Origin of the sequence: Escherichia sp. 93.0816, from assembly GCF_013368855.2 — a bacterium.
GTDB classification, from domain to species: domain Bacteria; phylum Pseudomonadota; class Gammaproteobacteria; order Enterobacterales; family Enterobacteriaceae; genus Escherichia; species Escherichia ruysiae.
Genome location: NZ_JABWNC020000012.1, coordinates 1 through 57,671 on the forward strand (window position 1 = coordinate 1; position 57,671 = coordinate 57,671).

44 protein-coding genes and 2 pseudogenes (1 of these 46 running past the window's edge) are annotated in these 57,671 nt (G+C 49.2%); 11 read left to right on the forward strand and 35 right to left on the reverse strand.

What is annotated here, in order from left to right:
• Positions 1-216: 216 nt before the first annotated feature.
• The 7 genes from tssH to tssB form a co-directional block, all read right to left on the reverse strand.
• The gene (gene tssH / locus HEM79_RS13690) at positions 217-2,832 is read right to left on the reverse strand and encodes a type VI secretion system ATPase TssH (protein ID WP_176241645.1); all 2,616 of its coding nucleotides are present in this window, start codon (positions 2,830-2,832) and stop codon (positions 217-219) included.
• Between the two features lie 177 nt (positions 2,833-3,009).
• Complete coding sequence (hcp, locus tag HEM79_RS13695; RefSeq protein ID WP_001007319.1) at positions 3,010-3,501, reverse strand: type VI secretion system effector Hcp; 492 nt, start codon at positions 3,499-3,501, stop codon at positions 3,010-3,012.
• Between the two features lie 4 nt (positions 3,502-3,505).
• On the reverse strand, positions 3,506-5,242 hold the full coding sequence (locus HEM79_RS13700; RefSeq protein ID WP_176241644.1) for an OmpA family protein: 1,737 nt from the start codon (positions 5,240-5,242) through the stop codon (positions 3,506-3,508).
• A gap of 3 nt (positions 5,243-5,245) precedes the next feature.
• Positions 5,246-5,899 carry a type VI secretion system protein TssL, short form gene (gene tssL / locus HEM79_RS13705; protein ID WP_176241643.1) on the reverse strand — a complete coding sequence of 218 codons (654 nt, stop codon included), beginning with the start codon at positions 5,897-5,899 and terminating at the stop codon, positions 5,246-5,248.
• The gene (gene tssK / locus HEM79_RS13710; protein ID WP_176241642.1) at positions 5,896-7,233 is read right to left on the reverse strand and encodes a type VI secretion system baseplate subunit TssK; all 1,338 of its coding nucleotides are present in this window, start codon (positions 7,231-7,233) and stop codon (positions 5,896-5,898) included. The genes tssL and tssK overlap by 4 nt, the downstream gene beginning before the upstream one ends.
• 18 nt (positions 7,234-7,251) lie before the next feature.
• Positions 7,252-8,796, reverse strand: a complete 1,545-nt coding sequence (gene tssC / locus HEM79_RS13715; RefSeq protein WP_000930189.1) for a type VI secretion system contractile sheath large subunit — start codon at positions 8,794-8,796, stop codon at positions 7,252-7,254.
• Between the two features lie 33 nt (positions 8,797-8,829).
• Positions 8,830-9,327, reverse strand: a complete 498-nt coding sequence (gene tssB, locus HEM79_RS13720; RefSeq protein WP_001283990.1) for a type VI secretion system contractile sheath small subunit — start codon at positions 9,325-9,327, stop codon at positions 8,830-8,832.
• Between the two features lie 593 nt (positions 9,328-9,920).
• On the opposite strand from tssB, the gene HEM79_RS13725 reads away from it, so the two are divergent.
• From HEM79_RS13725 to HEM79_RS13765, 9 genes are all read left to right on the forward strand, one after another.
• Entirely contained in the window at positions 9,921-10,394 is a 474-nt protein-coding gene (locus HEM79_RS13725) for a hypothetical protein (protein WP_016159831.1), read from the forward strand.
• Complete coding sequence (locus HEM79_RS13730; RefSeq protein WP_000789901.1) at positions 10,391-10,726, forward strand: lysozyme inhibitor LprI family protein; 336 nt, start codon at positions 10,391-10,393, stop codon at positions 10,724-10,726. The genes HEM79_RS13725 and HEM79_RS13730 overlap by 4 nt, the downstream gene beginning before the upstream one ends.
• A 15-nt stretch (positions 10,727-10,741) precedes the next feature.
• Positions 10,742-10,942 (forward strand): hypothetical protein, encoded by a 201-nt coding sequence (locus HEM79_RS13735; RefSeq protein ID WP_176241641.1) that lies wholly within the window; start codon positions 10,742-10,744, stop codon positions 10,940-10,942.
• A gap of 591 nt (positions 10,943-11,533) precedes the next feature.
• On the forward strand, positions 11,534-12,517 hold the full coding sequence (locus HEM79_RS13740) for a KpsF/GutQ family sugar-phosphate isomerase (RefSeq protein WP_176241640.1): 984 nt from the start codon (positions 11,534-11,536) through the stop codon (positions 12,515-12,517).
• A 71-nt stretch (positions 12,518-12,588) separates the two neighbouring features.
• On the forward strand, positions 12,589-13,737 hold the full coding sequence (locus HEM79_RS13745; RefSeq protein ID WP_000905918.1) for a capsule polysaccharide export inner-membrane protein kpsE: 1,149 nt from the start codon (positions 12,589-12,591) through the stop codon (positions 13,735-13,737).
• A gap of 23 nt (positions 13,738-13,760) precedes the next feature.
• Positions 13,761-15,437, forward strand: a complete 1,677-nt coding sequence (locus HEM79_RS13750; RefSeq protein WP_010348153.1) for a polysaccharide biosynthesis/export family protein — start codon at positions 13,761-13,763, stop codon at positions 15,435-15,437.
• Between the two features lie 9 nt (positions 15,438-15,446).
• Entirely contained in the window at positions 15,447-16,187 is a 741-nt protein-coding gene (kdsB, locus tag HEM79_RS13755; protein ID WP_176241639.1) for a 3-deoxy-manno-octulosonate cytidylyltransferase, read from the forward strand.
• On the forward strand, positions 16,184-18,211 hold the full coding sequence (locus tag HEM79_RS13760) for a capsular polysaccharide biosynthesis protein (RefSeq protein WP_176241638.1): 2,028 nt from the start codon (positions 16,184-16,186) through the stop codon (positions 18,209-18,211). The genes kdsB and HEM79_RS13760 overlap by 4 nt, the downstream gene beginning before the upstream one ends.
• Before the next feature lie 34 nt (positions 18,212-18,245).
• Positions 18,246-19,415 carry a capsule biosynthesis protein gene (locus HEM79_RS13765; protein WP_176241637.1) on the forward strand — a complete coding sequence of 390 codons (1,170 nt, stop codon included), beginning with the start codon at positions 18,246-18,248 and terminating at the stop codon, positions 19,413-19,415.
• Between the two features lie 338 nt (positions 19,416-19,753).
• On the opposite strand, the gene kfiD is transcribed toward HEM79_RS13765, so the two are convergent.
• On the reverse strand, positions 19,754-20,932 hold the full coding sequence (gene kfiD / locus HEM79_RS13770) for a K5 polysaccharide biosynthesis UDP-glucose dehydrogenase KfiD (RefSeq protein WP_176241636.1): 1,179 nt from the start codon (positions 20,930-20,932) through the stop codon (positions 19,754-19,756).
• A gap of 40 nt (positions 20,933-20,972) precedes the next feature.
• Positions 20,973-22,535: a K5 polysaccharide biosynthesis glycosyltransferase KfiC gene (gene kfiC / locus HEM79_RS13775; protein WP_176241635.1), complete on the reverse strand. Its 1,563-nt coding sequence runs from the start codon at positions 22,533-22,535 to the stop codon at positions 20,973-20,975.
• A 160-nt stretch (positions 22,536-22,695) separates the two neighbouring features.
• On the opposite strand from kfiC, the pseudogene HEM79_RS13780 reads away from it, so the two are divergent.
• A pseudogene (locus tag HEM79_RS13780) lies at positions 22,696-23,730 on the forward strand (IS481 family transposase).
• 96 nt (positions 23,731-23,826) lie between these two features.
• Here HEM79_RS13780 and HEM79_RS13785 read toward each other — a convergent pair.
• The 25 genes and pseudogenes from HEM79_RS13785 to glcD all read right to left on the reverse strand — a co-directional run bounded on the left by HEM79_RS13785 (position 23,827) and on the right by glcD (position 55,575).
• Positions 23,827-25,431 (reverse strand): kfiB protein, encoded by a 1,605-nt coding sequence (locus HEM79_RS13785; RefSeq protein WP_176241647.1) that lies wholly within the window; start codon positions 25,429-25,431, stop codon positions 23,827-23,829.
• A gap of 435 nt (positions 25,432-25,866) precedes the next feature.
• Positions 25,867-26,583 carry a K5 polysaccharide biosynthesis alpha-UDP-GlcNAc glycosyltransferase KfiA gene (gene kfiA / locus HEM79_RS13790; protein ID WP_176241634.1) on the reverse strand — a complete coding sequence of 239 codons (717 nt, stop codon included), beginning with the start codon at positions 26,581-26,583 and terminating at the stop codon, positions 25,867-25,869.
• 450 nt (positions 26,584-27,033) lie between these two features.
• Positions 27,034-27,190: pseudogene (locus HEM79_RS13795) on the reverse strand (transposase); the annotation flags it as partial.
• Between the two features lie 375 nt (positions 27,191-27,565).
• Positions 27,566-28,240, reverse strand: a complete 675-nt coding sequence (locus HEM79_RS13800; protein ID WP_176241633.1) for an ABC transporter ATP-binding protein — start codon at positions 28,238-28,240, stop codon at positions 27,566-27,568.
• Complete coding sequence (locus HEM79_RS13805) at positions 28,237-29,013, reverse strand: ABC transporter permease (RefSeq protein ID WP_176241632.1); 777 nt, start codon at positions 29,011-29,013, stop codon at positions 28,237-28,239. The genes HEM79_RS13800 and HEM79_RS13805 overlap by 4 nt, the downstream gene beginning before the upstream one ends.
• Before the next feature lie 1,145 nt (positions 29,014-30,158).
• Complete coding sequence (gene yghD / locus HEM79_RS13810) at positions 30,159-30,695, reverse strand: GspM family type II secretion system protein YghD (protein ID WP_176241631.1); 537 nt, start codon at positions 30,693-30,695, stop codon at positions 30,159-30,161.
• Between the two features lies 1 nt (position 30,696).
• Positions 30,697-31,875, reverse strand: coding sequence for a type II secretion system protein GspL (gene gspL / locus HEM79_RS13815; RefSeq protein WP_176241630.1), 1,179 nt, complete (start codon positions 31,873-31,875; stop codon positions 30,697-30,699).
• On the reverse strand, positions 31,872-32,849 hold the full coding sequence (gene gspK, locus HEM79_RS13820) for a type II secretion system minor pseudopilin GspK (protein ID WP_021551394.1): 978 nt from the start codon (positions 32,847-32,849) through the stop codon (positions 31,872-31,874). Before gspK ends, gspL begins: the two co-directional genes overlap by 4 nt.
• The gene (gene gspJ / locus HEM79_RS13825; RefSeq protein WP_176241629.1) at positions 32,846-33,451 is read right to left on the reverse strand and encodes a type II secretion system minor pseudopilin GspJ; all 606 of its coding nucleotides are present in this window, start codon (positions 33,449-33,451) and stop codon (positions 32,846-32,848) included. Before gspJ ends, gspK begins: the two co-directional genes overlap by 4 nt.
• On the reverse strand, positions 33,448-33,819 hold the full coding sequence (gene gspI / locus HEM79_RS13830; protein ID WP_000820131.1) for a type II secretion system minor pseudopilin GspI: 372 nt from the start codon (positions 33,817-33,819) through the stop codon (positions 33,448-33,450). Before gspI ends, gspJ begins: the two co-directional genes overlap by 4 nt.
• Positions 33,816-34,379, reverse strand: coding sequence for a type II secretion system minor pseudopilin GspH (gspH, locus tag HEM79_RS13835; RefSeq protein WP_001115158.1), 564 nt, complete (start codon positions 34,377-34,379; stop codon positions 33,816-33,818). Before gspH ends, gspI begins: the two co-directional genes overlap by 4 nt.
• Positions 34,380-34,382: 3 nt before the next feature.
• A complete protein-coding gene (gspG, locus tag HEM79_RS13840; RefSeq protein WP_001087292.1) occupies positions 34,383-34,838 on the reverse strand; it encodes a type II secretion system major pseudopilin GspG in 456 nt (151 codons plus the stop codon).
• Positions 34,839-34,854: 16 nt separating this feature from the next.
• The gene (gene gspF, locus HEM79_RS13845) at positions 34,855-36,078 is read right to left on the reverse strand and encodes a type II secretion system inner membrane protein GspF (protein ID WP_176241628.1); all 1,224 of its coding nucleotides are present in this window, start codon (positions 36,076-36,078) and stop codon (positions 34,855-34,857) included.
• The gene (gene gspE, locus HEM79_RS13850; protein WP_176241627.1) at positions 36,078-37,571 is read right to left on the reverse strand and encodes a type II secretion system ATPase GspE; all 1,494 of its coding nucleotides are present in this window, start codon (positions 37,569-37,571) and stop codon (positions 36,078-36,080) included. The genes gspF and gspE overlap by 1 nt, the downstream gene beginning before the upstream one ends.
• Positions 37,571-39,631 carry a type II secretion system secretin GspD gene (gene gspD, locus HEM79_RS13855; RefSeq protein ID WP_000498830.1) on the reverse strand — a complete coding sequence of 687 codons (2,061 nt, stop codon included), beginning with the start codon at positions 39,629-39,631 and terminating at the stop codon, positions 37,571-37,573. The genes gspE and gspD overlap by 1 nt, the downstream gene beginning before the upstream one ends.
• A gap of 29 nt (positions 39,632-39,660) precedes the next feature.
• Positions 39,661-40,620: a type II secretion system protein GspC gene (gene gspC, locus HEM79_RS13860; protein ID WP_176241626.1), complete on the reverse strand. Its 960-nt coding sequence runs from the start codon at positions 40,618-40,620 to the stop codon at positions 39,661-39,663.
• 15 nt (positions 40,621-40,635) lie between these two features.
• Complete coding sequence (gspS2, locus tag HEM79_RS13865) at positions 40,636-41,046, reverse strand: type II secretion system pilot lipoprotein GspS-beta (protein WP_001504708.1); 411 nt, start codon at positions 41,044-41,046, stop codon at positions 40,636-40,638.
• Positions 41,047-41,111: 65 nt separating this feature from the next.
• Positions 41,112-41,921: a prepilin peptidase PppA gene (gene pppA / locus HEM79_RS13870; protein WP_176241625.1), complete on the reverse strand. Its 810-nt coding sequence runs from the start codon at positions 41,919-41,921 to the stop codon at positions 41,112-41,114.
• 165 nt (positions 41,922-42,086) lie between these two features.
• The gene (gene sslE / locus HEM79_RS13875; RefSeq protein WP_176241624.1) at positions 42,087-46,655 is read right to left on the reverse strand and encodes a lipoprotein metalloprotease SslE; all 4,569 of its coding nucleotides are present in this window, start codon (positions 46,653-46,655) and stop codon (positions 42,087-42,089) included.
• Positions 46,656-47,149: 494 nt separating this feature from the next.
• Positions 47,150-48,832 (reverse strand): glycolate permease GlcA, encoded by a 1,683-nt coding sequence (glcA, locus tag HEM79_RS13880; protein ID WP_000259282.1) that lies wholly within the window; start codon positions 48,830-48,832, stop codon positions 47,150-47,152.
• Between the two features lie 355 nt (positions 48,833-49,187).
• Positions 49,188-51,359, reverse strand: coding sequence for a malate synthase G (glcB, locus tag HEM79_RS13885; protein WP_176241623.1), 2,172 nt, complete (start codon positions 51,357-51,359; stop codon positions 49,188-49,190).
• A 21-nt stretch (positions 51,360-51,380) separates the two neighbouring features.
• Positions 51,381-51,785 (reverse strand): GlcG family protein, encoded by a 405-nt coding sequence (locus HEM79_RS13890; RefSeq protein ID WP_010355598.1) that lies wholly within the window; start codon positions 51,783-51,785, stop codon positions 51,381-51,383.
• Positions 51,786-51,789: 4 nt separating this feature from the next.
• A complete protein-coding gene (gene glcF, locus HEM79_RS13895; RefSeq protein WP_176241622.1) occupies positions 51,790-53,013 on the reverse strand; it encodes a glycolate oxidase subunit GlcF in 1,224 nt (407 codons plus the stop codon).
• A gap of 10 nt (positions 53,014-53,023) precedes the next feature.
• Positions 53,024-54,076 (reverse strand): glycolate oxidase subunit GlcE, encoded by a 1,053-nt coding sequence (gene glcE, locus HEM79_RS13900; protein WP_176241621.1) that lies wholly within the window; start codon positions 54,074-54,076, stop codon positions 53,024-53,026.
• Positions 54,076-55,575, reverse strand: a complete 1,500-nt coding sequence (gene glcD / locus HEM79_RS13905; RefSeq protein ID WP_176241620.1) for a glycolate oxidase subunit GlcD — start codon at positions 55,573-55,575, stop codon at positions 54,076-54,078. The genes glcE and glcD overlap by 1 nt, the downstream gene beginning before the upstream one ends.
• Positions 55,576-55,825: 250 nt before the next feature.
• Here glcD and glcC point away from each other — a divergent pair, with 250 nt between their 5' ends.
• A complete protein-coding gene (gene glcC, locus HEM79_RS13910; protein WP_176241619.1) occupies positions 55,826-56,596 on the forward strand; it encodes a transcriptional regulator GlcC in 771 nt (256 codons plus the stop codon).
• A gap of 70 nt (positions 56,597-56,666) precedes the next feature.
• Here glcC and yghO read toward each other — a convergent pair whose 3' ends face one another.
• A protein-coding gene (gene yghO, locus HEM79_RS13915) for a protein YghO (RefSeq protein ID WP_021551409.1) crosses the window boundary here: on the reverse strand, positions 56,667-57,671 show its 3' portion. 120 nt of this gene lie beyond the right edge of the window; the window shows 1,005 of its 1,125 coding nt (coding positions 121-1,125); the start codon falls outside the window, past its right edge; the stop codon is at positions 56,667-56,669.

Consider the following 57,671-nt stretch of genomic DNA (forward strand, 5'->3'; position numbering starts at 1 on the left):
ACCCGTTGTCCATGACGCTGTTACCGGCGGGCAGGTTGCGGGATTAAATAAGGGACTCAGTCGGTAAGAAAAAGAGTGATTATGGCTCCAGCCCAACGGCACTAATAATGACCTTTAATAGCAACAGTCTCATTTCAAAATACCCAAATTTTTGCAGTACAAAATTATCAGCAATAATCTGTGCCTGCTGTTCCATCGGATAATCACTTAGCTCCTTTAGCCCGGTTTAAACTCCAGTCCAATCCCTTCATCATCATTCCAGCCCAGCGTCAGCGAAACCGGCTTTTGTTTCGCCGCCATATGAACCAGCAGTTGCTGACTCAGTACCGGCAAAATTTGCTGGTTGAGCAGGTTGTCGATATTGCGCGCACCGGTGTCCGGTAGCAGGCAGGCACTGGTCAAAGCGTCATACAGACTCTCGTCAACATATGTGGTCAGGCCATAGTGACGATGCAAACGCGTGCTGACCTGCAAGAGTTTCATTGCCACGATGGCACGCATCGCCGCTTCCGTTAGCGGGCGATAAATCACTGTCTGGAAGCGGGCAAGCAGCGCAGGCTGGAAGTGTTCGCGCAGGATCGGGCGCAGCAGTTCGTGCAGGTCGCCTTCACTGGCATCAGGCTGTTCATCAAGCAACTGCATCACATAGTCGCTGCCAAGGTTTGAGGTCATCAGAATGACCGTATTGCGAAAATCGATTTCACGGCCTTCGCCATCGCGCATAAAGCCCCGATCAAAAACCTGATAGAACAGATTCATCACATCACGATGCGCTTTTTCGACTTCATCGAGCAGCACCACGCTGTACGGGCGCTTGCGCACCGCTTCGGTGAGGATGCCCCCCTGCCCGTAGCCGACGTAGCCCGGAGGAGAGCCTTTCAGTTGGGAGACGGTGTGCGGCTCCTGATACTCGGACAGGTTGATAGTAATCAGTGATTTTTCACCGCCGTACATGACGTCAGCCAGCGCCAGCGCCGTTTCGGTTTTCCCTACACCACTTGGGCCAACCAGCAGGAACACACCCTGTGGGCCATTCTCAGATGTGAGGCCTGTTTTCGCGGCACGCAGTCGCCGGGAGATGGCTTCAAGCGCCGCATTCTGCCCGACTACGCGTTTGCCGATTTCGTTTTCCAGCGTCAGCAGTTCGGTCTGCTCGTCTTTCATCAGCGACGACAGCGGGACGCCCGTCCAGTCAGCAATCACGGTAGCAACGGTACGCACATCCACATCGACTGAAAGTAACGGGTTGCTGTGCTGCATACCGTTCAACTCCTGTTGCAGGGAGTACGTTTTACTCTGACGGGAAATGTCCTGGCGGCTTTCCAGCAGTTGTTCGGTAAGTTTCAGCTCCTGATCGTACCGGGTTTCCAGTTCGTTGAGTTCAACGCTGAAAGTGTTCTTTTCCTGTTCTATTGCCGTCAGGCGTTCACCGTAGTTTTGATTACCGACAGCCATGTCTTCCTGTAGTGCCTGCCTCTCCATTTCAAGAGCGGTGATCCGGGAGCGGATACGGATCAGTTGTTCAGGCACGGTGTCGAGACTCATGCGCACACGGGCGCTTGCGGTGTCGAGCAGGTCAACGGCTTTGTCCGGTAGTTGGCGACCGGTGAGATAACGTCGGGAAAGCGTAACGGCAGCGCGAACCGCATCGTCGGTGATATGCACATTATGGTGTCCGGCGTAGCGAGATTTCAGGCCACGCAGCATCAGGCAGGCGGTGTCATCGTCGGGCTCGTCCACTTTCACCATCTGAAAGCGGCGCTCAAGTGCGGCATCGCGTTCGAAAAATTGTTTGTATTCAGACCAGGTTGTAGCGGCGATGGTTCGTAATTCACCACGCGCCAGTGCCGGTTTCAACAGGTTGGCGGCATCCGCACCACCAGCCTGGTTACCCGCGCCGATGATGGTGTGCGCTTCATCGATAAACAGCAAAACTGGTACTGGTGACTGCTGCACTGCATCAATCACGTTTTTCAGACGCTGTTCAAATTCCCCCTTCACACCCGCTCCTGCCTGCAGCAGACCAAGATCAAGAGTGCGTAGCACGACAGGTTTGAGCGACTCCGGCACATTGCCTTCAGCGATTCTGAGCGCCAGCCCTTCTACCAGTGCCGTTTTACCGACACCCGGCTCACCGACCAGAATCGGGTTGTTTTTTCGGCGGCGAGAAAGAATATCCACCATCTGGCGGATTTCAGTATCACGCCCAAATACCGGATCGATTTTGCCTTCGCGGGCTTTGGCAGTGACGTCGAGGGTAAACTTATCCAGCACGTTTTGCAGTGCCGGGCTGAGTTCTCCCTCTTTTATCTCCGCGACAACGGGACTTCCAACAAACGCCAGTTCCGCTTCCTGCTGCACTTCAGGACGCTCGTCTGACTGAGCATCCAGTAACGGGCGCAGGCGTTCCAACTGACTCAGGCCCAGGGTCAATAACGGCCACAGACCATCGCAACGCACCAGGTTCTGTTTATCAACCAGAGCCATCATCAGGTGATGACTTCGGATCTGCGTCTCACCCGCCAGTGAGGCAATCAGCCAGGCTTCTTGCATCAGCGTCTGGATGTTTTCTGAAAGCTGCGGACGACAGCGCACTGAGCGCGGTTGTTTGTCGAGCCAGCCAAGCAAATCCTGCCAGAGGCTGTCCATGTCCCACTCGTAGCGACGAGCCAGCACAGTGAGATCGCCCTCGCCCTGCTCCAGCAATTTCAGCAGCCAGTGCTCCGGCAGAATTTCCGTATGCGCACGGGTCTGGCAGAGCGAAGCCGCCCCTTCCATCGCACGGGCACAGTAAGGGTTCAGACGTCGCAGCAGGATGGCTGGATTTTCCATGAGTTTCTCTCTTTGTCGGTTCCTGGACACGCTACCGCCCCTCGCTGTTTCCCAGGAAGGAGACCAGAGCGCATACGGTCAGGCTGGCAGATTGTGGGTTCTTTGCTGAAAGCCCGTTGACTTCAGACGTTCAGCAAAAACGAAAAAGCGGACAGAAAAGCTCTGTCCGCTCGTGACTTACGCGGTCGCGCGTTCGTTCCATGAATCGGAATGAATGATGTTGCCGTCTTTGTAGGTCCAGGTGATTTTTTCGTAGCGCAGTTCGATCTGCTCAAGGTGGTTGTGCTTCTCGAAAGAAGGATCTTTGATGTCGTGCATTACAGGGTTCACCTTCACCACTTTCACGTTCTCAAGTTTGGTGTTGAAGTACTCGACCTCCTGACCCGCATCGTTAATTTTGTACCACTTGAATTCTGCAGACTTGAGGGTCTGTCCGGTGGTCACCGCCTTGTACAGGTATGGGCTGGAGGAATCGATTTCCTTGGTAAACAGGAACGGAGTGTGGATTCGGGTGCCGGTCAGCTTGCCTGTGTTGTTATCGGTCGGGATGTACAGGTTGTGTTCCTGAGCCACCACTTCGATGCTGCCTTCACGATCCTGAACGTCCACAGACCCTTTGATGTCCGCGCCGCCATCGTCCTTCAGCCAAAGATAAACAGGAATTGCCATGGAATTACTCTCTATTATGTTGTGATGCGCCATCATCTTGCGATGACGCCAGGGTGTGACCCGGTATCTGACAAGCATTAGCCTGCGATACCAGACTGATTTCGACACGGCGGTTTAGCGCACGGCCTTCCGGGGTGTCATTGGTTGCGAGCGGGCGACTTGCACCATAGCCCTGCACCGCAAAACAGCTTTCCGGCACGTCACCGGTGTCATGCATCCAGTCGCGCACCGCTTCGGCACGTTTCTGAGAAAGCGTCTGATTTCGTTGTGCGTTGCCGGTGTTATCTGTGTGACCGGCGACCACAATCAGCCAGCCAGGCCTTGCCTTGACGCCCACCAGCGAATTAACCAGCATTTTGGTGGACCCGGCTTTCAGCGCCGATTTGCCGGAATCGAACAGCGACATGCTGTCAAGGCGGATAGTCTTCGGCTCCTGTACGATTTTTTTGATAACCGTCTGCGGTGACGGTGATAGTGATGGTGGTAGCTGCAGGTCATTCACGGCGGCTTCAACAGCAGGTATCAGACGCCCCCCCTGATACAACCCGAGGCGATAACGCAGAGGTTCACCGCGCCGCTGCCAGTCCTCCAGCAGTGCGCCATCAGCGCGCAGACGCTGCTGTGCCTGGAGTTTAGGCGTGAGAGGGGTGTCGGAGAGACGGTGGTATAAGGCAAGATGGCCGCCGACATTGCGGATCAGACGCTGGTTGTTAACCCAGGACGCCAGCATCGCCAGTGCAAGAAAAATGCCCCCCAGCAGCCCGGCATAGCGCCAGAACACCATCCGACGACTGACGCCACGACGACGCGGCAGCGCCGACAGCAGCAGCTCAGGTAACGGCAAAAGCTCACCGCTCTCCACCGTATCAGGCGGCAGCGCAGTAACAGAGGCAATATGTTGTTGCCAGAGGTTCCCGGCGAGACCGCTCACGGGAGCCATGCACAGCCCTTGTATACAGGGCTTCAGAGCTGGCAGTTCTCCCTGACGCTCCGACAGCAGACTGTTAACTGCGGTATTCAGCCAGGCAAGTCCACTGTCCAGCCATAGCACCTGGCTCAGGCGGGACAGCCACTCACCCGAAGTTGTTTCTTGAGCCCAGTCGGTCAGTGACAAATTCCCCTGACCGGGTTGATATACCTGGAGTCCTGCCCGTTGGCTGACAGTAGTAAACCAGACCGGCTCAGCATCAACACAAGCGACTGGCGGTGACAGCCAGATAACGATCCACTGCGGCGGGAGTTGACCAGGTGAGATATAGCATTGCGCAACAGCACGCTGCCAGCCACGCAGACTCTGGGTTAACTCCGCATCCGAGGTGTGGCGTTCAGGTAAGATAGCCAACAATATCGAGATCTGTGACACCAGAGCCGAACGAATCTGACTCAGGTGTTGAGCCAACAATGGCAACTGCTCTGCATCTTTTACCCACAGATACCAGCCCTGACGGGTTTCACGATGCCGTGCCCCCTCAGCAAATAATGCGCTGTTATCGCCACACACCAGAATGACTGCCCCCTGAAAATCTTCCGGTGGCAGAGACTCACCCACAATATCCCTGAGCGCCGGTGCCCGTATCAGTGATGTCCGATACTGACGCCAGAGCATTCCCCCACAGACCGAAATAATCAGCAGGCTGAATGCCACACGGCTCCCGACCGACGGTGACCAGAATCCCAGGATAAGCCACAGTGCCAGTACGCCCGCCAGGACGGTTAACAGACTCCGGTAAACATCACGCATCCTTTACCCCGGCCTGACCGTCTGACTCACCAGTTCGGTGAGGGAGGAAGAGAAGAAGTACCACAGCGCAGCCAGTACTGCCGCCCCGATAATCCAGGAAAGCCAGTACAGTCGGCGACCGCTGCGCAGACTGGATACCCTGGCGACAATCGGCGCATCCTGAGCAAGCGTAAAAGCGGGCACTCGTTCCCCCAGCGCACGCACCACGTCTTCACGACGTTCGTCGTTCTGCGCCCGGTACTGTCCAACAAATCCCAGTTGTAGAGTACGGTACATACAGGTCAGCACGGCCATATCCGGTGCGGACTCTTTCAGCAGGTTGCGGATACGCTCCCATAACACCTCACCTGCGTTCAAAGTACCGAAGAAATGCGCCTGCAGCGGATCACGGCGCCAGGCCAGATAACCATCGTCAGAAGTGCCGCGATTGAGAACGCTTTCATCCAGCAAGGCGCACAGCGCGTATACCATGTGCTCCTGGCTGCTATCACTGTAGCCCGCATCCGAAAGCGATTTGCGCGCATCCTGAACCAAACGACAGGCCCGGCGATAAAGCCCTTCCCCGTCCCGAACTTCTTGCCCGCCGCGTAGCTGGCTGGCCATCAACCAGCCTGGATAGAAAATCTGTTCAATCTGGCTGAGACTGGAATTATTCATGCGCGTAGCACCGCAAACAGTTCAAGTTTCACCTCCCCCAGTGAGCACGGGGTGTAAAAGGTACAGCTACCCGCCTCCAGCATCACCCGCGCCGCATCGGTACTCAGATCCAGAGAGAAGAACTGGTTTTCAAGGCGCAGAGGGATCGCCGCAGGCACATGGCTGAGTGGTTTTATAACCATGCCACTCAGCGCCACGTTCACGACATCTGAAACGTCATCGAGACTGCCCGCCTTACAAAGCTGCGGGAATTTCACTTGCAGTTCGTGATTCGGCATGGAGGAGCGAACGGAAAGATAGAAATCAGCTCCTTCACGCAAGCGGGCATCATGCAGCGATCCTTTCCAGAACTGATCGGCATGATCCAGTTGAATACTGATAACCCGGGAGGGCAGACTGGCTTCCAGCAATTTATCGAGCAGAGCCAGCAACGGCGGGAACACTCGTTCAGGCGTATCATGCTGATAAACAGGAATATCACTGGCATCGTGCTCCAGTGAAAACGTCAGCAGGCTGCCTGCCAGGCGGGTCAATTCACGGTAGAGCAACTCCGGGTGACGTCCCGGAGTCTGCATCAGTTCGGTCAGCACGGGCTCGGCGCTATTCAGGGCATTGAGTAGCCAGAACAGAGAAACATCAGCCACCGCAAAATCGGCCAGACGCTCGTTGCTTTCGCGACGCATCGCCATCAGACGCTTACGTCGTGCCTGCAGACGAACCAACAGATCGCTCAGTTCAGCCACAAGCAAAGGGCTTGCCGCAATCGAGAGCATCGGTGGGATAAAAGACGGATCACGATTCCACTGTCCCTGCGCATTACGTGCCAGACGAGCCACCGGACAGGTCAGGTAAGCGGTATTTTCCTGCGTAGATAAACGAAGCGTGACGGCATTACGCAAAATGGCCAGTTCACCACTTTCATGCCCGGCAAGCTCCTGAACCACTACGCGTTCTGATTTCCAGCGACGCGGGCGCTCACTGTCCTGACCATTATCCAGATTGCCACCACTGGCACTCAGCAACGGCAGCGCCACAACGACTTCAACAACCTCAGAGCCGTTTGCGACGGATAAATCACAGACCGGTGGAAGATTATCCGCCAGGTCAGTATCAACCATCGTGCCGTCCTGAAAACGTACCACCAGACGGGTAGCATTCAGGCGTGACAATACAAGGGCTGCGGTATCGAATTCAGCATTCACCACGCCCCAGGGATGGGAAATTCCCATTCCTGCAACAGTGTCGGCAATATGTTCGTCCCAGCGAGCCTGCTGCTGGAACTGTTGTGGGGCCAGCGCGGCCCCATCCTCCCAAAGTGGGCGAAAAATTTTCATCCCTGATTTCCCCTCGCCTTACGACTTGGCTTTCGGCATCTGGGAAACCAGTGAGAGATTGATGTCCATCCCTTCCACCTGAAAGTGCGGTACAGCGTAGAGTTTCACGCGGAAGAAGCCCGGATTATCATCAATGTCTTCCACCACAACTTTCGCATCACGCAGCGGGTGAGATGCCTGCAACTCATCGCCCGGGTCGGTCATTTCAGTCACAAGACCACGAACCCAGGTGTTAAGCTCCAGTTCCAGCAACCGGCGATCCTTGGTGGTGCCAATGTTTTCACGTTGAATCAGCTTCAGGTAATGAGCGATGCGCGACAGCAGGAAGATGTAAGGCAGACGCGCATTGATGCGGCTGTTGGCAGTGGCATCCGCAGTATCGTAAAGAGCGGGTTTTTGCGTGGAGTTCGCCGAGAAGAAACACGCATAATCGCGATTTTTGTAGTACGACAGGGGAATGAAACCAAGATTCGCGAACTCGAACTCGCGGGTTTCCGGGATCATCACCTCTGAGGGGATTTTTACCTGGTTACCGGTGCCAAGATCATACAGGTGAATTGGCAGATCCTGCACCGCACCACCCGCCTGTGGACCACGGATTTGTACACACCAACCGTTATTGATGAAGCTTTTCACCATGTTGGCCGCAAAAGCAAAGGTGGCATTGGTCCACAGGTATTTATCGTGATCCGGGCCTTTCACCTCTTCAACATAATTAAAACTACGCACCGGTACAGTGTCCGGGCCATACGGCAGGCGACCCAGCACGCGTGGCATAACCAGCCCCAGATAACGGGAATCGTCCGTATCCCTGAAACTTTTCCATTTAATGTACTCGGCGCGGTCAAAGTAGTTACCGATATCTTTGATGGCCGCAACGTCTTCCATTGACTCTTTCAGGAAAAATTTCGGACCTGCAGAACCGATAAATGGCATATGAGCCGCTGCGGACACTTTTGATAAATTACGCATCAGCGCCACGTCCTGCGCAGATGCATCAAACTCATAAGCGGAAATCAGCGCGGCAATCGGCTCGCCACCCGGCGTGTCGTACTCATCAATGTAGGTATGTTTGTACAAACCACTCTGGATAATTTCCGGGCTATCTTCAAAGTCCTGACGCAGGTCTTCTTTAGATATATCCAGCAGTTCAATTTTCACGTTCTGGCGGAAATCTGTTTTATCGACCAGCGATTTCACGCCGCGCCACAGACTTTCTACCGCCTGAAAGTCTTCATGATGCATAACGGCATCAAGCTGACGGCTGATCTGGAAATCCAGTTCAGCGATATGGTGGTCAATCAGATTTTTGTCGAGCTTTTCGACTTTCGATCCCGATTTTGTCAGACACTCCAGGAATACCTGCATCCCGGCCGTTAAACGTTCATCCGCAGTGGCATCCGACATCGCCTGTGCGTCCTGCCAGATATCCAGAGAACTCAGCTCAGATACCGGGCTGAGATTAATTTTTTCAAACAGGGAAGCATAAACTCCAGCAGCAGCAGGACGTTCAAGCACCACACTCTCGCCACCAGCATTCTCATTTTTTACAGACATCAACATTTTCCTTATTAATCCGTTAAATCATCGTGACCGTTACGGCTGTTTAGGTGCCAGAGCTGATAGTTCTGCTCTGAGTTCTGCACTTAATGCCGGGTCCAGCAAAATGTTTTCCAGTTCTTTACGGAAAGTCTGGTTATCCAGAAGGTTCGCTTTTAAATCACGAAGTAAATTACGCATGGAAAGCATGGCTTTTAGCTGTGGTATTTGTCGGGAGACCTGTTCCGGGGAGAAATCCTTTATGCTCTGGAATGTCAACCTGATGCTGTCTTCACTACCGTCATCAGCAAGTGTGTTATTAACGATAAGATTTACTTTTGGGGAATATTCAGAAAGAACCGCATCAAAATTATTTTTGTTAAGATTAACTTTTTTACGTTCAGATAATGGCGCGGATTCCTGACCATTACTAAAATCACCCGCAACCAGTAACTTCAGGGGTAATTCTGTTTTCTTACTTGCTCCCCCGGTGTGCAGATCTAATTTCAGATTAATACGGGCCTTCGGTATCTCCCGCTGGAAGCTGTCACTCATAGTTCCCTCTCGTAATTCAATTAAAGTCAAATTAATCACAATACTTCATTAACTCGATACTAAGGCAATGCGGAAATGAAAAAAGCAATGCAGATCAACATATTGAGAATAAAAAATAATGGGAAAATTGCCTGACAATAAAAACAATCGCAGCTATATCAATTAATTAAAAACGTCCTTATAAATATTCCTAATTATATTTTTATTATGTTATTTTGTTTTTTATTTACCACAGCATCTGTTAATAGACAGGTTATACATAGTGCAAAACACTGACTTACCCGCACCTATGCCACAGATACTGTTATCTGATAGTTATGCCCATGTTGCCTAAGTAATTCATAAGTATTCGCCGTGTACTGACATTAAATTCTTGTCCGACAATCAGGTCATACCCGTATCCACAGGTCTCAATATCGGAAAAGAGATTTTATTTTAGGCAAGCTGAAATTTGCATTACAGCATATTCAGGCCTACACCCGAACGACCTGATTAACCATAAAAAATTGATGCAGCGCAGCATGTTAATTATTCCTGGATCTTACATTGTCATTGCACAGTAAATGTAGAAACTTATGCGTAACGGAGTATTTATGAGTTTTAAACGTTTGGTTATAATTACCGCAATATCCTGTATGTATACCGGATTTGCATTTGCCGCGAACGTCACGTTGAACCCTGCCCAGGTAGAACATCTGAATAACGTCATTAATCACGAGGTAAAAGGGAAAGATGATCGTAATTTTGTCTATACCAACTGGACAGAAGCTCAACGTGTGGCTGAATTTATTTGCCGACCACTCGCTCTGAAAGAGCTACAGAAGCGGTACACCGACGTAGATAAGGTTATTTTTGATCAGGGAAAACATAATATGCAGCGTCTGGTCTCACCTGCACTGCTGACAGGTAATGGTCAGTACCGTAGAGGGATTAACTGGACGACTTTTCACTTCGCCTGTGAACTGTCAGTGAAAACCGGAGAGGCGATGGGATTCAGGCTGTTGAGAAATAAAACCCTGACCATGGCTCCGGGGCCCGTTATTCGTTCCGGGGAGATCGGCCAGTGAAAAATATTCTTACCGCATTTCTCATCATCACTCTCCCTGCTTTCTCCGCCACGGCAGCCAGTTTTGACTGTCGGCAGTCCCGCAGTGCGGATGAAAAAGCAATTTGTTCATCACATAGCCTGAACGATTTGGATGTGGAGATGAGCGTTAAGTATCAATTTCTTCATGGGCTTTACGCGATGGGAGCCGCCGGAGAGCTACATGACTCACAGGTACTATGGCTGGCTGAACGTCGCCAGTGTGGTGGCGATACCACCTGCCTGACAAAAGCATACAAGCAGCGCCTGAAAACGTTGAACCATCTTTACGACGCGATTAATAAACCACTCTGAGTCTGGAGTGGACTGGTGGTTGTCGGCAACGCCTTCATACAAGGCATCTCCTTACCGGCACGTATAACTCAAAAAGAGCCTGATGATTGTTCTTCCATCGGCTCTTTCTCTGAAGTTAAGGAAGGCTACGGACGTAAGTACTCGCTGGCATATGCGGCTCCAGCTCAATCAATGATAATCACCATCGTTATTTTTTATTTAGCAATAATCTCCTGAAAAATAGATATAGCCAAAATTCAATCCTGCCTGGCTTAATTCCGCATCAATTACCAGAAATAATCAACGCCATAACTATCATGTCATTTAATAGTCACCGCTAAAATTTTATTATTTTCTTCTGCTTTACAGGGAAATTGTCAATCTGTTTATTATGTCCGGTTTAAATAGTTAATCACAAAACATCATCGCCATTGCTGACGTGTTTTATTCATTGATAACAGTGCCATACGTTCTTTTTTTACAAAGAAACAATCAATTGCTAAATTGTTTTTGACTTAATAGTTAAGCGCGAAACATTTTAATAAATGATAAAAATCCTAAATTCCTTGTTCATAATGTAGGGGTGTGTTAAATAGGTGGGCAAAATTTGGTTCCCCCTTCTCGCCTGTAATATTGCAGCATCTTCGCACTCCCATGAGACATTGCGACTTAATAAGAAGGTGATAAGCCCTGCATAAGCGCATGGGCTGACCATGGTTTTATATTCATAAAAATATTTCGTTATAACCCATTGATTTAATATCAATAATTTATTGTTGGTTCGGGTTTGTTGTGACTGTGGCATTATTTCCGTGCAAAGGAGCTGATATGTCTGAAAGACATTTACCTGATGACCAGAGTAGTACTATCGATCCATATTTAATTACCTCTGTTCGCCAGCCCCTGGCAGAACAAGGCGCAGCATTACAAAACTTGTCTAAACAACTGGATTCCGGGCAGTACCAGCGTGTCCTTAATTTGATAATGAACTGTAAAGGACACGTTATTCTTTCGGGAATGGGTAAATCAGGGCATGTCGGTCGTAAAATGTCAGCGACGCTGGCCTCTACCGGTACACCGAGTTTCTTTATTCATCCGGCAGAAGCATTCCATGGCGATCTGGGTATGATTACGCCCTACGATCTCCTGATCCTTATTTCCGCCAGCGGTGAAACGGATGAAATCCTCAAGCTGGTTCCTTCACTGAAAAATTTCGGCAACCGAATTATCGCCATTACCAATAATGGAAATTCCACGCTGGCAAAAAATGCTGATGCCGTGCTGGAACTCCACATGGCGAATGAAACCTGCCCGAATAATCTTGCGCCAACAACGTCCACCACGCTGACCATGGCGATCGGCGATGCGCTGGCTATTGCCATGATCCATCAGCGCAAATTTATGCCAAATGATTTTGCACGTTATCACCCGGGCGGTTCATTAGGCCGTCGCCTGCTGACCCGCGTTGCGGATGTCATGCAGCATGATGTTCCTGCGGTGCAACTGGATGCGTCATTTAAAACCGTGATTCAACGTATCACCAGCGGATGCCAGGGAATGGTAATGGTAGAAGACGCAGAAGGCGGGCTGGCGGGCATTATCACCGACGGTGACCTGCGTCGCTTTATGGAAAAAGAGGATTCTCTGACATCCGCCACGGCTGCGCAGATGATGACGCGTGAACCGCTGACGCTACCGGAAGACACCATGATCATTGAAGCGGAAGAAAAAATGCAAAAACACCGCGTCTCAACGTTATTGGTGACCAACAAGGCAAATAAAGTCACTGGCCTTGTGCGCATTTTCGACTAATTAAGCAACGGGGTGCGAGAGGTTAGTCTCTCATTGAGTTTGCGCCCCACTGAAACTTTGATAATCGTTACATGTTGATAAAAGTGAAGTCTGCCGTATCCTGGATGCGTGCTCGTCTGTCTGCCATCTCACTGGCAGATATCCAAAAACACCTGGCGAAAATCATCATTCTGGCACCAATGGCGGTGCTGCTGATCTATCTGGCTATTTTCAGCCAGCCTCGCTATATGAGCGAGTCGAAAGTCGCCATTAAACGCTCAGATGATTTAAACAGCGGCAGCCTGAATTTTGGTCTGCTTCTGGGTGCCTCTAACCCCAGTTCCGCTGAAGATGCGTTGTATCTGAAAGAGTACATCAACTCGCCGGATATGCTGGCGGCGCTGGATAAGCAACTGAATTTTCGTGAAGCGTTTAGCCACAGCGGGCTCGATTTTCTTAATCATCTTAGCAAGGATGAAACCGCAGAAGGCTTCCTCAAGTACTACAAGGATCGTATCAACGTTTCGTATGACGATAAGACCGGATTGCTGAATATTCAGACGCAGGGCTTTAGCCCGGAGTTTGCGCTTAAATTTAACCAGACCGTGTTGAAAGAGTCAGAACGCTTTATCAATGAGATGTCGCATCGCATTGCGCGCGATCAGCTTGCCTTTGCGGAAAGCGAGATGGAAAAAGCGCGCCAGCGTCTGGATGCCAGCAAAGCGGAACTGCTCTCTTATCAGGACAGCAACAACGTCCTGGATCCACAAGCCCAGGCGGAGGCGGCGAGTACGTTAGTCAATACGCTGATGGGTCAGAAGATCCAGATGGAAGCAGATCTGCGTAACTTGCTGACATATCTGCGTGAAGACGCTCCCCAAGTGGTAAGTGCGCGTAACGCGATTCAGTCATTGCAGGCACAAATCGACGAAGAAAAAAGCAAAATCACGGCGCCACAAGGTGACAAATTAAACCGCATGGCAGTGGATTTTGAAGAAATCAAATCAAAAGTAGAGTTCAACAGCGAGCTGTACAAACTGACCCTGACCTCCATTGAAAAGACCCGTGTAGAAGCGGCTCGTAAGCTCAAGGTGCTGTCGGTTATCAGTTCGCCACAGTTGCCGCAGGAATCGTCTTTTCCAAACATCCCTTATTTGATCGCCTGTTGGTTACTGGTGTGCTGCCTGCTGTTCGGCACCCTGAAACTGTTGCTGGCTGTTATTGAAGATCACCGAGATTAACGCTGTCGCTGAATGAGTTTGTGATGAAATTATTTAAATCAATTTTACTGATTGCCGCCTGTCACGCGGCGCAGGCCAGCGCGGCCATTGATATTAACGCTGACCCAAACCTGACAGGAGCAGCGCCACTCCCCGGTATTCTGAGCGGACAGAAGTCGGATACGCAAAACATGAGCGGCTTCGACAATACCCCACCGCCAGCACCGCCGGTGGTGATGAGCCGTATGTTTGGTGCCCAACTTTTCAACGGCACCAGCGCGGATAGCGGTGCGACAGTGGGATTCAACCCTGACTATATTCTGAATCCGGGCGATAGCATTCAGGTTCGTTTATGGGGTGCGTTTACCTTTGATGGTGCATTACAGATTGATCCTAAAGGCAATATTTTTCTGCCAAACGTTGGTCCAGTGAAAGTTGCCGGGGTTAGCAATAGCCAGTTGAACACTCTGGTTACATCAAAAGTAAAGGAAGTGTATCAATCCAACGTCAACGTCTACGCCTCCTTATTACAGGCGCAGCCAGTAAAAGTGTACGTGACCGGCTTTGTACGTAATCCCGGTCTGTACGGCGGCGTGACGTCTGATTCGTTACTCAATTATCTGATCAAGGCTGGCGGCGTTGATCCAGAGCGCGGGAGCTACGTTGATATTGTGGTCAAGCGCGGCAACCGCGTGCGCTCCAATGTCAACCTGTATGACTTCCTGCTGAACGGTAAACTGGGGCTTTCGCAGTTCGCCGATGGTGACACTATCATCGTTGGGCCTCGTCAACATACGTTCAGCGTTCAGGGCGATGTCTTTAACAGCTACGACTTTGAGTTCCGCGAAAGCAGCATTCCCGTAACGGAAGCATTGAGCTGGGCGCGCCCTAAACCTGGCGCGACGCACATTACGATTATGCGTAAACAGGGGCTGCAAAAACGTAGCGAATACTATCCGATCAGTTCTGCGCCAGGCCGTATGTTGCAGAACGGCGATACCTTAATTGTGAGCACTGACCGCTATGCTGGCACCATTCAGGTGCGGGTTGAAGGCGCGCACTCCGGTGAACATGCTATGGTGCTGCCTTATGGTTCCACCATGCGTGCGGTTCTGGAAAAAGTCCGTCCGAACAGCATGTCGCAGATGAACGCGGTTCAGCTTTATCGCCCATCAGTGGCTCAGCGTCAGAAAGAGATGCTGAATCTCTCGCTGCAAAAGCTGGAGGAAGCGTCACTTTCTGCCCAGTCCTCCACCAAAGAAGAAGCCAGCCTGCGAATGCAGGAAGCGCAACTGATCAGCCGCTTTGTGGCGAAAGCGCGCACCGTGGTTCCGAAAGGTGAAGTGATCCTCAACGAATCCAATATTGATTCTGTTCTGCTGGAAGATGGCGACGTCATCAATATTCCGGAGAAAACATCGCTGGTTATGGTTCATGGCGAGGTGCTGTTCCCGAACGCGGTGAGCTGGCAGAAGGGGATGACCACCGAGGATTACATCGAGAAATGTGGTGGCCTGACGCAGAAATCGGGTAACGCCAGAATTATCGTCATTCGTCAGAACGGTGCAGCCGTCAACGCGGAAGATGTGGATTCACTCAAGCCGGGCGATGAGATTATGGTTCTGCCGAAGTATGAATCGAAAAACATTGAAGTTACCCGTGGTATTTCCACCATCCTCTATCAGCTGGCGGTGGGTGCAAAAGTGATTCTGTCTTTGTAAGGAGTTGAAATGAGCAAAGCAGTTATTGTCATTCCGGCTCGTTATGGCTCATCGCGCCTGCCGGGTAAGCCGCTACTCGATATTGTTGGCAAACCGATGATCCAGCATGTTTACGAGCGTGCGTTACAGGTTGCGGGCGTCGCAGAAGTTTGGGTGGCAACGGACGATCAGCGTGTTGGACAGGCCGTGCAGGCGTTTGGCGGGAAAGCCATCATGACGCGTACCGATCATGAATCCGGCACCGATCGGCTGGTCGAAGTGATGCATAAAGTCGAGGCAGATATCTACATTAACCTGCAGGGCGACGAACCCATGATTCGCCCGCAGGATGTAGAAACGCTGCTGCAAGGAATGCGTGACGATCCCGCGTTGCCGGTGGCAACGCTATGCCACGCGATTTCTGCCGAAGAAGCGACTGAACCCAGCACGGTAAAAGTGGTTGTGAATACTCGCCATGATGCACTTTATTTCAGCCGTTCGCCGGTTCCGTATCCGCGTAATGCTGAAAAAGCACGCTATCTGAAACACGTCGGTATTTACGCTTATCGTCGCGATGTGCTGAAAAACTACAGCCAGTTACCGGAGTCCATGCCGGAGCAGGCGGAATCACTGGAGCAGCTACGGTTAATGAACGCGGGAATCAACATTCGCACGTTTGAGGTTGCTGCAACCGGTCCAGGCGTTGACACCCCTGCATGTCTTGAAAAAGTACGCGCCCTGATGGCACAGGAACTGGCTGAAAACGCATGATTGGCATTTTCTCGTCCGGCATCTGGCGTATTCCGCATCTGGAGAAATTTCTGGCACAACCGTGCCAGAAACTTTCTCTGCTGCGCCCTGTTCCGCAAGAAGTTGATGCTATCGCCGTGTGGGGACATCGCCCCAGCGCGGCGAAACCAGTCGCCATCGCCAAAGCAGCGGGAAAGCCGGTCATCCGTCTGGAAGATGGATTTGTGCGTTCGCTGGATCTTGGCGTCAATGGCGCGCCGCCGCTTTCTCTGGTGGTGGATGATAGCGGCATTTACTACGATGCCAGCAAGCCTTCGGCGCTGGAGAAACTGGTACAGGATAAAGCCGGAAATGCAGCATTGGCAGATCAGGCCAGAGAAGCGATGCACACCATCGTGGCCGAAGATTTGTCGAAATATAATCTGGCGCCTGCGTTTGTGGCTGATGAGTCAAAACATTCAGACATCGTTCTGGTTGTCGATCAGACATTTAATGATATGTCAGTGACGTATGGTAATGCGGGTCCGAATGAGTTTGCCGCCATGCTGGAGGCCGCGATTGCGGAAAATCCTCAAGCGACAATTTGGGTGAAGGTGCACCCAGATGTACTTGAAGGAAAGAAAACAGGTTATTTCGCCGATCTGCGCGCCACGCAACGAGTACGTTTGATTGCGGAGAATGTCAGTCCGCAGTCGCTGTTGCGGCACGTTTCCCGGGTTTACGTCGTGACCTCCCAGTACGGCTTTGAAGCCTTGCTGGCAGGAAAACCGGTGACATGCTTCGGTCAGCCCTGGTATGCAGGCTGGGGCTTAACGGACGATCGTCATCCGCAGTCCGCTTTGTTATCTGCCCGACGCGGTTCTGCCACGCTGGAAGAACTTTTTGCCGCTGCATACCTGCGTTACTGTCGCTATATCGATCCGCAAACGGGAGCAGTAAGCGATCTATTTACCGTGCTGCAATGGCTGCAATTACAACGTCGACATCTGCAACAGCGTAATGGCAATTTATGGGCGCCAGGCTTAACGCTGTGGAAGTCGGCGATCCTGAAACCTTTCTTGCGAACGGCAACAAACCGGCTGAGTTTTTCACGTCGCTGTACTGCGGCGAGCGCCTGCGTGGTATGGGGTGTAAAGGGGGAACAACAATGGCGAGCCGAAGCGCAGCGAAACTCACTGCCATTATGGCGAATGGAAGATGGTTTTCTGCGTTCATCCGGACTTGGCTCTGACCTGCTGCCGCCGCTATCGCTGGTGCTGGATAAACGCGGTATTTACTATGACGCCACACGCCCCAGCGATCTGGAAGTGCTGCTGAATCATAGCCAGCTAACGCTGGCGCAGAAGATGCGAGCGGAAAAATTACGCCAGCGACTGGTTGAAAGCAAACTGAGTAAGTACAACCTGGGAGCCGATTTCTCTCTACCAGCCGAAGCCAAAGGTAAAAAAGTTATCCTGGTGCCGGGTCAGGTAGAGGACGATGCCTCTATTAAAACCGGCACCGTCTCGATTAAGAGCAACCTTGAGTTATTACGCACAGTACGCGAGCGTAATCCGCACGCCTACATTATTTATAAACCGCACCCGGATGTACTGGTGGGGAATCGCAAGGGCAATATTCCGGCAGAACTGACTGCTGAACTTGCTGATTATCAGGCACTGGACGCAGATATTATTCAATGCATCCAACGCGCAGATGAAGTGCATACCATGACGTCGCTGTCGGGTTTTGAAGCGTTATTACATGGCAAGCACGTACATTGTTACGGCCTGCCCTTCTATGCCGGTTGGGGTTTAACCGTCGATGAACATCGCTGCCCGCGTCGCGAGCGAAAATTAACGTTAGCGGATCTGCTATATCAGGCGCTGATTGTTTATCCAACCTATATCCACCCAACACGGCTACAACCTATTACGGTTGAAGAGGCGGCGGAATTTTTGATCCAGACGCCGCGCAAGCCGATGTTTATTACCAGAAAAAAAGCGGGGCGAGTAATACGCTATTACCGCAAATTAATTATGTTCTGCAAGGTCAGATTTGGCTAAACAATTTCATAGTTGACTATTACACAAATTATTTATGCAAGGTAATGCACTAACCGTTTTATTATCCGGTAAAAAATATCTGCTATTGCAGGGGCCAATGGGACCCTTTTTCAGTGATGTTGCCGAGTGGCTAGAGTCATTAGGTCGTAACGCTGTGAATGTAGTATTCAACGGCGGGGATCGTTTTTACTGCCGCCATCGGCATTATCTGGCTTACTACCAGACACCGAAAGAGTTTCCCGGATGGTTGCGAGATCTCCACCGGCAATATGACTTTGACACCATCCTCTGCTTTGGCGACTGCCGTCCATTGCATAAAGAAGCAAAACGCTGGGCAAAGTCGAAAGGTATCCGCTTTCTGGCATTTGAAGAAGGATATTTACGCCCGCAATTTATTACCGTTGAAGAAGGCGGAGTGAACGCATATTCATCGCTACCGCGCGATCCGGATTTTTATCGTAAGTTACCAGATATGCCTGCGCCGCATGTTGATAACTTAACACCTTCAACAATGAAACGTATTGGCCATGCGATGTGGTATTACCTGATGGGCTGGCATTACCGTCATGAGTTCCCTCGCTACCGCCACCACAAATCGTTTTCCCCCTGGTATGAAGCACGTTGCTGGGTTCGTGCATACTGGCGCAAGCAACTTTACAAGGTAACACAACGTAAGATATTACCGAGGTTAATGAACGAGCTGGATCAACGTTATTATCTTGCCGTTTTGCAGGTATATAACGATAGCCAGATTCGTAACCACAGCAATTATAACGATGTGCGTGACTATATTAATGAAGTCATGTACTCATTTTCGCGTAAAGCGCCGAAAGAAAGTTATTTGGTGATCAAACATCATCCGATGGATCGTGGTCACAGACTCTATCGACCATTAATTAAGCGGTTGAGTAAGGAATATGGCTTAGGTGAGCGAGTCATTTATGTGCACGACCTCCCGATGCCGGAATTATTACGCCATGCTAAAGCGGTGGTGACGATTAACAGTACGGCGGGGATCTCTGCGCTGATTCATAACAAACCGCTCAAAGTGATGGGCAATGCCCTGTACGACATCAAAGGCTTGACGTATCAAGGGCATTTGCACCAGTTCTGGCAGGCCGATTTTAAACCAGATATGAAACTGTTTAAGAAGTTTCGGTGGTATTTATTGGTGAGGACGCAGATTAATGGGGTTTATTATTAACATCTTATCAACAATCGACATCTCCATTATATCAATCATAACAGATGGATGATACCTTTATTAGATGTAAAAAGATAAAGTATTTTAGATATTACTAATATATATTAGATATCTTTGGATATATCACATAATATACATTTCCAACGCACAAGCCAAGTATTCTAATTGACATTAGAGTTATGAAAAATTCGATATAAACACAACAGCAGGGCAAGAAATTTAACCAACATCTTATTTTACGATCGAGGATTAATAAAGAACATACCAACGAGGCATATTTTTAACGGATTAAATAATGCATTTCCTTCTCTTAATAGTTAATAGTATATAACAATACATTAGTCACATTTAAACAAATCGCGACTATAGACTTTGTCGACCACATCGTTCAACTCCTCTGACATTCGGTTAGTGATAATAATATCAGCTTTCCCTTTAAAGATCGCCAGCTCCCGTTCCAAAGGTGAGTTAAAGAATGTATCTCCAGAAATAAGCGGCTCATAAATAATTACTTTCACGCCTTTTTCCTTGATACGCTTTATAATACCAAGAATAGAAGAATCTCTAAAATTATCTGAACCACTTTTCATAATCAAACGATAAACCCCCACAACTTGTGGTCTATGTTTCAAAATAACATTAGTGATAAAGTCCTTACGTGTACGGTTAGCATCAACAATTGCAGATATAAGTTTATTCGGAACAGACTGATAGTTGGCTAATAATTGCTTGGTATCTTTTGGCAAACAGTAGCCACCATAACCAAAAGAAGGATTATTGTAGTAATTACCAATGCGCGGATCCAAACAAACACCGTCAATAATCTGACGCGTATTCAGACCAAAACTTTCTGCGTAACTATCCAATTCATTAAAAAATGCAACTCGCATAGCCAAATAAGTATTTGAAAATAACTTAATCGCTTCCGCTTCCGTAGAATCTGTAAATAAAACGGGTATATTTTTTTTAATCGCTCCTTCCTGAAATAACACTGCCAAACGTTCTGCCCGTTCAGAACGTTCACCGATAATAATGCGAGATGGATGGAGATTATCGTATAGAGCTCTTCCTTCTCGTAAAAATTCTGGAGAGAAGATAATATTATTAATACCTAAATGTTCTTTAATTGTTTTTGTGAAACCTACTGGGACCGTAGATTTAATCACCATAATTGCGTTTGGGTTGATTTCCGTTACGTCACGAATGACAGCTTCAACGCTTGATGTATCAAAGTAATTTGAACCTGGGTCATAATTCGTTGGTGTAGCAATAATAACGTAATTGGCATTTTTATAGGCTTCATATTTGTTAGTAGTTGCGCGAAAATTAAGTATTTTAGTTGAAAGATAATTTTCAATTTCCTTATCCTCTATAGGAGAGAGTTTATCATTAAGTAAGTCAACTTTTTTTTGATGGGTATCAAATGCAACCACTTCATGATTTTGAGCCATTAGAATTCCATTTGAAAGCCCAACGTAACCAGCGCCTGAAACAGTTATTTTTAGTGTTCCGAACATTTTATATAGCCCCAAAATTTAATATATATAGAATAACAAACTATTGTTCAATTATTCCTGATACATCTTTAAACAAACCATAGCGAGATAATAAACCACGTACATCTTTATCACTTACGATACTTTTCCCTAACACTCGTTGTCTTGCCGCTATATCACTATATTCTCTTCGAGATTGTGATATATATCCATCAGGTAGAGCTTCTGTTCCTTTATTCCTGGTAAGTCCGGAGTCTCCCCATAACCCCAATATCAATGGCTGCAGTAATCTTACAATACTTTCTCGCCCATAACGCATTATTACTGTTTCATAAAACTCCGTATCTGCACCAATTAAAGATTGTCTATAGCCACCAACTGTCGCAAAAATATCTTTTTTTATCATTGACGATACAACAGACATTCTTGTGGCTTTATCATCATAGAAGAATTGAATTTTTCCATTTGACGCAACACGGATCCAGTTAGCCATACAGATTACAGCCTTATTATTGCGAAGAACCTCAACTTGTCTTTGTATTCTCTCCGGATGAGAAAGATCATCTGCATCTTGAAAGGTGATAAAATTACCGTGTGCTTTTTTTATTAGCTCATTTCTTATATTATAAGGGCCTTGGTTTTTTCGTGAGCTATATACTTTCACTCTTGAATCAGAATAAGCTATGCTCTTAATTATTTCAAGGCTTTTGTCCGATGAACAATCATCGCACACGAGAATTTCAATATTTTCATATGTTTGATTCAACAATGAATGTAATGAGTATGCAATAGTATCTTCTGAATTGAATACTGACATTATTATACTAACAAGATCTTTTCCATAAACATTTTTTTTCTTATCGAACTTAATTCCTTGCAATATAATTTTATTTGGGTATATATCAGTTATTTCTGATAAATCGTATTTTCGTAGATATTTGTTAAATTGACTCCTATAAATATTCATATTATCTATTACAGCATTACAAATAAAAAGTTCTTGCTCAGGGAGTAGATTATAACTATCTTGCATATCATCGTTTGCATTTAATAATAAAGTCAGGCCATACCCTGCATCGGCTTGATTATCAAATACTAAATATTTATATCCATTTTTAGTATAATCATGAAATTTTGAAAACTTCGTACAAAAATAAAAATCTTTTTGTTTGGGCGACAATTTTAGATGCTTTATATATTCGATATATCGTTCAAAAATAAGATTAATGAGAAAATCACTCCTTGAATACCGTAGAGCGTTACTTATATGTTCAAAAAGCTTAACTCGTTCGCCATTTTTAAAATAACGAGATTGAATTGTTAGATAACAAACAATTTTAATATAAGTATCCAACATACCAACTTTTCTAAGAGAATCTGCATATCCCAATAAATAAGAAAACTCATTGTCAGAATTCTGAGCTGATACATTCTTAGATAGTTCAAGTACATTGTCGTATTCGTTTATTCTTTTGTGAATAAGGTTATCATTACCTTTTAAAGGCGAGTTTTTATGTTGAAGATCAACTTTCTCCTTATGAATTGATAATAAAAAATCAAGAGCACCAATATTTGTCCCTAATTTCTTTTTACGTTCAACTAAATTTATATATTCTGCGTTCATACATTCACTTAATGATAAATAAAATGAGAATAAAACTGCATTTACTAAATATTATAAATATAAATCTTTAAAAACATCACTAAAACTCAACGAATGTCACAGTGTAAGCTCTCAGAGATATTGCAATTATCTCCGGACAAGCGAGGGAAATGCTAAGTTGATGCAACGTATCTGCGGCGGATATTTGAGGCATTACCATGCCAACATCTATGTGATGAAACACTTTGTTATACCTGAGATTACAAAATTAAGGATGAAAAAATATACTTCTGGGAGAAACATGAGATCAATACAGTTGCGGAAGTTTTTGCCGTATCCACACGAACGCTGTATTATGGCCCAGAGGCACTTATTCCGCGTAGCAAAGCTCCGCTAGTACATCGCACAAAGCAATGGCATCTCGTAATTCTGTAAGAAATACGGCGACTGAGAATAGAGCTTCCCAACCTAGAAGAACAGATTTTTGTTTGCTTGAAGCCGTGGAGTGAACAGCACCGACTGGTCTGTCCGAGCATTTCAACCATCGGCAGGATGTTCACGGCCGCACACGATAAAATGCGACTGATACCGATGTGACTGCCTCCCCAAGGAAAAACACTGTTCATAAAAAATACAATCCTCCAACCCGCAGATCAAAACGCTATCGCCCGGTAAAGAGCAGTGAGCTCGTTGGTATAGATGCTATTGAGCTCAGAATGGGCGAGCTGCGCTGTTATGTCATTACCATGATCGACGAACACAGCAACTACGCTCTGGCACAGGCCGTGCCGTCACTTAACTGTGATATCATCAAACTCTTCTTTTGCCGTGCAGACCGGCTATTCCCTATCGATATCAACCAGGGCATCGCAGATAACGGGAAAGAGTTCCCAGGAAACTTCGACAAAGCACCGCAGGAATCCGCTATCAAGCCCTATGGACCTACCCCTTTACGCCCAGAACGCACCTCTGAACGTTTTAAGCGAACGCCGAAAGAACAGTTCATTGAATTTAAATAAATAGACTCTTTAAAGAGCTAAACATATTTAATCAGAAACTAGCTGAAAACCTAGTACTATACTGCAGTAAAAGACAGCATGAAGTGCTCGAATTACTGACACCAGAAGAAAATATTTTACGAGAGAACAAAAATTGCAATATGTGGCGAATCTATACGGTCACTTGCAAAAGTATAAATTGGTATTATAATGCGTGATATTATATAAATAAAATAACTAACTATTTTAACGAAAGCAAAACACCACAAAGAGAAAAATAAAATTTGCAATATATCTCATTAGGGTTCACATTTTTAACAGCCCTTGATTTTAGCTCTCCTATATTTATAAACAACAACAATTAACTTAAATGGAAGGGTAATGAATCCAAATATCGAATTAGCACTGGAGATAATAGCCTGCCCTAATTGATAAGATAAATGTTTCTTAACTCTTTCAGCCTTATCAGCATCAGCATATAAATAGAGTGGCACATCAACGCCATAACTCTTCTTACGTTTTTTTTCAAAAACACACTCACGGATAAGTGCAAATGGCATGGTAATAATCCCCTTGAGGGATTTAGAATACGAGACTATAATATAACCAAGTCGATAACCTAACTCTTGTTTTATCTGCTCAGCTGCTCCATATAGCACAGGTGGAAGTTTCTTTTTAATTTCCTGATTTTCTATAAAATAGTGTTCCAACTGCTCTTGCACTATATGCAATTGTTTTAAAATCTGTTCTTTTTCTGATATTGCCTGAGTGAGTTTTGATTCTTTTTCGCTTATCTCTTCTTCATATTTCTGTATGTCATTTATTTTTTTTTCAATATCATCTGGATATTTTTCTTGTCTCACAACATCGTTGTGATTTATTTTTGAAAGGTTAATTACCTCTTCCTTTTCTTTTTTTAGCTCATTAATCCTGTTCAATAATAAAAATTGTCTTTTCTTAAATATAGATTTAGTCAATTCAATATCTGCATCCTTCTTTTTTGACTCTTGCACCAAATGAGAGACAATATTGAAGATAGAATTTCTCTCTTCGACTACCTCCCATAATGCAGCCTCAGCCGAAACGTTATCTTTCGATGTTTCTATATAAGGTAGGTTTGCATGGGCTTGTAACTCATTATAAAGCTTCAGAACCTCGGTTCTTTCTTTTATTAATTCAGATACCAAGTACTCACTAACCTTTGTATCATTAAATGTAATTTCAGTCTCATTTGCACTTAAAGAAAATAAAGCTGTATATTTTTCAAGCAGGGCAATTTCATTTGATTTTGTATAATCATTATTCTCAACCACATCAAACAATATTGAATTTTTGTAATGCGCAGACATTAGATTATCTATTTTTATAATATCACTCAATGGCTTTATAATATTTTTCTTATTGCTTTGAAACGCCTCAAAATTAATCAACACACATCGATCTTTATTCTCCAAAAAAAAATCAAGCAATCTTTTATTATATGCAATCCAGTTATCTACACTATTATTTATATTTAAAGAGAGAGGGGCATTATTTACTGAACGCATTAAATTATATTTAGGGTGATCATATATCATGATGAATTTTATGCTTTTATCTATATTTTTCCAAAAATCAAGAAAAAATATTATAGATGGATCTGCCCACCCCCAAAGTTTGTTATTTAGATTGTTCATCATTAGTTCAAGAACCATGCTATCCCACATGGTTGAGACTTGAACAGATGAGAATTCTCTCTCATCTACTACATCATTAACTTCTGGTGTTTGATAAAATTGACATAATGAAGCGGTGATATATTCTGGGGAAATTTTATTACTTGTAGAATAATTTGGTGAGTTCATGCCAATTTCTTTCAAAAAATGTTCAACTATCTGATACTTTGAGCCAGGATGTCCGACTAGCACTAATTTATTCATCATATTCCCTCTTTATTATCTACAAGATTACTTTATTTTAAACACTGTCGTTTATCGTAATGGTGATATTGCAGACATATATTTCAAATCTGTAATGTAATTTAGGTGGCGTTATGTGATAATACTAAATGAAACTATCTATATCTCAATAGCACATCTGATTTATTTGGTATAGCCATTCATCAATAAACAATATCAATATAACTCAGAGCACCTCCTAATAATTGACATATTGCGTTACCGCCTTCTTTTAGACAAAAATCTTCATTAATAAACTCTACCAAACTAACGCTGATATTTTTCAAAATCATAAAACAAATGGTTTAAATAAGTATATAACAAAATATCAACGTACAACTATTTAAAACAAGTATTTATACTATAAACTTCAGAAACCAACACAAAATACAGGAATGTGAATAAAAAAGTAAGTTTTTACCCTTCCACATTATACACTAATTCGAGGTTAAGTTTTGAATATCCTGCGATTGCTTGTGTTTCTTTTATGATGTCTAAAGGCCATTTTTTTGTAAATGTGTTCCAAAGTCCTTCCATTGAACCTGATGAGACCTCTCTTAGCCAGTTTTTTTCTCTAGGAATACATATCATACCAATTTCATTCTCTAACATGTAGCGAGAAAATCTAACATCGACGAATCGTTGAGAACCATCCATATATTTTAAAGATGGTAATTGATCTGCCTTAAGAAAAACAGTCCCTGTACCTAATTGATTTACAACTCTCGGTCGCAATAGCCCTTGAGTAAATGAAAATACTTTTCTTTTAGACTGATCTCCATCAAATGCATCTATGTATATACAGCCATGAATCCCAACAATGCAATTGAATATTGCAAAGGAATTATAAAAATTGAGCATTTTTTCTACATAATCGGGAGGATAAATAATATCATCATCTGTAAGTACGATCATATCATTTTTATCGCAAGGAAATATAAACTTGCCCACATCCTTATAATCTTTATCTGGAATAACTGGATTTAATTTTGAAAAACCATCTAATTCCTCAGGAATTTCTTCAAACTCATTCAGGCAAAGATTAATTTTATCTACTTGAGCATGTAAACTTTGTATAGAATGCACCAACTCTTTTTTTCGAGGTGGGTATGATGACATATTTGCAACAATCATGGGGTAATATTTTAATTAATATTGCATGTTAATGAAAACTATCAACGTATTGATAGTCGTTTATTTATAGGAAATACTTAATAAGCAGAACACATTAAGTTGATTAGAATGACTCCGCACCTCATGGACGATATGTTTAATTAAAAATAACTACCAGGGTGTACGTTTGATATATTTATCTTCATCTAAATTATTACTCTTACCATATCAAACCACTCTTTGCATAAACATTTCCTGTAACTATCTAAAAATAAATTGGCAGATAATTAATTAAAGAATAACAGCAACGTATTACGAGATCACGATCAAATTCATAATTACCTAGTTCAAAGTATACTGTCCATCCTCCTCATACACTAAATACAATAGAGTTTATATAATTATATAGAGTGTGATTACAATCTCCGGCAATGACACTGTTAGTGCAACAGTAATCAGGCCTCCCTCTTAGTATTGCTTACGCTGAAAGAATAACTGGCAGCCTGCCACACCATGTTGTCTGGCAACGAGGAAGACCGCCATTCTCGGTTCAAGGCTCTGCTGAAAAATAGCGATTTTCCTGTGTGGCACGCTGTCTGCGTTTCTCTGCTCCTAAGACACCAATTATCTATTCTCCAACTACTAGTCTAAAAGACTAGTATCACTACTATCAGTTAGTTAAATGATATTGATTGCCTAGAGATTCAGGGAGCTAGTCTAGTTATTCAGAGAACGATATCTTAACAATTTCGTTATGATTTTAGGAGATCTGGATTTCTATTCATGATGCTTGGCGACAAAAATAAATGAACAAAAGAACTTATATCAGCCACAGCAACATAATTTCTTATGTCACTTGTATTCTACCTGTGTCGTTAAGTTTATCGTTTCAATTTCATAAGAGACATATGCTATTTGTCATATTAATTTTATTATTAACACCAACGAATGACAAGCAGAACATATAAATACCTGAACTAAGAGTTAATTATTTAAATAATTATCATTCAATATCTAAAGCTTGATACATTTTATACTCATCTATACCACTTTGAACATTCTCATAATAACCAATAATATTGCTATTTTTAAACACAATCGCCACATCACAAAACTCTTTCAATGAATTCAAGCTATGTGAAACCATCAAAAAGCTAGACTCTTTATGCCTTTCTTTAAATAAGTGAGCGCACTTCTCTTTAAACCTGGCATCACCGACTGCGGTTACTTCATCGACGATATAATAATCAAACTTAAATGCCATGCTTAAACCAAAGCCCAGGCGAGATCGCATACCAGATGAGTAAGTTTTGATCGGCATATCAAAGTACTTGCCGAGTTCAGCAAATTCTTCGACAAACTCAATTTTCTCTTTCAGCTCTTCTTGCTTCGCGTATAACCGCGCAACAAATTTTACGTTTTCGCGTCCGGTTAAACTTCCCTGGAATCCACCGGCGAGGCCGACTGGCCATGATATCGTTTTATTGGTGATGATCTTTCCGCTATCGGGGCGGTCAATGCCACCAATCATTCTCAGTAACGTTGATTTACCTGCACCATTACGACCAATAAAGGCAACGCTTTTTCCCGAAGGGATTTCGATGTTTAAATCCTTAAACACATAGTGTCGCCCCGTTGGTGTACGATAAGACTTCGTCAAATTCTCAATCTTAATCATGATGTCAGCATTGCCTCCTCACGCGTTCGGTATAACGCCAGACCAATGAACAGGGTTACCAGAGTGAACATTGCCAGGTAGTTCAGACTCACACCTTCGCTAATATAGCCAGGCATAACGGCCTCACGACTTAACTCCACCACATGTACTAATGGGTTCCAGAGAAGATAAGACCAATATTGCTTAGGAATTGAGTGCAGAGGGAACATGATGCAGGAGATGAAATACAGCGGTTTAAGCAGTATCGGCAGAACCTTTTGCATCTCGGGGAAGGTTTTACCAACGACCATGAATATTAAGCCAATGCTGCATGAAAGTATGATCAGCAGACTCCAGGTGGCCACAAGTTGTAAAACATTTGTTATTTCGAAATATTCACCTGCCATCCAGACAATGAGCATGAGCAATATATAAACAGCAACGTAAATCAGCGTCTCAAGCAGTGCGCGCGCAATGATCGTATCGATGGGTTTTACTGGACGATAATTAAACAATCCCTGGTTCGCTTCAATAGCACCGACAGAACGATTGCTGATACTGCTAAAGATAAAAAAGGGAATCAGGCCATTAAGTAAAAACACCGGGAACGAGATGTCTGGCATCGTGCGGTGCATAATGTAACCAAAAATGCCCAACAGTATCAGCAAATGCGCAGAGGGTTCGAGAATCGCCCACAAATACCCCAGACGAAACTTACCAAAACGTGTTCGTATTTCTCGTAGAAATAATGCCTCTACGGTGACTTTCTGGACTTCAAATCCACTTCTTGCCATTTGATGATGTGATCCTAATCTCTTCAGGTACGCTACCGCCCTTGGCTTAACAGCTACCAATACACTGGAGGTAATACTTGTTTGTAATTGGATAAAATACGTTCAGACGGTTTGGCTTTTTTAATAGCCGCAAACAATTTCAGCAGAAATTATTTCTGCAGGGATAAATTAATCTATTTCCGTCTCATTTCTTCTAATCCATTCTTCAGGCATGAATGTATTCGGTCTTCTGGTCATTTCAGAAAACTTGCCGTTTTAGAATGTAGAGTTAATTTCTCAGGAAATTATGCGTAACTCTTTTTGCTTAGCCTGTATGAGTAAAAAAGACGTAAAGCACCATGCATTCTGGATTACTCCGGAACACACTTATTCAAAATGAGCTGTTAATTTCACAAGAAATTATTTTTTCTTTTACTGTTAACTACTGGATTATAACACCACCTATAAATTTTATGCGTAGCAACATCTGCAATCTGTTTCACATCAGAACGCACGCAATTTATTACCCAAAAATTGTTTACCGAGAAACTATTTCCCTATTTAAAATTCACTCATGTACTTCTTATTTATATCTTCAGCCCCCTCTTTGCGGTCATATTTGTGATATTCGTCACATTTAAACAATGTTATTTAAGTCGCAGGAATAATTCCGGCAGCAATTATTGTTGTCGATTAAAATATATGCCTTGATTATTTAGCGTGTTTATTTTAACCAGCATTACAGCCAGCACTATCCCTCAGTAGATATACCTGAGCAGACATTGTTTCAAATCGACGGATAGTTTCTGTGGAAATTATTTTGCTTACTTAAAATTTCCTTTCTGATTGTCTCCAGGAATTTTAGTAATTTCCAGGCTACACAAAATACAGATCACACAAGAATTATCCTATATGTTTTGACCTATCAATTGCCACTCAACGATTCATTACATCTATTAATGATCATGATGTATTGCCACACTTAAGCATATTTATAGGATGCAGGGCTGCTTCAGGAGAGAACTCGTATCTGTCGTTTTGCAGAACATTCAGTGATGACAGAAATGGGATATTTCTTATTGCACAAATATTCAATTCGGTGAGTGGATAAGAAGATTATACACTCACCTTTCGGGTTGAATTTCACAGGGAATTTACTGGAACACTTATCCTCTTATCAACTCCAGCCGCTGCACATTCACCATCCCTGGCTTCTCACCTGCGCTGACATCAATTTGTGTCACCCGCAGCGCATACTTTTCATCCAGCGCGTTTAACCAGTTCAGCAGATCATTAAACACCACAGGATCTATCCAGACCTGGATATTCTCCCCGCGCTCGGCTATCCGCTTGATGATCACAGAATGCGCGGAAGCACTGTCACTGATGACCCGCGATACCTGCGCAGGCGTTGTTGTGGCGGATTTTCGCGCTGCGATAATATCCGGCGCGGCGCTCTTCAGTCGGGTGTTCATCGCCACCAGCTGCTGCAACATCGTCTCCTGTTGCTCAATCCGTTCGCTCAAAGGCTGCCAGATGAGGACGTAATATCCGGCGCTAAACAGAAACACCGCCGCAGCCAGTAACATGCCCTTTTCACGCGGCGAACGCCCCGCCAGATGTTGAGCCAGCCAGTGTTCGCCACGGCTTAACTGGCGTTCACGCCATTGCTGAAAATAGTGAATAAATTTATCGCGTAACATGTTATTTCCTCCGCAACGTTACGCCGCCGGAAACCGCATCACCCTCTTTCTGTAACGCGTCCTGTTGCACAACATAATCTGCCGCCAGTGCGCTACGCAGTTTGTCGAAACTGGCAAAGCTCGCTGCCCGCAACTGAAGGTGGAGCGTCTGGCGTTTTTGATCAAAGGTGAAGCCACGCATCTCGATGTCGGAAAGTGACGCCGTTTTCAGGGTGCTGGCAATCGCTGACAACTCTGCGAGCAGCCTGGTATCGTCGGCCTGCGGGCGATATTTTTTCAGCGCCATCGTTACCTGAGAGCGTAAATTCACAATCCGCTTCTGCTCCGGGAACAACGTTAAGAACTCTTTCTCAGCCTGGGCGCGACTTTGCGCCACCTGTTCGCTGACGCTCCATAACGTCACGCCCCGTTCCACTACCAGCGCAACCAGAATCAGCAATATCGGCATAACCATCACCCGCCAGCGCGCCCACTGTTTTCGGTAGCTGACGCGAGGCTGCCACTGGCCGCTTAGCAAGTTCCCTTCTGGTTCTCCGAATGTGGTAATGGCTGGCAGAGCCGTAACGGTCAGGCGTTCAGCGTCTGCGCCAGCCCATGCTGATAGCTCTTCCGGTGCAATGCCGACCACGGTCAGCGAAAGCGGCATCTCTTGCTCATTGAGCTGGGCGCAGAACATGACCGGAGCCAGCGCACGCCCGGCGCTCCATCCCCGACATTCATCGATGCGGCAGATAACCCGTTGCGCATCGCCAGCCATAAATCCACAAGGAATGGACATCCAGTCCGGCGCGACGGTAGCGCGGGTGATGCCGTTTTCCTGCAACCACTGCGCAATGTTGCGCATATGCTGTTGGTGAATCACTGCCACGGTTGCCAGTTGCTGGTCGATTTTCAACGGGGCGAAATGCAGTTCATCGATATCCTGGTTCAGCTCTTCTTCCAGTAAGGCGGGCAGAATAGTCGGTATCTGCTTACGGAGGACATCAGGCAGTTCAACCTGCCAGACGCTGATCCATTCGCTGGGAATGTAGAGTCGAATCGCATCAGTTTGCAGCCATTGTTGGAGACGTTCGTCAGCAACGTCAGGCCAGATACCGCACTCCACGTCGGGTGTACGGCGCTGCCAGCGGATGGGGTCGGTGGCGCAAAGCGGGAAAAAAATCTCAAGCATGGAACTCACTCACTTTCTCCTGTCTGATGCCAGAGAACCGAAAAGTGTTGTGGCCCCATGCGGACAATTAACGAGTTCATCGTCAGTTCAATCTCATTCACGGTGATATCCGAACGCAGCCAGAAGTAATTGCTGTCCACGCTCAGGACGGTTTTTAGCTGTTTTTTAGTACGCTCATCGACGTCAGCAAGTAGCGGCTGTGCAAGAAACTGATCGACATCTTCCCAACCCTTTGCCGGACGTTGTTGTAGTAACGCCCGCGCCTGAACAGGGCTTAACCACGGGTCAAACAGCGCCTCAAGAATTACGCTTTGCGTGACGTCTAATGTGTTGATGTTGATTTGCTGGCGGGTCATCGGCAGCGCACAAACCAGCGGTTTCAGTTTTTGATAGAGTCCGGCGTCCATTCCCTGCACCACACGCATCTCGCTGATATCAGCTAACGGTTGATTAGCGGCATAGAACGGCACCGAGCGGGCGAGATACTCGCTGTCTTCACGACCCAGACGCGTCTGCACGCTGCGATCTTCGTCAATAAACTCCCACAGGCTTTCGGCTATCAGTTCAGCTCGATAAGCAGGCACATCCAGGCGCGAGATCAGGGCAATCAACTGTTGTACCGCAAGCGGACGCGATGCCGTCGTCGGCTGAGCGAGGGCATTCAGGTTAAAGCAAGCCTGTGCGTCACGCAGGGTGACGGCAATTTGCCCCTGCGGCAGTGGGAAGAAACGGGGGCCGGATGCCCACGGCTGCGCCAGATGCACACGTTGTTCATTTTTCAGGCTCAGACTGAGCGCGCTCAGCGCCAGGCTTTCTGCACTGGCGCTATACCACAGCGCCTGCTGGTACTCCTGCTGGCTGCGCGTTCTTCCCAGTTGCTGCTGCATCCGCCCGGAAAGCGTGATGGTTACCAGCATTATGACCGCCAGCAATATCAGCACCACGACCAGCGCCATTCCGCGTTTTGGTGGTGAGGTGATCATGATAATTGCGGCCCGCGTAACAACCAGATGCGTTCAATCTCGCCCCATTGTGGCGAATGCAGGGTCATGCACACCGCCACAGGGATCGCCTGCCCTGACGACCAGCTCTCCTGCCAGCGCGTGCCGTCGTAGAACTGCAAACGGAGCGAATCTGCCGGGATTAATTTTTGCGTTGTTGGCTTCACACTGCCTGCTGCATCGGTCAGCGGCCAGGACAATCGTTCAAGATAACCGTCATGAATGCGGTAACCGACGGTAAGCAGATTACTGCGCGGCAGGCGCATCAATGGATTAACCACACCGCCACGCACAAAGCGTATCCCTTCACTCTCGGACGCCAGCACGCCAGCGCCAGCCAGTAACGCCGGTTCCCGCTGCCCCTGCTCGCCTCTTACCGGGCGTGGCATCATTTGCGTCAGATCGTGGGTCAGAAAACTCATCGTTTGCTGCATGAGGTTTAGTTTTTGATCGTGTTCGGCGACGGCGCTATTCACGCGCGTAACGCCGTTTGTCACCTGCTGCGCCATCAGTGCCAGCGAGGCAAAAATGGCGATTGCCACCAGCATTTCCAGTAATGTGAAACCAGCGCGAGTCCTTCTCACTGTTGGCCTCCCACGGCGCTAAACCAGGCGCGTCGTGACTGGATCACCGACGAAAAGTCTTCATGACGGCTGACTTCAATATCCACCGCCTGGAGCAGCGCGTTACCGGTATTCAGCGGTGTAGTTCGCCAGTACCAGCGGCTTCCTGCCATATCGCTCTCGCCCTGATGCCTGACCGCCCGTTGTTCGCGGGTCATCAGGTAGAGCAGTGCGGTCTGGTTTTCAGCTACCCAGCCCGCTACCGTTTTCTCCTCAAGAACCTGCTGATTACTCAGCGCACCGCTGGCAATCTGTAGTACCGCCGTGGCAGCCAGCGCAAAAATCGCCAGCGCGAGCATCACTTCCAGCAACGTAAATCCGCGCTTCATGGCATCCTCTCATCACATTGACTGAGGGATAACGCGCCATCGTGCGCCAGCTTTACCGCCCAACATGCGTTTTGCGCCGCCGAGTAGAAGCGCAGCGTAAACGGCGTGGCGGGTTCAAAAGGCGAAAAACGGATCTGCGGCGTCTTCTTTTTCGCCTCTTTTTGCAGCTCCAGTTCAATATCATGCAGCGTCAGGCGACGACGTTGCAGCTCCAGAGTATATTCCTTCTGCCAGATATCACTTCCGGGTTGTAACAGCATCTGCACCTGTTTCGGCACCGTAACCTGTGCCGATAACCGGGTCGCAGAAACGGGCAACCACTGCCCCTGACGACGCTGCATAAACTGGTAGCCAGGCGGGTCGATTAACACACCGAGTGTCTGTCCTTCGATCACCGCCCTGTCCTTAAACTGCGCAAAGCGAGTCAGAAAATCCTGCGCCGCTTTTTTCGCAGGCGATTCAGAATCGGTCGCAAAAGTCTGTACCACGCCCACACTGGCAAGGCCGATAAGGAAAATCACCAGCATGATTTCCAGAAGAGTGAATCCGCGTTCAGGCACTGATTACTGAAACTCCTGCAAATTCCAGTTACCGATATCTGCGCCAGCGCCTTCTCCGTTTTCCTGACCATCCGCCCCTAAGGTGTAAACATCAAACATCCCTTTTTCACCGGGGCTGAGATACTGATAATCATTGCCCCACGGATCTTTTGGCAGCCGTTTAATGTATCCACCTGGACGGTAGTTGCGGGAATCCGCCATATTGGCCGGTTGCTGGATCAGCGCCTCAAGCCCCTGCTCGGTGGTCGGATAACGCCCGTTGTCCAGTCGGTACATATCCAGCGCGTTTTCCAGCGCCACGATATCGCTGATGGCTTTTTGCCGATCCGCTTTCTCTTTGTTGCCCAGCAGGTTAGGCACGACCAGGCTTGCCAGAACGCCAAGAATAACAATCACCACCATCACTTCCAGCAGGGTAAAACCTGCCCGTGGTTTTTGTGTGCGGGATAACGAATTCATGTGATAACTCCGTAAATTACATTCCAACCATATTGTTCAGTTGCAGCATTGGTTCGAGGATGGCAATGACGATAAACAGCACCACGCCCGCCATCATCACCACCAGCGCCGGTTCAAACAGCCCTAATGCCAGTCCCACCTGGGTATCAAATTCCCGTTCCTGGTTGACTGCGGCCTGTTCAAGCATGGTTTCCAGCTCGCCGCTCTGTTCACCGGAGGCGATCATGTACAACATCATCGGCGGGAACAGGCGAAGCTCCGCCAGCGCGGCGCGCAAACTGCTTCCTTCGCGGACGCGATCTGCCGCCAGCAGCAGTTGTTGCTCAACATAGCGATTTGCCGACACGGCGGCGGCGGTCTGAATGCCTTCCAGCAGCGGAACACTGCTGGCAGTGAGGATGCTTAACGTGCGGGAAAAACGTGCCGTATTCAGCCCGCGCGCAACCCGCCCCGTCACGGGCAGGCGCAGCAAGGTTTTATCCCAGCGCAGGCACATAGCAGGATTTTTGAGTAGCCGTTGCCCCAGCACCAGAAGCCCCAACAAACCCGCCAGCCAGTAAACGCCGCTGGCCTGTAACGCGTCGCTCATGGCGATAAGTGCGCGGGTGGAAGCGGGCAGCGCGTGTCCGAGATGATCAAACTGTTCGATAATTTTCGGCACTACCGCCGTCAGCAAAATAGTGACCACGCCCGTTGCCACCACCAGCAATACCAACGGGTAGAGCATGGCCTGCAACAGTCGTGATTTCAGGCGCTGCCGCTGTTCGGTGTAATCCGCCAGGCGATTAAGCACCACATCGAGATGCCCGGATTTTTCTCCGGCAGCCACCATCGAACAAAACAGGGAATCAAAGACGCGGGGATGTTCGCGCAGGCTGTCCGACAGGGTGTAACCTTCCTGAATCCGGCTGCGCAGCGCCATTCCGAGACTTTTTACATGCAGTTTTTCGCTTTGCTCACTGACCGCCTGTAAGCAGGTTTCCAGCGGCATTGCTGCCTGCACCAGCGTTGCCAGTTGGCGGGTGAACAGCGCCAGATCTGCCGCCGCCACGCGACGATGTGCGTGCCGCCGACGCTGCAACATTCCCCCTGACGAAGCATTCAGCCGGGCTTCAATGTGCACGGGAATGAGGTCTTTACCGCGCAACAACTGGCGGGCATGACGCGCGGAATCCGCCTCAATCATGCCTTTGGTTTTGCGACCATTACGCTCCAGCGCCTGATAGTAAAACAGTGCCATTACGCCTCCATGGTTACCCGCAGAACTTCATCGAGAGAGGTTTCTCCGGCGAGCACTTTCTCAATGCCATTGCTGCGGATGCCCGCAGAGTGTTGCCGGACATAACGTTCCAGCTCCAGTTCCCCGGCCTGACGGTGGATAAAATCACGCAATGTGGCGTCCACCACGATCAACTCATGGATGGCAGTACGCCCGCGAAAACCTTTGTGATTACAGGCGGGGCAGCCCTGCGGATGGTACAGCGTGACAGTACACGCGTCGGTAATCCCCAGCAGGCGTTTTTCTTCGTCAGTGGCAGGCGCGGGCTGGCGGCAGTCGGGGCACAGCGTGCGAATCAGCCGCTGCGCCATCACGCCCGTCAGACTGGAAGAGAGCAGGAAAGGCTCCACGCCCATATCCTGCAAACGCGTAATCGCCCCCACCGCCGTGTTGGTATGCAGCGTGGAAAGTACCAGGTGCCCAGTGAGCGACGCTTGGACGGCGATTTCTGCGGTTTCGGTATCGCGGATTTCACCCACCATCACCACATCCGGGTCCTGACGCAAAATCGCGCGCAGGCCACGGGCGAAGGTCATCCCAACGCGGGTGTTTACCTGCGTCTGACCGATCCCTTCAATCATGTATTCGATGGGGTCTTCAACCGTGAGAATGTTACGCGAGTGGTTGTTCAGCTCCTGCAATCCGGCGTACAGCGTGGTGCTTTTGCCGGAACCCGTCGGCCCCGTCACCAGAAAGATGCCGTGCGGTTTGTGCAGTAGCTGGCGCAACTGCGCGGTCAGTTCGTGACTTAAACCCAGACGCTCCAGCGTCAGGCGAGCCTGGTTTTTGTCCAGCAGTCGCAGCACCACGCGCTCGCCCCAGGCGGATGGCATGGTGGAGACACGCACGTCAATCGCCCGACCGCCCAGCAGCAGCGCAATACGGCCATCCTGCGGTACGCGCTTTTCGGCGATATCCAGCCGTGCCATCACCTTAATACGCGATACCAGCAGCGAGGCCAGTTTGCGCCCCGGACGCAGCATTTCATGTAATGTGCCGTCAACACGAAAACGGATCACCAGACTCTTTTCAAACGTCTCGATGTGGATATCCGAAGCGCCTTCTTTAATCGCCTCTGCCAGCATGGCGTTGATCAGTTTGATGATCGGCGCATCGTCGTCACTTTCCAGCAAATCTTCCGTTTCCGGCAGCTCTTCTGCGAGGGTAAAAAAGTCCTCGGCAGAGCCGATATCTTCCATCAGCTGGCGAGCCTCGGAAGAGTCCCGCTGCCAGACCGCATTTAGCCGCTGTTCAAACTCGGCCTCATCGATTTGCCGCAGCGTAAAGGGCGCGTTCACCCCCCGCTGCAGCTCCTGCAAAACAGAGAGCGACAACGGGTGGACGTGGAGGATCTCAAGCGACGCTTCGCACCATGCCACCAGGCTAAACCGACGGCTGAAACTGTAGGGCAGACGCACGGTGTTAGCGGTGGTTTCCTGTGCTACAGGCACCATTAACGCGTTCTCCCGGCATTGAGGAATGCGCGTACTTCCGGCGGTAGGGCCTGGTTTTGCGCTGGCAGTACCGGCTGCGCGGTGTTCGGCATCAGGCTTAAGCCTTGCTCATCGCGATAGATCTGCTCGGCGCGCATATAGTTATATTTGCGCTGCGAAACGCCGTCTGCCGCCATACCGTCACGCAGAATGGTCGGGCGGATAAACACCATCAGATTACGTTTTTCTTTTTTATCTGCCGTGGACTTAAACAGGTTGCCAATCAACGGGATATCGCCCAACAACGGCACTTTCGCCACGCTTTCTCCCGCCTGGTCGTCCATCAGACCGCCAAGCACAATCAGCTCACCATCGTTAGCCAGCACGGTAGTCTTCAGTTTGCGCTCACCAAACACCACATCGAGGCTGGTCTGCCCTTCCACCTTCGAGACTTCCTGCTCAATCACCATCTGTACCGCGTTACCTTCGTTAATCTGCGGCGTGACTTTCAGCATGATGCCGACTTTTTTCCTCTCTACGGTATTGAAAGGATTGCTGTTATTGGAACCAACGGTAGATCCGGTTAATACCGGAACATCCTGCCCCACCATGAAGAAGGCTTCCTGGTTGTCCAGCGTAGTGATGCTCGGCGTGGAGAGGACGTTCGAGCTGGAGTCGTTTTTAACCGCCTGTACCAGCGCCATCCAGTCGCCTTTCACCACGCCAACCGCCGTACCGCTAAAGCCAGAAAGAAGCTGGGCGAGCGTGGAGAGATCGCCGTTGGTGTCCGGGTTAATGGTGGTGGCGCCGTTTTCGCTGATCACCGTGGAGCCTTTCTGCGGTTTCGCCTGAGAAATCGCTGCCCCCAGCGTGCCGATAGGGATCTGCGTGCCGTTGGCAAACTGCATTAACCCGGCATCTTTCGACGCCCACTGCACGCCGAAGTTGATATTGCTGCCTTCGGCAACTTCCACGATCAACGCCTCGACATGCACCTGAGCACGACGGATATCCAGTTGTTCAATCACGCTTTGCAGCGACTGCATGATGTCCTGCGGCGCGGTAACAATCAGGGCATTACTGTGTTTGCTGGCGGCGATGGAGACAACCTCACGCCCGCTACCAACCGTGCCTTCCGCCTCTTCTTTGGCGGCGGTGAGTGTGCCGCTGACCTGTTTCAGAACATCGACCAGATCTTCGGCTTTGCTGTATTTGAGATAGAACACCTGGCTGTTGCCGCTGCGCTCCATTTCTGAGTCCAGACGACGGATCAGGCGGCGCATTTTGTCTCGCGTGGCAGGGTCACCACTGACAATCACGCTGTTGGTGCGTTCATCGGCGACAATCTGTGATTTCAGCGTCGCTGGCTGGTTCTCGCCGCTGTTTTTGGTCAGGCTTTCCAGCACGCGGGCAATTTCCGAAGCCGAGGCGTTATCCAGCGGGATCACCTCTTCGGTGCGATTTCCCGCGTGATCCACACGCTGGATCACTTCCGTCAGCCGTTCCACAACTGAGGCGCGTCCGGTGAGCATAATCACGTTGGAGGGATCGTAATTAACGACGTTGCCAGAACCTGCGCTATCGATCATCTGGCGCAAAATCGGTGCCAGCTCGCGTACCGACACATTGCGTACCGGCACCACTTTAGTGACCATTTCATCGCCTGCGTAGTTGTCGCTGCCTTCACCGACCAACGGCAGCGGCTCGACTTTTGCGGCGCTGGATTTCACCACCTTCAGCACGTCGTTTTCCATCGGTACGACCGCATACCCCTGCGCTTCCAGCAGGTTAAGGAATAGCTGGTAATACTGACGTTCATTGAGCGGGGTCATGGTGCGAATACTCACTTTCCCCTGCACGCCCGGCCCCATAATGATGGTTTTATTGAGATTAGCGCCGACGGTTTCGATGAACGATTTCAGGTCGGTATCTTTAAAATTAGCGGTAAAAGTGGCTTCTTCCGCCCAGACCGGTGAACTACATAATGCCGCTGCCAGCACCAGCGGCAGTAAACGCTTTTTTGTTTTGAGGCCAGTTGTCTTTTTACGCCAGACCGACAACGTAATATCACGCCAAAACACGATGAATGATTCTCCTGGATTAAATGCGGTTAGCGCAGCGCGATGGAAATGTCGTAGCGCGCACCCTTGCGTAAAACCGTAAGTTGAATGGAATCCATTGAAGGTAACTGCCGCATCAGAGCAATCATTGCTCGTGGATCAGTGAAATCCTGCTGATTTAACGCAATGGCGATATCGCCTTCCTTGAAACCGCTGGCATCGAACAGAGAACGATCTGCCCCCGGTTTCACTGCATAACCGACAATCCCCTCCTTACGCACAGGCGTAAGTTGGATATAGTTAAAAATTTTCTGCGGATCTTTCGCCAGTGCCTGACGCACAGCCGTCGGGATCTCAACTGGCGCACTGACAGCAGGCTCAACAACAGCTTGCTTTGCTTCGTCACTGGCGGTTTTTTTGTTGGTCACAGCAACAGTGGAACGTTCCTCTTCTGCCAGACTCAGACGCTCCATTTTTCCCTGATAACGCAGCATCACATGGTCGCGGTTGATTTCCTCAATCACCGCGTTGTGAGAACCAAGCCGTTCGCCCTGCAAATAGACCTGCTGTTTGCCGCCTTCTTCAATAACCGCACCGGGTCTGGCGCCAAAGGCGATCCCGCGCAGTACCACGTTAAGACGCGTTTCTACCACTGGCGCAGGTTCGGGTTGTTTTACGGGCGCGGCAACGGGCTGATATTTGCCAAACCAGTTTTGCTGGCTGATTAATTGCACGTCGTTTTTATCGAACGTTTTTGCATCCGCACGGGTCGGTTTATTCACCGATGGGGAAACCGATGCATATTCCGCAGAAAAGGAGATATAGCGCCAGAATGAGTACGCCATTTTTGCAGAAATAATAAGCAGCATCAGCCAGAACATCCCGCGTACAATTTTTCGCAGATGCTCTTTGTCTGTATTAAGAGATTGTCTCTGGTTAAGAGTGTGACGAATTTTAGTCAGCCACTGAATGAGATAAATTCGTGCGTCACGAAAAACAACCCGCGCCAATTTATATACCCGACGTTATGCTTTGACTATTCCACAGGTGGTACGATCCAGTTTCCTCTGATACTGGTTACCTGTACGTGTATCATTAATCGTTATGCTGTAATTAATTCCCTCAGTGATCATTAATTTCACCGTTGGGTCAGCGCACATTTGTCGTTGATAGCTGGTTAAAAAGGCGTCAGGCGTCTGCGTGGTTTGTGTACCCGCTTCGCTGATAATGGTCATTTTTACCGTCGTGCCGCTACTTTGCGCCAGCACTAAGGTATATCCCGCAGATTTAATTGGCAGGTTTTGACTGATATTTTGCGCCTGTTTTTTCGCCAGTAAACTGGCGTTTTCATTATGGCTGGCGCAGCCACTTAATAATCCTGTAACGCTCAACAATAGCGATATTAATACCCTCCCTGGCATCTTTTTTATCGACATGGTTAATAATCTCTAAGGTTATTAATAAGAGTAAAAATGTCACTTCGATAATGACGTTGTTATCATTAAAGCAATGCCTGTAGATAAAGTGTTGCTATACCGCCCAGACTTAAACACGGTCCAAAAGGCAGCGTCGTTGATCCTTTTTTTGTAATAACGGCATATATCAGGCCGCAGCATGAGGCGATTAAAGCAACATTGGGCAACGACAACGCCCCCACCCAGCCACCTAAAGCGGCGAAGAGTAATACATCGCCCATGCCTAATGCTTCTTTACGCAGAACTATTCCGGCTATCCAGCGCAGCGAGTAAAAAGTGATAAACCCCACCAGTACGCCGGTAACTGCGTCTTGTAGCGTTAACGGACTCTGCTGCACCCATGCTGCAATCAGCCCCGTCCACAATACGCCCTGAGTAAAGACATCGGGCAGCCATTGGTTATCGAGGTCGATGACACTCGCGGCAATCAGCCAGGCGGATAATATCATCACCGCCAGCCCCCATCCACTTTCCGGCCAGACCAGACTCGCCAGCAAAAAAGCGAGTGCCGTCAATAACTCCACCAGCGGATAACGCTTGCTGATTTTCGCCTGACAGTCACGGCAGCGCCCTTTGAGCATCAGCCAGGAGAGCAGCGGAATATTGTCACGAACGCGGATGGTCTGCTGGCAATGCGGACAGTGCGAGCGTGGCAGCGCCAGGCTTATTTTTGACTGCGCACTCGGCGTTTCCCCCTGAAACTCGGCCATTTGTTGGCGAAGCATGATGGGGTAACGCCAAATCACCACATTCAAAAAACTGCCGATGATTAATCCACCAACGGTTGCCAGGATGGGCATCACCGCTGGATATTGCTGAAAAACATCAAAATGCATGGTTAAAGGTTGTTTGTTGTAATTTGCCGGATGCGGCGTAAAACGCCTTATCCGGCCTACAGGTATCTGCCAACGCAAGTAATTGCGGCTTTCCCTGTAGCTCCGATAAGTTGGCGCATCGGGCATATGTGTTAACCCGATGCGCCTTATTTCATGCCTACAGGCTTACTCGGCTGACATCTTATGCTCGGTAACCTTGTTAATGGTTTCCGGCCCTTGCTGCGGTTTCGGCAGACCAAGCGCCGCGAGCGTGTTGTAAGCCGACTGGCTCACGCCGCCCTCGAAGCTCATCTCGCTCGCCCCCGGAAGCTGGTAAGCATTCGCGCCCGGATTCCATTTCTTAAAGAACTCCGAAAGATCCGTCTGGGCTACCCAGGAGGCGCACAGCATCAGCGTGTCGGCAGCGTTACCGTTGGATTCGGCACAGTAATTTTTTTCGCCAAACTTAGTTTTACCAACCTCATCGCCGCGCGCTTTACGATGCATCAACTGGAACAGGTTCCAGCCTTTCATCCCTTCACGATCGCTGTAGAACTCTGGCAGAGGAGTACCCTCTGGATACCATTTCTTGATATCAAAGTTTTTCTCTGCCCATTCCTTCAACTGTGCGTACATCAGCAGACGGTCACCCGCACCGCCGCGCGCCCATGCCTGACCGTTGCTCTCGTTCAGATATTCCGGCGCAACGGTAATATCTTCAGCGACACGGTTCATCTTGCCGAGATAGCGATCCTGCATGTACAGCGCCAGCACGTTGTTCGCTACTTCAGTTGCGCCCGGTACAGTCAGCGGCGTTTCTGCGGCGTTGTGCCCTACTTCATGCCAGATCAGCCAGTCGTTCAGCGGCGTCGTCGGCAGCGTGGTGCTGTTCGTCGAGAAGCTGCTGTTCATCACCGGATAACCCGAGTGCGCGTCACCAATGGAGATCTGCACATCGTTAGTGAAACGATGTTTGTGACCCGTCAGTGCTTTATAGGTAAACATCCGGTGCTTACCGCTTTCGCCATCACGACCGTAGAAGTCATTCATCGAGCTGGCAAAGGTATCCAGATCTTTAGCGAATTCTGCTACGCCACCAGTGAAATTGCTGGCCTCAAGGTTCTTCTTCGGCGTGGTGTAGACGAAAGAGTCTGACTCCAGCTCGCCCAACGGCGCAGGAGATTTCAGATCGTTTATCCAGTCGCCGTCTTTATAGAACGGTGCTTTTACCACACCGGTAAAGGTGAAGCTGGCAGATTTATTATTCTCCTTGCTGTCGCCCTTGATATAAATCAGACCACCGTAAGGAACCGTAAACTTCACCGTACCATTAGCCTCCAGAGTATACGTTTTAGTCACTCTCGGCGGACGATTCAGCGCGACCTCATGCTTCTCACGCCCGGTCAGGTCGTCAGCCAGCGCCACGGTGACAGTCACAGGAACGTTCGCATTGGACTTAATGGTGACCTCTTTCTGAGCCGGAGCCCACAGACCAGTAGACTGCATGTTACCCGCAAACCATTTGGTCGGATTCGAGTACAGGCTGATGGTTTCAGTAACATTCTCAACTTCAGCCGATACTGCTCCCGGATACTTCTCGACATCAACTTTGATGTTCAGATCCCACCAGGAACGCCCCAGCATCAGACGCGTCAGCGGTTTTTCCATATAGTTGAGCGGATAGCTCGGGTTCATCATGCCCGCTTTGCCGCTACTTTCACCGTAGATCATCTTGTTATCGACAAGCGATTGTTTCAGCTCTGCGGAGCACTGCGTGCCCTCGGTATAGGCATTGTTGGCATAGCAGTTCAGGAACTCGGTGAACGTTTTAAAGCCCAGCTCGTCATCCTTGTTGCTTTCGTAACGATATTTCGTATCGTTCCACAGCCAGACAGACATGTTCTGGTACAGACGTTCCAGATCGACGCTGCTCAGACGCTCACCTTTGCGACCATTGGTACGGAAGTAAAGCTCGTGCTGATACAGGCGCTGAATGTTGGTTCCCAAATCCGCTGCCTGTAGCATCGCTTTCGCGGTGTCGGCGCTGAGATTCAGTTGCGTATAGCGCGGAACAAACATGCCAGTATTATTCTCTGGCGTTACAGGAACTCCCGTGCCAGGACGGTATTCCAGACAGTTGACCTCATAGTGATATGCCGGGTCCTTACATTCCTTTAATCCAGGAAACGCCTCAAAGATTTTTGCCTTTGCCGCCTCCAGAGACTCTTTTGTTTTAAACTCCGCCTCATCGATAAAGGCATAGCGTTTGACCTGTTTGCCATCGACATCTTCCTGCCAGCTGGCAACTTCCAGTTTCGGTTTCTTATCAGGTTTGTTATCAATCTGATATTTCCAGGTAACTTTTCCTGTTTGGGAATCAATGGTGTACGGCAGTTCACCTTCCACAACCGGATAACGTTCATAAACCCAAATGCCAGTCGCTCGACGCTGGCGCACGCGGTCTGGATAACCCTGCGGATCGGTATTCACCACCGATTTGTTAAGCGCCATCGACAGACCTGCGGCATCAAGCAGACGTACAAAGCCTGATGCGCTCTCTTCCTTAAGATTGCTCATCACATTTTCCATGATCAGCACCGATCCGCCTTTGTTCAGATAGGCGATCAGATCCGTCACATCCTGCTGGGTCAGCTTCGGTTTGCTGGTATCTGCACGCAGAGGCACTGCATAGGGATCGCCAGACCACTGAGTCACATACTCAAAGCCATTGAGGATCAGCAGAGGAACTTCATCTGGATTCAGATTGCCATAACTGGTCAACGGTTTAACCGTGATACCTGCGAAATCCTTATGGAAAGCAAACGGAGCACTATTTCCTAATACCTGACCCGCTTTTTTGAAATAAACCGTATCCAGGTTAGTGCCCACGGTCATACTGCTCTTCGCATCCGGCAGCCAGCGTTCATTTGACAGATAGCGCAGTACGTTCTCCATGAAGTTCTTCATGTCGTCCGGATCGCTGTCGAGCGTACACTGTCCGTCTTTATTAACGCTCCCGTTCCAGCTGTAACCGTTCGGGCAACGTAAAATGCTGTTGTAGTGCGGGTTACCGATAACCATCAGTTTGCCCTCACCGACTTGCCCCAGCGAAATAAACGGCAGGTTGAAGGTCGCGGTATCGCGCGTGACGTTTTCTGGCACCACAAGAGAAGGCGCTTCCGTAATGTACGCCAGCTCGTTTTTATCCCAGGCGCGTTTTTCGCCAAACGCCAGCCAGTAGTTTTTATCATTACGCGCCATCAAAATCGGGAATGCCGCGTTGGAGATATTCACCACCGCCTGACCGCGTGCATTACCGGTGCTGCCATAGAAGTTGGTGGAGTCATGGAAAACATGGAACTTGCTGACAGATTTGTAGCTCTGATCCACGCCCCACAGCTTGTTGATAACGCCCTGAATCTGCCCTTCATTAATGCTGCGCGCGGTCAGCGAGAACCAGCGCGGAGAGTTACAACCGTCGGTTTTCGCACAGATTGCAGTATCGATCTCTTTGGCCTGACCCGTTTCAAACTGTTCGATAAATTCGTTAGGCAGCGTAACAACTTGATCACCTTCACCCAGCGTCGCACCGTTGGATAAAGAGAGATTGATAATCTCGTTAATCACGTTGGGATATTCAGCAAAGACCTTGCGCACATCGTCCGGAACGACACGGGTATTATTTTGTCCGGCTTTCGAATAGCGGTGGATCAGCTGATCGATATTCGCGCCGCGAACTTCATCACCCAGTTCCGTCAGTGCAATAGTCGACTTGTTACCGCGCACTGAGCCAAGTTCAAAGGTGTCGATGCCAAAGGAGATGGTTTCCCCCCAGCTAAAGGAAAACTCGCCGTTTTCTCCGGTTACACCACGGCCAGAATTGGTGTAGTAGTTGACGCCAACCACGCCATTCCCCTGGCTATCTACCAGTCGACCTTCAGAAAGAATGATTTCCGTAGGTTGATACTGATAAAACTGTTCCGCGTTAGCCGACACGAAGGAGGCGTTCAGATCCGGTTTTGTTCCCGGCGTCGTGACGGGCACTACCGGTGAAGTATGAGTGGATGGCGCCTTATCGGTCGCGGCATTATTTTCCACCTCTTCATTGACCAGCTTTTTGAACTCTTCCGGAGTCAGATCGATTTGCTTATACAGCGAGTCGAAGCGTTTACTCTCGATCACCGAGGAGAACGTCAGGCAAACCTGTTCTGTATCCGCCGGACAACTGTTCATGGAGGTTACCAGCGAGAGCGCATTGCTTTTCTTATCGTCGGACTCCGCCAGTTCTTGCGCGTCCTCAAGGCTAAACGACACTTTTTCAACCGCACGCAGGCTACGCGCAGCTTCTGACTGAGTGTCGAAGGTGGCAATTGTCGTGTTGTTCCCTGCCACACAGGTGACTTTGTCGCCTGGCGTAAAGGTAAAGCCGTCGCTGGATTCACCATTACATTTAGCACCGATTACCCGCTGGCTTCCGCCCAGGGTCAGATAACCCGTTTTCGTCGGAACAGGTTCTGGCTCCGGTTCTGGCGTTGGCTCTGGATCAGGTGTCGGGTCCGGAGTAGGTTCAGGCTCCGGCGTCGGCTCCGGGTTTGGTGTTGGATCAGGTTTCACTTCCGGCAAAGACCCTGTTCCAGAATCTACAGGCGGAGTATCGGAGGACGATCCTGAACCACCGCCATCACAACCGGCTAACAGGGTTGCGCTTAAAATAGCCGCTAAAAGCGATTTCTTATATTTAAATTTCTTATTCATTAATAACGCAAGTGACAAAATAAAGTTAAAAGATTCGTAACTGGGGAAATAGTTTTATGCTTTATCTTCTCTAATAATTTCCTCCATTCTTAAGAAAACTGCATTATTGATAACAAAACAGGTGAAATTTATAAGAATATCCCCTATACGATGTCAGTCGGGGTATTTATCAAAAGATTTAACAAACAAAAAAGTAACAATTATTCACAATGTGACTATCTCAAGTTGTTGATAGTTTTAACGATTGCGATTGCAAAAGCAACAGATAGCACGGTGTTTACTCATCAAGCGAACATAATTAATACAGACTTGTTTTGCGGGACAAAAAAATAGATGTTCTCACGCGCTTAATTATTTAGTGTGTTATCTGAACACAACACATTATTGCCGCATAGATAATAAATCAGGAAATGATTTTTAATTAATAAGACAGAATAATGTAACTAGCAAAGAATGAAGCCGGATGATATTGACGATCATCCGGCTTTGTTGACTTACGAAACTAACATTCCGGTAAACACATACGCCTGCAACAGCGTGATAATGCCAATAACGCTGGCAAAGATCAGACTGTGCTTCACGGTGTAGCGGAACAGTTCAGATTCTCTGCCCACCATGCCTGTCGCGGCGCAGGCCACGGCGATAGATTGCGGAGAGATCATCTTGCCGGTCACGCCGCCGCTGGTGTTTGCTGCCACCAGCAGGGTGTCAGAGACGTTGATTTGCTGCGCGGTGGTTGATTGCAGTGAACCAAACAGGGCATTCGAGGATGTGTCCGAGCCGGTAAGGAATACCCCCAGCCAGCCAAGGAACGGTGAGAAGAACGGGAACATCACGCCTGTGCCAGCCAGTACCAGCGCCAGCGTGGTAGACATGCCGGAATAGTTGGTCACGAAAGCAAATGCCAGCACCATGCCAATCGACAATATCGGCCACTTCAGGCTAATTAGCGTTTCGGCAAAGACGCCAATGCCTTTCTTGATCCCCACGCCGAGAATGAAGATAGAGATAATCGCCGCAATAAAAATAGCGGTGCCGCCAGCGGACAGCGGGTCGAATTTAAAAACCGCATCCATCGGTGTCGGCTGGGCGACAATGGGCGCCGCTTTCAGTACCTGCTGATGCAAATGAGGGATCTGGAAATTAATCACCAGCGAATAAAACGCACCTCCCGGAGCAAATAACGCTTTAAATGGCTTCATCGTCCAGATGGTGACCAGTACCGTTAAGATTAAAAACGGTGACCAGGCGCGAATGATTTGCCCCAGACTATATTCTGAAGGCACGGGACCGCCAGAAGACGGTTTATTCACCACCATCGCACCTGCGGATTGCCCCATGCTGATTGCCGTTTCGGTATTTTTCGGTCGCCAGACTTTAAGGAATAAAGAAAGTGAGACGATACTCACCAGCGCCGAAGTAATATCCGGCAGTTCCGGGCCAATATAGTTAGAGGTAAAGAACTGAGTAACCGCAAAGCTACCCCCCGCAACCAGCGCCGCTGGCCACGTCTCTTTCACCCCTTTCCAGCCGTCCATCATCGCCACCAGCCAGAACGGTACAAGAACTGACAGGAACGGCAACTGACGTCCCGCCATTGCACCGATGTCGAACGGATCGATTCCCGTTACCTGACCGGCGACCAGAATCGGCACGCCCAATGCACCAAACGCTACCGGCGCAGTGTTGGCAATCAGGCACAGCCCCGCCGCATATAACGGTTTGAAGCCCAGCCCCACCAGCAACGCCCCCGTAATCGCCACCGGCGCGCCAAAGCCAGCCGCCCCTTCCAGCAGCGCGCCAAAGGAGAAACCAATCAGTAGCACCTGCAAACGTTGATCGTCGGTGATGGAGATAACCGAGCTGCGGATAATATCAAACTGCCCGCTGGCAACGGTTAATTTATAGAGGAATACCGCTGCGACAATAATCCACGCAATCGGCCATAAGCCATAAATAAAGCCATATCCCGCAGCAGCAAATGCCATATCAATCGGCATTTTAAAGGCGAATATCGCAATCAATATCGATAATATAAGGGTTATTGCTCCGGCGACATGTCCTTTCAGACGTAATACCGCGAGTGCAACGAAGAAGAATATTATCGGGATCAAGGCGACCAGAGCGGATAGCCCCAGTCCTCCCATCGGCATATACATTTGGGTCCAGGTAACCATATTGTTCAGTCTCTTATTATCTTTATATGCTTGATATACTTAAGGTTGTAATAAGCAAAAGAGGACCGAACTGTAAAATATAGGGGTTATACTTTACAGCAACAGCACGCTGCTAACGCAATTGCTACCTCTGGCATAACAAGTATATCGGGTAAGGGTTTCTGTTCCGCACACGCAGGCGCAGAGTATCGTTAAGATGTCCATATTGTTGTTTTAATCCCGCTAGTGATGCGCTACGGGTATTTAATATTGTTAAACCCTGATAATCGCTCCGGTTATTTCCGGGGTAAATGTACTACCGCAGTAACTATAATAGCCCCGACAATAAAACTTGCCGGGGCTTTTGCTATTGCTATTAATGACTTTCTTTTTCGCGTAAACGCCAGGCGTGTAATAACGGTTCGGTATAACCGTTTGGCTGTTTCACGCCGAGGAAGATTAAATCGCTGGCAGCTTTAAACGCACACGAATTAGCGAAATTCCCCACCATCGGACGATACGCCGGATCGCCAGCGTTTTGCTGATCCACCACTTTCGCCATATTCTCCAGCGACGCCTGCACCTGTTCTTTAGTCAGAATACCGTGACGTAACCAATTGGCGATATGCTGGCTGGAGATGCGCAGCGTTGCACGGTCTTCCATCAGCGCCACGTTGTGAATATCCGGCACTTTTGAACAACCAATCCCCTGCTCCACCCAACGCACCACGTACCCCAGAATCCCCTGCACGTTGTTATCCAGCTCTTGTTGGATTTCTTGCGCCGACCAGTTAGCGTTTTCAGCGACCGGAATAGTCAGCAGATCGTCCAGCAGCGGTTCAAATTCAGCATTGAACTCGGTCTGAGCAATGTTGGCTTGCACGCTCTGTACGTTGGTTTGGTGGTAGTGCAGCGCATGGAGCGTAGCGGCAGTTGGCGACGGAACCCAGGCCGTGTTTGCCCCGGCACGTAACTGATCGCCCTTCTGGCTGTACATGTCAGCCATCAGATCCGGCATTGCCCACATGCCTTTACCGATTTGCGCTTTACCGCGCAGCCCACAGAACAAACCAGACAGCACGTTATTGCGCTCGTAGGCTTTGATCCACGGCGTCGATTTCATCTGGTTTTTACGCAACATCGGCCCCGCTTCCATCACCGAATGCATCTCATCGCCGGTACGGTCGAGGAAGCCGGTGTTGATGAACGCCACGCGGTTGCGCGCCTGGGCGATACAGCTACGTAAGTTCAGCGAGGTTCGGCGTTCTTCATCCATAATGCCCATTTTCAGGGTATTCGGTGCCATGCCGAGCATTGTCTCAATGCGGGTAAACAGTTTGTTGGCGAACGCCACTTCCTGCGGACCGTGCATTTTCGGTTTCACAATATAGACACTGCCAGTGCGCGAGTTTTTCTGCACTTTTAAATCATAGAGGGCAATCGCGCCAGTCATGACGCCATCAAGAATGCCTTCCGGGATTTCATTGCCTTCACTGTCCCAAATCACAGGAATGGTCATCAAATGACCCACGTTGCGGATAAACAGCAACGAGCGTCCGTGCAGAGAAATTTCAGAGCCATCGGCGGCGGTGTACTGACGATCGTCATTCAGTTTACGCACGATTTGCCGACCGTTTTTCTCCATTTTCTCTTGCAGAGTCCCCTGCATCAGGCCCAGCAAGTTGCGGTACAGCAGGATTTTATCTTCCGCATCAACCGCCGCGACCGAATCTTCGCAGTCGAGAATGGTACTGATGGCAGCTTCGACGATAACATCGTTGATGTGCGCCGGATCGTCTTTGCCAATCCGCCCGTTGGCATCGATTTGCAGCTCAATATGCAGGCCGTTATTTTTCAGCAAAATGCAGGACGGCGCAGCGGCATTGCCACGGTAACCGACAAACTGCGCCGGGGTACGTAACGTGGTTTCTGCGCCATTTTTCAACTGGACGCGTAATTGTTTATCGACCACGCTAAACGCCACCGCATCCTGATAGCCACCATTTTCCAGCGGCAGTGATTCGTCGAGAAAACGCCGAACCCAGGCGATAACCTGTTCGCCGCGCTGTGGATCGTAGCCACTGACCATCGCCCCTTCCTGCGGGATGATGTCGCTGCCGTACAGCGCATCGTACAGTGAGCCCCAGCGAGCGTTCGCCGCGTTCAGCGCGTAGCGGGCATTCATTGCCGGAACCACCAGTTGCGGCCCCGCCTGGCTGGTGATTTCGCTGTCGATGCCCGTGGTTTCCACCGTCACGTGCTCCGGTTGCGGCACCAGGTAGCCCAGTTCACGCAGGAAAGATTTATAGGCCGCTTTGTCTTTTACCGGCCCCGGATTGCTGCGATGCCACTCGTCGAGCGCCGCCTGAATGCGATCGCGTTCTACCAGCAACTGACGATTTTCTGGCGCCAGATCGTGAACAATCTCATCAACATTGCGCCAGAACGCGGCAGCATCCAGTTCCACGCCCGGCAAAACTTCTTCATCCACAAAACGTTTAAAATTGGCGTCAATGCGTAAACGGCCCTGGGTTATGGTTTCACTCATTATTTATCTCCTCGTTTTCGCTTATTTCGCCAACACCGCTGCTGCCGCTTTCGCGACCTGCGCATCCTGTGCTCCGGTTAAACCAGAAACGCCCACGGCACCAATAATTTGCCCATCCACAACAACCGGTACGCCGCCTTCCAGCGACGTCAATAACGGCGCAGTCACGAACGCGGTACGTCCGTTGTTCACCATCTCTTCATAGCCCTTAGTTTCACGACGCCCCAGCGAGGCGGTACGCGCTTTCTCCTGGGAGATGTAAGCCGCAATCGGCGCGCAATCATCCATGCGACTTAACGCCAGCAGATGACCGCCGTCATCGGCAACAGCAATGGAAACAGACCAGTTATTTTTCTGCGCCTCTTCCTGACCTGCGGCAATAATTGCACTCGCCATTTGCTGGCTAAGAATGACTTTAGTTTTCATTTTGTTATTCCTTTTCAAGGGCTTGTTCTACAATTTCAATCCAGTGGCGCACAGAGGTACGACCGGCGCTCGCCAGATGCGTCTGGCAACCAATGTTGGCGGTGACAATCATTTCCGGTTTGCCGCTTTCCAGCGCATTCATTTTGTTATCCCGTAGCTGGCGCGCCAGATCGGGATGCGTTAACGCATATGTTCCCGCCGACCCGCAGCACAGATGACTGTCGGGAACGTCGGTTAAGGTAAATCCCAGGCGCAGTAATACTTTTTCCACTTCGCCGTTCAGCTTTTGCGCATGTTGCAGAGTACACGGGCAGTGGAAGGCCAGTTTTTTATCGCCGCGAATTGCCAGTTTTTCCAGCGGTTCCTCGCGCAACAGTTCGACTAAATCGACCGCCAGTTCACTGACCTGACGCGCTTTATCGGCATACAGCGCATCGTTTTTAAGCATCTGCCCATACTCTTTGACGAACGCGCCACAGCCGCTGGCAGTCTGCAAAATAGCCTCGGCACCCGCTTCAATCGCAGGCCACCAGGCATCAATGTTATTTCGCGCGCGCGCTAAGCCCTTTTCCTGCGCATTAAGATGATAGTCCACTGCCCCACAACAGCCTGCTTCGTTAGCTGGCATGACGCTGATCCCCAGACGATCCAGCACTCGCGCAGTTGCCGCGTTGGTGTTGGGCGAAAGCGTAGGCTGGGCGCAGCCTTCCAGCATTAAAACCCGACGCTTATGGCGCAGCGGCGGACGCGGTTTAGCTTTCACCGTTTCGGCAGGCAGTTTTGCTCTGACCTGTTCCGGCAAAAACGGTCGCAGCACCAGCCCTACCTGCGTCAATGCGCGAAAGACCGCCGGACGCGGCACTACCTGGCGCAATCCTTCGCGCAGCATTCGCTCCGGCAGTGGGCGTTTCACTTTCTGCTCGACAATATCACGCCCGATATCCAGCAGAGTGTGATAGCGCACACCAGAAGGACAGGTGGTTTCACAGTTGCGGCAAGTGAGACAGCGATCGAGATGCTCCTGCGTTTTAAGCGTAACTTCGTTGCCTTCCAGCACCTGTTTAATCAGATAGATGCGCCCGCGCGGCCCGTCCAGTTCATCCCCCAGAAGCTGATAGGTTGGGCAGGTTGCGGTACAAAATCCGCAGTGAACACAGGCGCGCAGGATGCTGTCGGCTTCCAGCGCCCGCGCGTTCTGACGCATCTCTTCGGTTAATCGGGTTTGCATAGCCTGCTCCTCAAAGTTCCGCGTACATGCGACCGGGGTTAAACACGCCGCAAGGGTCGAGCTGCTGTTTAAGCTGCTGGTGATAGCGGAATAAAGGGGCTGGCAACGGGGCAAAGCCACCATCTCCTGGACTAAAGCGAGTCGCATGACCGCCAGCGTTACGGGCGATGCGGTGGATTTGATTGTCATCGGCGGTCGATTTCAGCCAGCGTAACGCGCCGCCCCAGTCGATCAGTTGCTCGCCGGGTAAATCCATCATCGGTGCATCGGTGGGTAAGGAAATGCGCCATAAAGTGCCCGGTAATGAGAAGAACGGCAGTTGTTGTTCACGCAATTGCTGCCAGAACTGACCAGCGACCTCTTCGCCACCCAGCAGTTCACGCGCCGCTTTTACCGATCCTTCACCACCTTCAAGGCGGAGCCACAAGGCGTTGTCGAAATAACATAAGCCGCTAATGGGGAGTGGCTGGAGTTGCCACTGGGCGATTTCACTCATGGCTTCTTGCAGGCTGATTTCCCGCCGCAGGCTCAAGGTAGCGCGCGGTCGCGGCAACACTTTCATTGAGATTTCAGTGAGCACGCCAAGACAACCGTAGCTTCCGGCCATTAACCGCGAGAGATCGTATCCGGCAACGTTTTTCATCACTTCGCCACCAAAACGCAGATGTTTTCCAGCGCCGGTAATGATGCGCGTGCCGAGGACAAAATCGCGGACCGAACCGCTCCACGGGCGACGCGGCCCCGCCAGCCCGCAGGCGACCATCCCGCCCCAGGTGGCTTCTTCACCATAATGCGGCGGCTCGCAGGGAAGCATTTGCCCGGCGCTCTCCAGCGCCGCTTCAATCGCCACCAGCGGCGTTCCGGCACGCGCGGTTATCACCAGCTCGGTCGGGTCGTAATTAACAATGCCGCGATGACAACGCACATCCAGCGTTTGCCCGGTGACAGGGCGACCTAAAAAGGCTTTGCTATTGCTTCCCTGAATTACCAGCGGCGTTTTATCGCTAATCGCCTGATTCACCTGCTCCAGTAGCACCTGGCTGTAATCACACTCGCGTAGCATCAGAAACGCTCCAGTTCAGGGAAAGGTAAATGACCGTGATGCACGTGCATGGCACCAAATTCAGCGCAGCGGTGCAGTGTGGGAATGTTTTTCCCTGGGTTCAGCAAACCATCAGGGTCAAACGCCGCCTTGACCGCATGGAAGGTCGTGATTTCATCGCTGTTGAACTGGGCGCACATTTGATTGATTTTTTCGCGTCCGATGCCATGTTCCCCACTGATGCTGCCGCCCACTTCGACGCAGAGTTCGAGGATCTTCCCACCCAACTCTTCCGCACGGGCAAATTCACCGGGTTCGTTGGCATCGAAAAGGATTAACGGGTGCATGTTGCCGTCTCCGGCATGAAAGACGTTGGCGACGCGTAAATCATATTGCTGCGATAAACGGGCAATGCCTTCCAGTACGCCAGGCAGCGCACGGCGCGGAATGGTGCCGTCCATACAGTAGTAATCCGGCGAGATACGCCCCACCGCCGGGAACGCATTTTTGCGACCGGCCCAGAAACGCACACGCTCCGCTTCGTCCTGTGCCAGACGGACGTCAGTCGCGCCCGCTTTCAGTAAGATGTCGTTAACCCGCTCGCAGTCTTCCTGAACGTCAGACTCCACGCCGTCCAGCTCGCACAACAAAATCGCTTCGGCATCGACGGGATAACCAGCATGAATAAAATCTTCCGCCGCGCGGATCGACAGGTTATCCATCATCTCAAGCCCGCCGGGGATAATGCCATTGGCGATGATGTCACCGACGGCGAGTCCGGCTTTTTCTACCGAGTCAAAGCTGGCTAACAACACGCGCGCCACGGGGGGCTTTGGCAGCAGTTTTACCGTCACTTCGGTGGTCACGCCGAGCATACCTTCCGATCCGGTGAACAGCGCCAGCAGGTCAAAACCTGGCGAATCCAGCGCGTCCGATCCCAGCGTCAGCACCTCGCCGTCCAGCGTTTGCACTTCGATTTTCAGCAGGTTATGTACGGTCAGACCATATTTCAGGCAGTGGACGCCGCCGGCATTTTCAGCCACATTGCCGCCAATCGTACAGGCGATTTGTGATGAAGGATCCGGCGCGTAATAGAGATTATGCGGCGCAACGGCCTGGGAGATCGCCAGGTTACGCACGCCCGGCTGCACACGCGCGCGGCGACCAACGGGGTTAATGTCGAGGATCTCTTTAAAGCGCGCCATCACCAACAACACACCTTTTTCCAGCGGCAGCGCGCCACCAGAAAGCCCGGTGCCTGCACCACGGGTCACCACCGGTATACGCAGGCGGTGGCAGACAGCCAGAATCGCTGTCACCTGTTCCATTTGCTTAGGCAGAACAACCAGTAATGGACGCGTGCGATACGCGCTCAACCCGTCACACTCGTAAGGAATGATCTCCTCATCGGTATGCAGGATCTCCAGTCCAGGGACATGCTCACGCAGTGCCATCAGTACCGATGTGCGGTCGACATCGGGTAAAGCGCCATCAAGACGCTCTTCGTACAAGATGCTCATGAGTAGGCTTCGCTTTGTTGTGTTGTGTGGCAGCTGATTTTTGCGCGCTGCTTCTGTGAACAGTTATTAAGCGGGCTTTTCGTTTTCGTCTATCTCTTTAGCTACCGGTCAGACCATTTTTTTTCCAGCTCTGTGACCTTGCCTTGGTTAACTTAATGTTAAATTGATGTAACATAATCACTTGCGTGATGTGCGTGTTTTGCGAGTTAAGAACAGAAAAATTGGTCCTACCTGTGCACGAGGTCCGGGAATGAAAGATGAACGTCGCCCTATTTGCGAAGTGGTTGCAGAGAGTATCGAACGGTTAATTATCGACGGCGTGCTGAAGGTCGGACAGCCGCTTCCCTCGGAACGTCGACTGTGTGAAAAGCTCGGCTTCTCACGCTCCGCACTGCGTGAAGGGCTGACCGTGCTGCGCGGGCGCGGGATTATTGAAACGGCGCAGGGTCGCGATTCTCGTGTCGCACGGCTTAATCGGGTGCAGGACACCAGTCCGCTGATCCATCTGTTCAGTACGCAACCGCGAACGCTGTACGATCTGCTCGATGTTCGCGCATTACTGGAGGGCGAATCGGCAAGGCTGGCGGCAACGCTGGGAACCCAGGCTGATTTTGTCTTGATCACTCGCTGTTATGAAAAAATGCTCGCCGCCAGTGAGAACAACAAAGAGATTTCGCTGATCGAACATGCGCAGTTGGATCACGCTTTTCATCGGGCAATTTGTCAGGCTTCCCACAATCAGGTGCTGGTGTTTACTCTGCAATCATTGACCGACCTGATGTTTAATTCGGTGTTTGCCAGCGTGAATAATCTCTACCATCGACCACAGCAGAAGAAACAGATCGATCGCCAACATGCGCGGATCTATAACGCGGTTTTGCAGCGGCTGCCGCATGTCGCCCAGCGAGCCGCTCGCGATCACGTGATGACCGTAAAAAAGAATCTCCACGATATCGAGCTGGAAGGCCACCACTTGATTCGCTCGGCGGTGCCGCTGGAAATGAACAAGGTGGGAATGTGAGCCGAGTTTTCGCCCTCACCCTCTTCCCCTGGGGCGAGGGAACCGCCCCTGCGCTTAATGGGTTCTGGTATTAAATGTGCTTTTCATACAACCGGTAACGTTTATACGGCTCCGCCCCAATGCGTTCCAGCATGTTATTCATGCCTGTATTGGTTTCGAGGATCCATGACATCTCCAGCGCATCAATATTCCTGCGAGCAAACGGATCGCGTAATGCTTCAATCAGCAGCAGTGCGATCACCGGGCCGATGCGGCTAAACTGATACTCGTCATGTACCCCCATCAGCGGCACTCGCGCAGTTCGCACACCGCTGACTTTTAAGCGCCACAGCAATTTTGCCCAGCCGAAGGGAAAGAGCGATCCATTCAGATCGGCAATCGCTTCGTTGATGTTCGGTAAGCCGACAATAAACGCACAGGGTGCAGAATCAATCTCGGCGATGTAGATCATATCGTCCGGCACCAGGTACTTAAGCTGATCGCCCATGGTCGCGAACTCATGTTCGGTAAACGGCACAAATCCCCAGTTGTGCTGCCAGCCAGAGTTGAAAATCTCACGCAGAACCTGCATTTCTTCGGCAAACCGCTGGCGATTGATGCAGCGAATGGTCACCTTTTTGCGTACCTGCTCCATCAGTTTTTTTAGCGCCGGAGAGAAAGTAAGATCGGTTCGCTGCATCCACCACGCCAGTAGATCAATGCCTTTGTGATAACCCAATTGTTCAATATGTGCGGCATACCACGGTTTACCGTGCGGCATCATCGCGCATGGCGGTGTATCGAAACCCTCAATCAGTAATCCGCTTTCCTGATTGATATTCAGACTGAAAGGTCCGCTGATGTTGCGCGCGCCTTGTGACTTCAACCATGCTTCCGCTGCGCCAAATAAAGCGGCAAAAACCTGCGGATTATCAATGGCGTCAATCATACCGAAATGACCAGTATCTTCGCCGTATCGCTCGCGGTGCAAGGTATCGATTTGCGCGGTAATGCGCCCGACTATCTGCCCCGCTTTTTTTGCCACCCACGCCTGCCAGATAATATGCTCCGTCCCCGGATTCTTCCTGGACAAATG

What these genes read in the sequence shown, in the direction of transcription:
- tssH (WP_176241645.1), bottom strand. Translation starts at nt 2,832, where the DNA reads ATGGAAAATCCAGCCATCCTGCTGCGACGTCTGAACCCTTACTGTGCC.
- hcp (WP_001007319.1), bottom strand. Translation starts at nt 3,501, where the DNA reads ATGGCAATTCCTGTTTATCTTTGGCTGAAGGACGATGGCGGCGCGGAC.
- HEM79_RS13700 (WP_176241644.1), bottom strand. Translation starts at nt 5,242, where the DNA reads ATGCGTGATGTTTACCGGAGTCTGTTAACCGTCCTGGCGGGCGTACTG.
- tssL (WP_176241643.1), bottom strand. Translation starts at nt 5,899, where the DNA reads ATGAATAATTCCAGTCTCAGCCAGATTGAACAGATTTTCTATCCAGGC.
- tssK (WP_176241642.1), bottom strand. Translation starts at nt 7,233, where the DNA reads ATGAAAATTTTTCGCCCACTTTGGGAGGATGGGGCCGCGCTGGCCCCA.
- tssC (WP_000930189.1), bottom strand. Translation starts at nt 8,796, where the DNA reads ATGTTGATGTCTGTAAAAAATGAGAATGCTGGTGGCGAGAGTGTGGTG.
- tssB (WP_001283990.1), bottom strand. Translation starts at nt 9,327, where the DNA reads ATGAGTGACAGCTTCCAGCGGGAGATACCGAAGGCCCGTATTAATCTG.
- HEM79_RS13725 (WP_016159831.1), top strand. Translation starts at nt 9,921, where the DNA reads ATGAGTTTTAAACGTTTGGTTATAATTACCGCAATATCCTGTATGTAT.
- HEM79_RS13740 (WP_176241640.1), top strand. Translation starts at nt 11,534, where the DNA reads ATGTCTGAAAGACATTTACCTGATGACCAGAGTAGTACTATCGATCCA.
- HEM79_RS13745 (WP_000905918.1), top strand. Translation starts at nt 12,589, where the DNA reads ATGTTGATAAAAGTGAAGTCTGCCGTATCCTGGATGCGTGCTCGTCTG.
- HEM79_RS13750 (WP_010348153.1), top strand. Translation starts at nt 13,761, where the DNA reads ATGAAATTATTTAAATCAATTTTACTGATTGCCGCCTGTCACGCGGCG.
- kdsB (WP_176241639.1), top strand. Translation starts at nt 15,447, where the DNA reads ATGAGCAAAGCAGTTATTGTCATTCCGGCTCGTTATGGCTCATCGCGC.
- HEM79_RS13760 (WP_176241638.1), top strand. Translation starts at nt 16,184, where the DNA reads ATGATTGGCATTTTCTCGTCCGGCATCTGGCGTATTCCGCATCTGGAG.
- HEM79_RS13765 (WP_176241637.1), top strand. Translation starts at nt 18,246, where the DNA reads ATGCAAGGTAATGCACTAACCGTTTTATTATCCGGTAAAAAATATCTG.
- kfiD (WP_176241636.1), bottom strand. Translation starts at nt 20,932, where the DNA reads ATGTTCGGAACACTAAAAATAACTGTTTCAGGCGCTGGTTACGTTGGG.
- kfiC (WP_176241635.1), bottom strand. Translation starts at nt 22,535, where the DNA reads ATGAACGCAGAATATATAAATTTAGTTGAACGTAAAAAGAAATTAGGG.
- HEM79_RS13785 (WP_176241647.1), bottom strand. Translation starts at nt 25,431, where the DNA reads ATGAATAAATTAGTGCTAGTCGGACATCCTGGCTCAAAGTATCAGATA.
- kfiA (WP_176241634.1), bottom strand. Translation starts at nt 26,583, where the DNA reads ATGATTGTTGCAAATATGTCATCATACCCACCTCGAAAAAAAGAGTTG.
- HEM79_RS13800 (WP_176241633.1), bottom strand. Translation starts at nt 28,240, where the DNA reads ATGATTAAGATTGAGAATTTGACGAAGTCTTATCGTACACCAACGGGG.
- HEM79_RS13805 (WP_176241632.1), bottom strand. Translation starts at nt 29,013, where the DNA reads ATGGCAAGAAGTGGATTTGAAGTCCAGAAAGTCACCGTAGAGGCATTA.
- yghD (WP_176241631.1), bottom strand. Translation starts at nt 30,695, where the DNA reads ATGTTACGCGATAAATTTATTCACTATTTTCAGCAATGGCGTGAACGC.
- gspK (WP_021551394.1), bottom strand. Translation starts at nt 32,849, where the DNA reads ATGATCACCTCACCACCAAAACGCGGAATGGCGCTGGTCGTGGTGCTG.
- gspI (WP_000820131.1), bottom strand. Translation starts at nt 33,819, where the DNA reads ATGAAGCGCGGATTTACGTTGCTGGAAGTGATGCTCGCGCTGGCGATT.
- gspG (WP_001087292.1), bottom strand. Translation starts at nt 34,838, where the DNA reads ATGAATTCGTTATCCCGCACACAAAAACCACGGGCAGGTTTTACCCTG.
- gspF (WP_176241628.1), bottom strand. Translation starts at nt 36,078, where the DNA reads ATGGCACTGTTTTACTATCAGGCGCTGGAGCGTAATGGTCGCAAAACC.
- gspE (WP_176241627.1), bottom strand. Translation starts at nt 37,571, where the DNA reads ATGGTGCCTGTAGCACAGGAAACCACCGCTAACACCGTGCGTCTGCCC.
- gspS2 (WP_001504708.1), bottom strand. Translation starts at nt 41,046, where the DNA reads ATGTCGATAAAAAAGATGCCAGGGAGGGTATTAATATCGCTATTGTTG.
- pppA (WP_176241625.1), bottom strand. Translation starts at nt 41,921, where the DNA reads ATGCATTTTGATGTTTTTCAGCAATATCCAGCGGTGATGCCCATCCTG.
- sslE (WP_176241624.1), bottom strand. Translation starts at nt 46,655, where the DNA reads ATGAATAAGAAATTTAAATATAAGAAATCGCTTTTAGCGGCTATTTTA.
- glcA (WP_000259282.1), bottom strand. Translation starts at nt 48,832, where the DNA reads ATGGTTACCTGGACCCAAATGTATATGCCGATGGGAGGACTGGGGCTA.
- glcB (WP_176241623.1), bottom strand. Translation starts at nt 51,359, where the DNA reads ATGAGTGAAACCATAACCCAGGGCCGTTTACGCATTGACGCCAATTTT.
- HEM79_RS13890 (WP_010355598.1), bottom strand. Translation starts at nt 51,785, where the DNA reads ATGAAAACTAAAGTCATTCTTAGCCAGCAAATGGCGAGTGCAATTATT.
- glcF (WP_176241622.1), bottom strand. Translation starts at nt 53,013, where the DNA reads ATGCAAACCCGATTAACCGAAGAGATGCGTCAGAACGCGCGGGCGCTG.
- glcE (WP_176241621.1), bottom strand. Translation starts at nt 54,076, where the DNA reads ATGCTACGCGAGTGTGATTACAGCCAGGTGCTACTGGAGCAGGTGAAT.
- glcD (WP_176241620.1), bottom strand. Translation starts at nt 55,575, where the DNA reads ATGAGCATCTTGTACGAAGAGCGTCTTGATGGCGCTTTACCCGATGTC.
- glcC (WP_176241619.1), top strand. Translation starts at nt 55,826, where the DNA reads ATGAAAGATGAACGTCGCCCTATTTGCGAAGTGGTTGCAGAGAGTATC.